The 42,392-nt window shown below is 65.3% G+C and carries 35 protein-coding genes; 26 read left to right on the plus strand and 9 right to left on the minus strand.

The window, feature by feature from the left end:
- Positions 1-130: 130 nt before the first annotated feature.
- The 5 genes from EV665_RS28005 to EV665_RS28025 all read left to right on the plus strand — a co-directional run bounded on the left by EV665_RS28005 (position 131) and on the right by EV665_RS28025 (position 5,631).
- On the plus strand, positions 131-1,687 hold the full coding sequence (locus EV665_RS28005; RefSeq protein WP_210234692.1) for an ABC transporter substrate-binding protein: 1,557 nt from the start codon (positions 131-133) through the stop codon (positions 1,685-1,687).
- A 70-nt stretch (positions 1,688-1,757) separates the two neighbouring features.
- Positions 1,758-2,639, plus strand: a complete 882-nt coding sequence (locus EV665_RS28010; RefSeq protein WP_064331454.1) for a carbohydrate ABC transporter permease — start codon at positions 1,758-1,760, stop codon at positions 2,637-2,639.
- On the plus strand, positions 2,639-3,478 hold the full coding sequence (locus EV665_RS28015) for a carbohydrate ABC transporter permease (RefSeq protein ID WP_133036635.1): 840 nt from the start codon (positions 2,639-2,641) through the stop codon (positions 3,476-3,478). Before EV665_RS28010 ends, EV665_RS28015 begins: the two co-directional genes overlap by 1 nt.
- Before the next feature lie 9 nt (positions 3,479-3,487).
- On the plus strand, positions 3,488-4,570 hold the full coding sequence (locus EV665_RS28020; protein ID WP_133036636.1) for an ABC transporter ATP-binding protein: 1,083 nt from the start codon (positions 3,488-3,490) through the stop codon (positions 4,568-4,570).
- Positions 4,570-5,631, plus strand: a complete 1,062-nt coding sequence (locus EV665_RS28025; protein ID WP_133036637.1) for an ABC transporter ATP-binding protein — start codon at positions 4,570-4,572, stop codon at positions 5,629-5,631. The genes EV665_RS28020 and EV665_RS28025 overlap by 1 nt, the downstream gene beginning before the upstream one ends.
- 129 nt (positions 5,632-5,760) lie before the next feature.
- Here EV665_RS28025 and EV665_RS28030 read toward each other — a convergent pair whose 3' ends face one another.
- Positions 5,761-6,426, minus strand: a complete 666-nt coding sequence (locus tag EV665_RS28030; RefSeq protein WP_133036638.1) for a DUF2161 domain-containing phosphodiesterase — start codon at positions 6,424-6,426, stop codon at positions 5,761-5,763.
- Positions 6,427-6,599: 173 nt separating this feature from the next.
- Positions 6,600-7,526, minus strand: a complete 927-nt coding sequence (locus tag EV665_RS28035; RefSeq protein WP_133036639.1) for a LysR family transcriptional regulator — start codon at positions 7,524-7,526, stop codon at positions 6,600-6,602.
- 149 nt (positions 7,527-7,675) lie between these two features.
- Between EV665_RS28035 and EV665_RS28040 the strand changes: the two genes are divergently transcribed.
- From EV665_RS28040 to EV665_RS28070, 7 genes are read left to right on the plus strand one after another with little or no spacing between them, the layout of a single operon-like run.
- Complete coding sequence (locus tag EV665_RS28040) at positions 7,676-9,019, plus strand: ABC transporter substrate-binding protein (protein WP_162853187.1); 1,344 nt, start codon at positions 7,676-7,678, stop codon at positions 9,017-9,019.
- Positions 9,020-9,077: 58 nt separating this feature from the next.
- Positions 9,078-10,655, plus strand: coding sequence for an argininosuccinate lyase (gene argH, locus EV665_RS28045; RefSeq protein WP_133036641.1), 1,578 nt, complete (start codon positions 9,078-9,080; stop codon positions 10,653-10,655).
- A complete protein-coding gene (locus tag EV665_RS28050; protein ID WP_133036642.1) occupies positions 10,642-11,700 on the plus strand; it encodes an ABC transporter ATP-binding protein in 1,059 nt (352 codons plus the stop codon). Before argH ends, EV665_RS28050 begins: the two co-directional genes overlap by 14 nt.
- Positions 11,693-12,589: a carbohydrate ABC transporter permease gene (locus EV665_RS28055; RefSeq protein WP_064331445.1), complete on the plus strand. Its 897-nt coding sequence runs from the start codon at positions 11,693-11,695 to the stop codon at positions 12,587-12,589. Before EV665_RS28050 ends, EV665_RS28055 begins: the two co-directional genes overlap by 8 nt.
- Positions 12,586-13,479 carry a carbohydrate ABC transporter permease gene (locus EV665_RS28060; protein ID WP_133036643.1) on the plus strand — a complete coding sequence of 298 codons (894 nt, stop codon included), beginning with the start codon at positions 12,586-12,588 and terminating at the stop codon, positions 13,477-13,479. Before EV665_RS28055 ends, EV665_RS28060 begins: the two co-directional genes overlap by 4 nt.
- A 20-nt stretch (positions 13,480-13,499) precedes the next feature.
- Entirely contained in the window at positions 13,500-14,606 is a 1,107-nt protein-coding gene (locus EV665_RS28065; RefSeq protein ID WP_133036644.1) for a mandelate racemase/muconate lactonizing enzyme family protein, read from the plus strand.
- 3 nt (positions 14,607-14,609) lie between these two features.
- Positions 14,610-15,833, plus strand: a complete 1,224-nt coding sequence (locus EV665_RS28070) for an MFS transporter (RefSeq protein ID WP_133036645.1) — start codon at positions 14,610-14,612, stop codon at positions 15,831-15,833.
- Between the two features lie 186 nt (positions 15,834-16,019).
- Here EV665_RS28070 and EV665_RS28075 read toward each other — a convergent pair whose 3' ends face one another.
- Positions 16,020-16,955, minus strand: a complete 936-nt coding sequence (locus tag EV665_RS28075) for a LysR family transcriptional regulator (protein ID WP_133036646.1) — start codon at positions 16,953-16,955, stop codon at positions 16,020-16,022.
- A gap of 232 nt (positions 16,956-17,187) precedes the next feature.
- On the opposite strand from EV665_RS28075, the gene EV665_RS28080 reads away from it, so the two are divergent.
- From EV665_RS28080 to betA, 4 genes are all read left to right on the plus strand, one after another.
- Positions 17,188-18,696, plus strand: a complete 1,509-nt coding sequence (locus tag EV665_RS28080; protein ID WP_133036647.1) for an aldehyde dehydrogenase family protein — start codon at positions 17,188-17,190, stop codon at positions 18,694-18,696.
- A gap of 135 nt (positions 18,697-18,831) precedes the next feature.
- On the plus strand, positions 18,832-18,999 hold the full coding sequence (locus tag EV665_RS28085; protein ID WP_133036648.1) for a hypothetical protein: 168 nt from the start codon (positions 18,832-18,834) through the stop codon (positions 18,997-18,999).
- 1 nt (position 19,000) lies between these two features.
- Positions 19,001-20,464, plus strand: a complete 1,464-nt coding sequence (locus EV665_RS28090) for a purine-cytosine permease family protein (protein ID WP_133036649.1) — start codon at positions 19,001-19,003, stop codon at positions 20,462-20,464.
- A gap of 17 nt (positions 20,465-20,481) precedes the next feature.
- Entirely contained in the window at positions 20,482-22,167 is a 1,686-nt protein-coding gene (betA, locus tag EV665_RS28095) for a choline dehydrogenase (RefSeq protein WP_133036650.1), read from the plus strand.
- 159 nt (positions 22,168-22,326) lie between these two features.
- Here betA and EV665_RS32700 read toward each other — a convergent pair whose 3' ends face one another.
- Complete coding sequence (locus tag EV665_RS32700; RefSeq protein WP_210234694.1) at positions 22,327-22,749, minus strand: aminotransferase-like domain-containing protein; 423 nt, start codon at positions 22,747-22,749, stop codon at positions 22,327-22,329.
- Between EV665_RS32700 and EV665_RS28105 the strand changes: the two genes are divergently transcribed.
- From EV665_RS28105 to EV665_RS28115, 3 genes are all read left to right on the plus strand, one after another.
- Positions 22,667-23,665 (plus strand): ABC transporter ATP-binding protein, encoded by a 999-nt coding sequence (locus EV665_RS28105; RefSeq protein WP_133036651.1) that lies wholly within the window; start codon positions 22,667-22,669, stop codon positions 23,663-23,665. The genes EV665_RS32700 and EV665_RS28105 overlap by 83 nt on opposite strands.
- A gap of 93 nt (positions 23,666-23,758) precedes the next feature.
- A complete protein-coding gene (locus tag EV665_RS28110) occupies positions 23,759-24,724 on the plus strand; it encodes a sugar phosphate isomerase/epimerase family protein (RefSeq protein ID WP_162853188.1) in 966 nt (321 codons plus the stop codon).
- A complete protein-coding gene (locus EV665_RS28115; protein ID WP_133036653.1) occupies positions 24,721-25,503 on the plus strand; it encodes an inositol monophosphatase family protein in 783 nt (260 codons plus the stop codon). The genes EV665_RS28110 and EV665_RS28115 overlap by 4 nt, the downstream gene beginning before the upstream one ends.
- Before the next feature lie 90 nt (positions 25,504-25,593).
- Here the strand turns inward: EV665_RS28115 and EV665_RS28120 are convergent, their stop codons facing one another.
- The 5 genes from EV665_RS28120 to EV665_RS28140 form a co-directional block, all read right to left on the minus strand.
- Entirely contained in the window at positions 25,594-26,658 is a 1,065-nt protein-coding gene (locus EV665_RS28120; RefSeq protein ID WP_133036654.1) for an HNH endonuclease family protein, read from the minus strand.
- On the minus strand, positions 26,655-29,003 hold the full coding sequence (locus EV665_RS28125) for an AAA family ATPase (RefSeq protein ID WP_162853189.1): 2,349 nt from the start codon (positions 29,001-29,003) through the stop codon (positions 26,655-26,657). The genes EV665_RS28120 and EV665_RS28125 overlap by 4 nt, the downstream gene beginning before the upstream one ends.
- Positions 29,004-29,022: 19 nt before the next feature.
- On the minus strand, positions 29,023-30,795 hold the full coding sequence (locus tag EV665_RS28130) for a patatin-like phospholipase domain-containing protein (RefSeq protein ID WP_133036656.1): 1,773 nt from the start codon (positions 30,793-30,795) through the stop codon (positions 29,023-29,025).
- A 199-nt stretch (positions 30,796-30,994) separates the two neighbouring features.
- Complete coding sequence (locus EV665_RS28135) at positions 30,995-32,995, minus strand: amidase (RefSeq protein WP_133036657.1); 2,001 nt, start codon at positions 32,993-32,995, stop codon at positions 30,995-30,997.
- A 195-nt stretch (positions 32,996-33,190) separates the two neighbouring features.
- Positions 33,191-33,568 (minus strand): hypothetical protein, encoded by a 378-nt coding sequence (locus tag EV665_RS28140; RefSeq protein WP_064331435.1) that lies wholly within the window; start codon positions 33,566-33,568, stop codon positions 33,191-33,193.
- A 352-nt stretch (positions 33,569-33,920) separates the two neighbouring features.
- Here EV665_RS28140 and EV665_RS28145 point away from each other — a divergent pair, with 352 nt between their 5' ends.
- The 7 genes from EV665_RS28145 to EV665_RS28175 all read left to right on the plus strand — a co-directional run bounded on the left by EV665_RS28145 (position 33,921) and on the right by EV665_RS28175 (position 41,962).
- A complete protein-coding gene (locus tag EV665_RS28145) occupies positions 33,921-35,111 on the plus strand; it encodes a PAS domain-containing protein (RefSeq protein ID WP_133036658.1) in 1,191 nt (396 codons plus the stop codon).
- Positions 35,108-36,499, plus strand: a complete 1,392-nt coding sequence (locus EV665_RS28150; RefSeq protein ID WP_133036659.1) for a sigma 54-interacting transcriptional regulator — start codon at positions 35,108-35,110, stop codon at positions 36,497-36,499. The genes EV665_RS28145 and EV665_RS28150 overlap by 4 nt, the downstream gene beginning before the upstream one ends.
- A 27-nt stretch (positions 36,500-36,526) precedes the next feature.
- A complete protein-coding gene (locus EV665_RS28155; RefSeq protein ID WP_162853190.1) occupies positions 36,527-37,585 on the plus strand; it encodes an ABC transporter substrate-binding protein in 1,059 nt (352 codons plus the stop codon).
- A 75-nt stretch (positions 37,586-37,660) separates the two neighbouring features.
- On the plus strand, positions 37,661-38,770 hold the full coding sequence (locus EV665_RS28160; RefSeq protein WP_133036660.1) for an ABC transporter ATP-binding protein: 1,110 nt from the start codon (positions 37,661-37,663) through the stop codon (positions 38,768-38,770).
- Positions 38,767-39,636 carry an ABC transporter permease gene (locus tag EV665_RS28165; protein ID WP_133036661.1) on the plus strand — a complete coding sequence of 290 codons (870 nt, stop codon included), beginning with the start codon at positions 38,767-38,769 and terminating at the stop codon, positions 39,634-39,636. Before EV665_RS28160 ends, EV665_RS28165 begins: the two co-directional genes overlap by 4 nt.
- Before the next feature lie 10 nt (positions 39,637-39,646).
- Positions 39,647-40,435, plus strand: a complete 789-nt coding sequence (locus tag EV665_RS28170; RefSeq protein ID WP_133036662.1) for an ABC transporter permease — start codon at positions 39,647-39,649, stop codon at positions 40,433-40,435.
- Positions 40,436-40,456: 21 nt separating this feature from the next.
- A complete protein-coding gene (locus tag EV665_RS28175) occupies positions 40,457-41,962 on the plus strand; it encodes an aldehyde dehydrogenase (RefSeq protein WP_133036663.1) in 1,506 nt (501 codons plus the stop codon).
- Positions 41,963-42,392 lie beyond the last annotated feature (430 nt).

Genomic DNA, 42,392 nt, shown 5'->3' on the forward strand with positions numbered 1-42,392 from the left:
GGCCACCGTCGAATACCGGCTCGCCGATGCCAACCAGGCGCTGCGCGACCTCAACGACGGCAAGATCCATGGCCGCGCCGTGCTGATCCCCTGACATCTCGCAATATCAACCATGGGAGGAAACCACTCAATGACGAGACATCAGCTTCTGACGGCATCCCTCTGCACCCTTGCGATCTCGATCGCCCAGGGGGCAGGGGCAGCCGACATCGACTACGGCACGTTCGGCGACTATGCGAAATACGGCACGGCCGCGGATGTCGCCGGTGCCTGCTCCTATGCGGCGATGGACGAGAAGGACTATTCCGGCCGCACGCTGAAGGTGATCAGCCATGCCGTGCCGGTGATCGGCGAGCCGACCGACCTGCACGCCAGGCAGTTCGAGGCCTTGACCGGCGCGAAGGTCGATGTCGTGCATGTTCCCTTCGGCGATCTCTACCAGCGCATCATGATCCCGTTCCAGACGCAGCAGGCGGCCTATGACGTGCTCTTCTATCCCTCGCTCTGGATCGGTGATTTCCATAATTTCCTGGCACCCGTTCCGGCCGCCTACAAGGAGGTCAGCGGCCTGAAGGACGTCACGGCCAACTACAAGGACGTGGCGACCTGGGGCGAGGAGATGGTGCAGTATCCCGTCGATGGCGACCGGCACTACATGAAGTACCGCTCCGATATCTTCGACAACGCCGACATGCAGACGAAGTTCAAGACGGAGACCGGGAAGGACCTGCGCGTGCCGCAGACCTGGGAAGAGTACAACGCGGTCGCCACGTTCTTCTCCGGCTGGGACTGGGCGGGCGACGGCCAGCCGCATTTCGGCAGCGCGGAGGTCACCAAGCGTGACGACCTGATGTTCTCGGCCTTCATCAGCCGCGTCGCGGCCTATGCGAAGAACCCGAATGTGAAGGGCGGCTTCTTCTTCGATCTGGAAACGATGGAGCCGCAGGTCAACAATCCGGGCTGGGTCAAGGGCCTGGAGATGTTCATCGACGCGCAGAAGGCGTTCCCGCCGGGCGGCGGCAATTTCGGGCTCGGCGACGAGATCTTCTCCTTCGGCGGCGGACAGACGCTGATGAGCTATTCCTGGGACGATGCCTTCATCCAGGCGCAGGAAGCCGACAGCCCGATCCGCAACAAGGTGGCGGCCGCGCCGCTGCCGGGCGCCAATACCGTCTGGAACCGCACCACCAAAAGCTGGGACACGTTCGAGACGCCGAATGCCCCGCCCTACATCACCTGGGGCTGGACCTCGGCCGTGGCGAAGGCATCGAAGAACCAGGACATGGCCTTCGACTATCTCTGCTTCTTCTCCAACGAGGCGAACACCACGCTCGACCTGCAGATCGGCCGCTTCGGCGTGAACCCCTACCGCAGCACGCATTTCGACCCGGCATTCTGGCAGGACAAGCTCGGCTGGGAGCGGAATGTGGCGGAAACCTACGTCCAGACGCTGAGCGGCATGGATGACAGCACCAACCGCGTCTTCGACCTGCGCGTTCCCGGCGTGAACCAGTTCATGTCATCGCTGGCGAACGGCGTGGCGGAGGCCATGGCCGGCCAGAAGAGCCCACAGGAAGCGCTCGACGGCGTTGCGGCCCAGTGGACCGAAATCCGCGACAAGATCGGTGCGGACCGGGTGCGCGAGGCCTATGCCAATGTCGTCGCCCTTGAGGATCGCGGCCGCTGAGGCTGCGCAAGGCGGGGCGGCGATGCCGCTCCGCCGGATCTTTCCCCACGATCGAAACGGACGGCCCGTCATGGACCAGACAGGACTTCGGTTCTACAAATCTTCCTTCCTGCTGCCGGGGCTGCTCGTGCTCCTGGCGATCATCCTGTTCCCGCTTGTCTTCACAATCCGCGTGTCGCTGTCAGGCTGGGACGCCATCTCGCCGGGGCTGAACTGGGCGGGCGTCAGGAACTACGTCATCGTCTTCGGCGACCGGCGCTTCTGGGAGGCGATGCTGCGGCTTTCCGGCATGGCCATCGGTACGGTTCTGGTTCAGTACGTGCTCGGCTTCGCGCTCGCCCTGCTGGTCTGGCGCGAGGTTCTGTTCCGCCGCTTCTTCCGGGTCCTGTTCCTGATCCCGATGATGACGACGCCCGTCGTCATGTCGGTGATCTGGCGCACGATCTTTCATGAATCGCTCGGCCCGGCGAACGATTTCCTCGGCCTGTTCGGCCTTGGTCCCTATCCCTGGCTGACCTCGGCGAACTGGGCCGTCGCCGCCGTCATGCTGGTCGAGATCTGGCAATGGACGCCCTTCATGTTCCTGTTGCTCCTGGCCGGCCTTCTCAGCCTGCCGCGCGAACCGTTCCTGGCCGCGGCAATCGATGGTGCCGGTCCGATCCGCACCTTCCTCAACGTCACCTTCCCGATGCTTGCGCCCGTCTCCATCGGCGCGCTGATCATCCGGCTGATCGAGGCGTCGAAGATCATGGAGACCGTCTATGTGCTGACGTCGGGCGGGCCGGGCACGGCCACCGAGACGGCCGGCTACTACATCTACATTCGCGGCTTGCGCGATTTCGAGATCGGCTATGCCGCCGCTCTCTCGATCACCTACCTCGTCGTCATGATCGTGCTGATGACGGTCATCGCCAAGCTCCTCGTCCGCGTCCTCGTTGGAAGGAGCGCCTGATGCCCCTGCTTTCCATCCTCAAATACCTCGCCATCCTCGTGTGGAGCGGCTTCGTCATGGCGCCCCTGACATGGGCGCTGACGACCAGCTTCAAGACGGCGAACGGCGTGACGAGCGGCCCGACCTACCTGCCCTGGATCGGCTACGAGCCATCGCTTGCGGGCTGGCGAAGCCTGTTCGGCGGCGCCGGCGGCATCGATATCGTTCGGCCCTATCTCAACAGCGTGATCGTGACGGGCAGCGCGAGCCTGATTTCGATCGTGCTCGGCACGCTGGCGGCCTATGGCCTGTCGCGCTTCAGCTATCGTACGGGCTTCGTGAAGAATGCCGACATCGTCTTCTTCTTCATCTCCCAGCGCATCATGCCGCCGATCGTGCTTGCCATCCCCTTCTTCCTGATGCTGCAGTTCCTCGACCTGCTCGATACCAGGCTCGGCCTCGTCCTCGTCTATATCGCCCTGCTGCTGCCGATCGCCGTCTGGATCATGGTCGATTTCTTCGACGGCGTGCCGCGGCAGATCGACGAGATGGCGATGCTCGACGGCTGCACGCCCTTCGAGGCCTTCCGCCGCGTCGTGCTGCCGAACTCGCTCTCCGGCATCCTGGTCGCGGCGATGTTCTGCCTCATCTTCGGCTGGAACGACTTCTTCTTTGCCTTCACCCTGACCTTTACCGACACCCAGCTCCTGCCTGTGGCGATCGTGTCGCTCAATTCGTCGGTTACGCCCTGGTGGAGCCTGTCCGCTTCGGCGCTGATCTCCGTCGCGCCGCTGATCGTGATCGCGATCGTCGTTGAACGGCTTCTTTCGCGCGGCACGCTTGCCGGCGCCATTCGCTAGGAAGGCTTCATGAGTCTGGTTCTCAATTCCGTTTCACTCTCCCGCGGCGGCGAAATCCATCTCGACGACGTTTCCCTCCGCTTCGATCGCGGCGGCCTGACCACCGTGCTCGGCCGCACGCTTTCGGGCAAGACGACGCTGCTGCGCGCCATCGCCGGCCTGCAGGAAACCGACCGCGGCACGCTGACGCGGGACGGTGAGCCGTTCGGCACTCTCCCCGCCTGGAAACGGGACGTCGCGATGGTCTACCAGCAGTTCATCAACTATCCGCATCTGAGCGTCTTCGAGAACGTCGCCTTTCCCCTGCGCAAGCGCAAGGTGGCCGAGAGCGAAGTCGGTCACCGCGTGAGGAGCGTCCTCGATGTGGTGGGCCTTGCCGCCTTCGGGGAACGGAAACCTTCGCAGCTCTCCGGCGGCCAGCAGCAGCGTGTGGCGCTCGCCCGCGCCCTGGTGCGAAAGGCCGGCGTGCTGCTGCTCGACGAGCCGCTGGTCAATCTCGACTACAAGCTGCGCGAACAGCTCCGCGAGGAGTTCCGCGGGCTGCTTGCAAGCCAGGCCGATGCGACCGTGATCTACAACACGACCGAGCCCGCCGAGGCGATGATGCTGGGCGATCGGCTCGTGGTCATGCACGAGGGCCGCGTGCTGCAGGCGGGCGTGCCGACCGCGGTCTTCGACCGCCCGGCCTCGGCGCTGGTGGCGCGCATCGTCACCGATCCGCCGATGACGATCGTCGCGGGCACGCTCGACGGCGGCCGCGTCCTGTTCGAGGGCGGGCTTGCCCTCGATGCTCCCGGATTGCTCGCGGCGATGCCGCCGGGCCGCTACCGTTTCGGTATCCGGGCCAACGAGATCGAACCGGTCGACGGGGGCGGCATTGCCGGCCGTGTCACCTTCGGCGAGGTCTCCGGATCGGAAACGTTCCTGCATGTCGAGACGATGCTCGGCGAGGCCGTCGTGCAGCTCGAAGGCGTTCACCGGGTCGAGCCCGGCCGGCAGATCGGCCTCTCGTTTGCACCCGAACGGCTGTTCGTCTTTGCCGCCCAAGGCGAAGGGGCATTGCTGCATGCACCAGGACATGGAGAAGGCTGATGGCGACGATCCATCTCGAACAGGTCGGGCATTCCTACGGCTCGGCGGTCTATGCGCTGGAGAAGACGGACATCCTCTTCGAGGACGGCAAGACCTATGCGCTGCTCGGCCCTTCCGGCTGCGGCAAGACGACGATGCTCAACGTCATATCGGGCCTGCTGTATCCCTCCGACGGCCGCGTGATCGTCGGCGGCAAGGACGTGACGCGCATGCCGACGGCAAAGCGCAACATCGCCCAGGTCTTCCAGTTTCCCGTCATCTACCAGTCGAAGACGGTCTACGAGAACCTGGCCTTTCCCCTGCGGTGCCGGGGATGGGACAAGGCCCGCATCGCCCCGCGGGTGGCCGAGATCGCCGAGCTGCTCGGGCTCACCGCACGCCTCGGCCAGTCGGCGCGCCGGCTGACGGCCGACGAGAAACAGCTGGTCTCGCTCGGACGCGGGCTCGTGCGCAACGACGTCTCGGCGCTTTTGATGGACGAGCCGCTGACGGTCATCGATCCGCACATGAAGTTCGACCTGCGCCGCCGCATCAAGCAGGCGAGCGACAAGACGCGCCATACCGTCGTCTACGTGACGCATGACCAGAACGAGGCGATGACCTTCGCGGACGAGGTGCTCGTGATGAGTGCCGGCCGCGTCGTCCAGCGCGGCACGCCGCAGCAACTGTTCGAGAGCCCCTGCAACCGCTATGTCGGCAATTTCATCGGCTCGCCGGGCATGAATTTCCTGTCCGTCGAGCGCGACGGCGACCGGTTGCTCTGGCAGGGCTTTCCCGTGTTTTCCGACGAGCGCGTCGGGAGGCTCGCGCCGGGCGCCGAGCTGATGGTCGGGATCCGGCCGGAGCATGTCGCCTTCGCCAAGGATGGTGTCACCGGCATTCCCGCCGTCGTGCAGGGCGTCCAGCATCATGGCAATGTCGACGTGATCGACGCCGTCATCGGATCGGAACGGCTGAAGGTCAAGGCCAGGAGCAGCCTTGCCGTTCGGGACGGGCCGCTGCGCATCGTGCTGCCCGTGGAACGAACCCGTCTTTATGTGGACGGAACGTTGCTGTTCTGATTGCGCTTGCCGAGAATCTTCGGAGGGCGGGGCCATCATTGTCCCTCATCGGGTTATGGCGCGTGCTGCCGCGGCCTGGATATGCCAGCCAGATCGGCAACCTGTTCCTGCCCCCGGTGTCGATCGCCTCTAGGGCGCCGGTGCATCCGGTTGCGGCCAACGCTGCAGCGCTTCCCGTCCCGCGTCGGTCAGGCCATAGATGCCTCTGTCGAGCCGCTCGAACCAGCCGTAGACGTTCGAAAGCAGGATTTTCCCGGCTTCCGGCACACCGACGCGCACAGCGCGCACCGGCAGCGGTCCGCAGGCCAGTGCCGCCGCGCAGCCGAGCGCCTGCTGGCGATAGGCCGTCATGACGGGCGCGCGGGTGCTACCGCCGCGTGCCGGGTCGCCCCGCCGCTTCTGGTGCTCGCGCATCAGCCGTGAACGGCGCTTCGGATTGGTTCGCGGCATGGGGGATACGGAGCCGACGATGATGCTGACGTCGTCGGCATCGGAAACGCCGAGCATGCCGATACCGAGCCGACGGCAGAGGTCGCGGTAGCGCTTGTCGGATTCCCGGCCCCGACCCCTGGCCGAAACCCTCGCGGCGATCCAGACTTCGTCCGAGACTGCGGCCCGATCGACGGCCTGCAGGATGAGCTCCAGGTTGAAGCTCAGCTTCAGCTCGCAGATCACGACGACCGGCGGATCGTCATCGCTGAGCCCGACAAGGTCACAGCCGCCGACTTCACCCTTGACGACGTAGCCGGCCTTTTCGAGGAAGCCTTTGACGGGCAGATAGAGTGAGGTTTCCATAGGCCTGCGGAGCGAAACGAAGCGGAGAATCGTTCGTCAGGCTACATCGATCCGTCCCGGCGGGACACCCCGTCCGCCGCTGCCCCGTGGCGAACGGCGCAAGTTCATGCTCTGGCGAATAGCTGACATGAGCGTGAAGATCTGGGACGACCGTTAACTGCGGTCGTTGTTGGCTATCCCGCCCCATGACTGGCCGGTGGTTCTTTTGGGACAGATAGCTCTCGTATGATGCCGGTCAGTCGCGCCACGACTTCGCGGCTCGCGCGGCTCAGGGGGCGCTGCTGCCCGGTGACGAGGACGACGTGCCGATTGATGTACGGACTGCGGATGACGCTGCTGGCGAACAGACCTCTCGACGTCTCCTCGGAGATCGTATGTGGCGCCTTCACCATATAGCAGCCGCATCGGGCAGCCATGGCTTTCTGGCCTCCGGTGGAATCGATGTCGGCAATGACGTTGAGTGAGACTTTCAGTCGTCGGGCGACGGAATCCACCATGATCCGCAGTCCGTTCGTCGGAGCAGGCAGGACCAGGGCGAAGTCTGCAAGTCGTTCGAAGGCTATCTCCTCGGGCAGGGTCCAGCCTTCTCTCGGGCCGGCAAGCACCAGGCGCGATTCCAAAAGGACCGATCCGTGCTCCCTTTCCCCTTCGCGATATTTGCTGTAGGCGCCGATATCGATCAGTCCTTCCGACAGCCAGCGTTCGACTTGGTCGCTGAAACCCTCGTAGACCTGCAGGCGTATGCCGGGCGCATGGGCGCGCAGTTGATTGACGAGCTCGGGAATGGTCGGTTCGACAAGCGATGTCGGCAGGCCGAGGGATACGATGCCGCTCGGAAGACGACTGAACGCCTTGAGATCCTCCGCCGCCTGGTCTGCCTCGCGCAGCAGAAAGCGCGCCTTCTTCAGGGCTTCCTCGCCCAGTTCCGAAAGCGCCACGCCCCTGCCGGTCCGGTAGAAGAGGGGACTGCCCCACTCCCTCTCCAGGTCGCCGATCGTACGGCTTACTGAGGGCTGCGCGATGCCCAGGGAAACGGCCGCCTTGCTGAAGCTCCCGAGTTCCGCTGCCCGCATGAAAATCCTGAGGCTACCGAGTTCCATCGTTCTGACCTATACGGCAAATGAATATCCGATATTGCTATCATGTAGTGGACGGATGGCAAGGGGGCGCTATAACCTGCCCAGCATGCACAGAGGAGGCCGGCGATCCATGCGGGTTGTGCATTTGGGAACATTGGGAGGAGACTGGCATGATGGCCCGAACACGTTTGTACCTGTCGATTGGAGGCAGCCTCGTTGCGCTGCTGATGTCCAGCACCGCCTGGGCGCAGCAACAGGTTGTCCGTTTTCTGCATAACGAGACCGACCCGCCGAGCATCGAGTTCTTCAACAACGCGATCAAGGCCTTCGAGGCGGAGAATCCCGACATCCACATCGAGATGGAGGCCGTCAGCACCGACGGCCGGCTTCAGAAGGTTCTCGCCTCGATCAACACCAAGACCATGCCGGAGATTTTCAAGGTGCTGCCGGAGGAGCGCTTCGAATTCGCGCGCAAGGGCTATCTCGTTCCCCTCGACGACATGGTCGACGAGATCGGCCGCGACGACTATGTCGCCGGTTCGCTTGTGCCCGTCGAAGGCAAGATCTACGACGTTCCCTACACGCTCGGCAATTACGGCGTGCTGTGGCAGCGCGAGGATTTTCTGAAGGCGAAGGGCGTTTCGACGCCGAAGACCTGGGATGAGCTGTTGGCCGGCGCGGAGGCGCTGACGGGAGAGGACGGCAATTTCGGCTTCCTGTTCCCGGCCGGCAAGAACCGCATGACGGGGATATTCCTGTCGCAGATGATCTGGGGTGCCGGCGGCACCTATTTCGACAAGGACCTCAACGTCACCTTCGACAATCCCGGCACGGTCAAGGCGCTGACCTTCCTGCGCGACATCGCGAAATTCTCGCCGCGCGGCATCGGCTCCTATTCCTACGGCGACATGATCAACGTCTACCTGACGGGCAAGATCGGGCTCGACATCTATGCGCCGCGACTCATCGCCAATGCGGCCGCCAACACGCCCGATCTGTTCAAGAACACCATCGCGGACAACATGCCGGTCGGCCCGAGCGGTGTGGCGGTCAAGTTCGTGAACGCGAACAGTTTTGCGCTCAGTTCGGAAACCGTCGGTTCGAAGAATGTCGAGGCCGCCCGCAAGTTCCTGAAGTTCATCGTCACGGGTGAGCGACTGCGGGACTTCTCGCTTACCGTCCATCCACACCTCATTCCGCCGCTCAAGGGCGTCCAGGAAGACGTCATCAAGCTGGGGGCGGCACAAACCCTCGGCGGCCGCGAGGAGATTTCCCGCATCGCCTTCGACACCTCCAACGCGCTCGATTTCGAATCGGAGGCCGGTGCGCAGTTCAAGGACGGTGCGGTCATCCGCTCCGGCGTGGTCAACCCCTATATCGGTTCGATCGTCGCCCGGGATATCCCCGCCCAGGTCGTTCAACGTGTCGTCCTGCAGGGCGAGGATCCGGCGGCTGCTGCTGCCTGGGGCCAGCAGCGCATGCAGGCCATCGTGGACGACCTGAAGAAGAAATAGCGTCCATAGACAAGGTCCGCGTGGAGGACACGCGGACCGCATTTTTCAGGAGAAGCATATGTCAGAGGAACAACCGGTGGCACCGGTCGTCTCGTTGCGCGAACGCGTCAAGTCGCCGCCTGCACCGGCGATGGTGGAATCCTACTTCGGCCCGGCGGTCGCCGCCGGAATCCGCTTCCAGTTCGAGCCCGAAATGCGAATCCATATGGCGCATGCCGTCATGCTCGCCGAATGCGGCATCGTCGGCAAGGTGGACATCGCCCGCATCCTCGCCGTTCTCGCCGACCTTCAGGCGACCGGCGTCAAGGCGCTGACCATCGATTACCAGCAGGAAGACCTCTATTCCTATATCGAACGCCACATCGTCGAGACGCTCGGGCCGGAGACCGGCGGGCGCCTGCACACCGGCCGCAGCCGCAACGATCTGCACACGACCTCCTGGCGGCTGGTGCTGCGCGGCCTTCTGCTCGACCTGCTCGACGTCGTCGGCACCATCCGGCGCACCTTGATCGACATGGCCCAACAGCATGTGGAAACGGTGATGCCGGGCTATACGCATTCGCAGCATGCCCAGCCGATCTCTTTCGGCTACTACCTGCTTGCCGCCGCCGACTTGATGGAGCGCGACTACGGGCGCCTCTCGCACGCCCTTGCCTGCTGCGACCGCAGCCCGCTCGGCTCGGGCGCGCTGTCGACGACCGGCTTTCCCATCGATCGCGAGATGACGGCCCGGCTGCTGGGCTTCTCGCGGCTGGTCGAGGTCGGTTACGACGGCGTCTCGATCCGCGACGACCTGCAGGAGGCGGCCGGCGCCCTTGCCGTGCTGATGACCGGCATTTCCCGGGTGGCAACCGACATCCAGACCTGGAACACGATGGAGTTCGGCATGCTCGAACTGGACGACGCCTATTCGAGCGTCTCCAGCATCATGCCGCAGAAGAAGAACCCGCAGGCGATGGAGCATGTCAAGGCGGTGGCCGCGATGGCGGTCGGCGCGCTGAACATGGTCCTCGCCGCGGCGAAGAACACGGCCCTCGCCGATGTCAACGATGGGGTCACCGCCGGCAACGTGCCGATGCTGGACGTTCTGGAGCGGGCGTGCCGCGCGCTGACCGTCTTCGAGGGCGCAATCAGGACGCTGACCGTCAAGCCGGACACCATGCGCCATCTCGCCGAGACCGGCTTCGGCACGGCGACGGAGCTTGCGGACATCATCGTGCGGGAGGCCGGAATGTCCTTCCGCATGGCGCACAACATCGTCGGCCGCGTTGTCCGCGAAGCGATCGAGGCGCATCATACGGCGATGGACATTACATCGGCCGACCTCGATGCCGCGTCTCAGGCCCTGTTCGGCCACCCCCTCGGCATTCCGGTGGAGGAGGTGAGGAAGGCGCTGGATCCGGCGGAAAACCTGAAGAGCCGCACCGTTACCGGCGGTCCGGCCCCGGTCCGCATGGCCGAGATGCTCGATCGCCGCAGGGCGATGCTCGACAGCGATCTCGCAGGCATGGCCGATATCCGGCGGCGCATCGCCGAGGCCAATCACACCCTCATGGAGCAGGCGCGCCGGATTATGGATGACGCCGGTCTGCAAACCCCGTCACAGATTGTGAGAGAGAACCATGGCACGAGTTGAAATCAATCAGGTCAGCAAGATATTCGCCGATCACACTGCGGTTTCCGATGTCAACCTGACCGTCAATGATGGCGAGTTCCTCGTGCTGCTCGGCCCGTCCGGCTGTGGCAAGAGCACGCTGCTGCGGATGATCGCCGGCCTGGAACTGCCGACCTACGGCGACATCTTCATCGGCGAGCGGCGCGCCACGCGCCTCCAGCCGAAGGACCGGAACATCGCGATGGTGTTCCAGAACTACGCCCTCTATCCGCATCTGTCGGTCTACGAGAATATCGCCTTCCCGCTCCGGGTGCGCGGAGCGGACAGGAAGCTTGTCGACGACAAGGTGCGCTGGGCTGCCGAGCTGGTCGGCCTTACCCGCATGCTCAAGCGCAAGCCGCGGCAGATGTCCGGCGGCGAGCGCCAGCGCACGGCCCTTGCCCGTTCGCTCGTGCGCGATCCGGACGTCTTCCTGCTCGATGAGCCGCTGTCGAACCTCGATGCCAAGCTGCGCCATTCCTCCCGCGAGGAACTGCGCCAGTTTCAGGACCGGGTCGGCGTCACGTCGATCTACGTGACGCATGACCAGGTCGAGGCCATGGGGCTCGGCGACCGCATTGTGGTCATGCAAGGTGGTTCCGTCCGGCAGATCGGGACGCCGGAGGAGATCTATCTCCATCCGGCCGATACGTTCGTGGCCACCTTCATGGGCTCGCCGCCGATGAATCTGGTCGTGACCGGCGACGTGACGCTCGGCTTCCGGCCCGAGAACTTTCTGCCCAAGGCGAGCTTTGCCGACAACGGCCCCGTCACGCAGATCACCTTCAACGTTCACCGCGTTGAATATCTTGGCGGCGACCGGCTGCTCTACGGGGTGGTTTCCGGAAACCTGCCGGAAACCCAGGCCATCGCCCGCATCCCCTCGAGCGTTTCCTACAGCCCCGTTCTCAACACCGAGGTCACCTTCGCCGTCGCCAATTCCGAGCTTCGCCGTTTCGATACGGCAAGCGGCAAGGCGATCGCCGCCGAGGCGTCCATGGAAAAGAGGAGGGCGGCCAATGGCTGACAATCGCGCCGCACTGGCAGGCGACCGCCTGCTTGCCTACGCCGCCCTTGCGCCAAGCGCCTTCCTGCTGCTGCTTCTTGCCGGCGTGCCGACGATCACGGTTTTCGTGACCGCCATGCAGGATGTCGGCATGGGGGACACCGATGGCCCGTTTATCGGGTTCGAGAACTTCGCCTGGGTCTTTGCCGAACCTGCCTTCTATACAGCGCTCTGGAACACGTTCGTCTGGGTTTTCGGCAGCGTCGCGCTGGAAATGCTCCTGGGGCTCGGTCTTGCGCTGCTGCTCAACAAGAGCTTCGCCTTCCGCGGCGCCGCCCGCGCCATCGTCCTTGCGCCCTATCTCGTGCCGACGGTCGTGGCCGTGCTGACATGGCGTTACATGCTGCACGACATCGTCGGCGTCGTGAACGCCGCCCTCATGAGCATCGGGATCACAGACCAGCCGTTGCTCTGGCTGAACAGCCAGGGGCTTGCGATGACGTCGGTCATCATGGTCGGCGTCTGGAAGTTCTTCCCCTTCGTCGTCATCGCCATTCTCGGCATCCTGCAGTCCATCCCGCAGGAGCAATACGAGGCGGCGAAGATCGACGGGGCTTCGGATTTCCAGCAGTTCTGGCGCATCACGCTGCCCTATGTCATGCCGGTTTTCCTGCTGACGGCGCTGCTGCGCACCATCTGGTCCTTCAACAAGTTCGAGATCATCTACCTGATGACGGGCGGCGGCCCGCTGGATGCGACCACGACGCTGCCGATCCTCGTCTATCTCAAGGCGTTTTCGGACTTCGAGTTCGGCCGCGCTGCGGCGATCGCCATCGTCACGCTGGCCATCCTGTGCGTCCTGCTCGCCATCTACTTCTTCTTCATCAAGAGAGCGGAGGCACGCCAATGACCGCCATCGCCACCAGAACCCCCGCATCGCTGCCGCGCAACCGGGATATCGCCGACATGCATTACCTCGCCTCGCGGATCATGCTCTACCTTCTTGCCTTCACCGCCGTCAGCGTCATCGGCTTTCCGCTCTTCTGGATGCTGATCTGCTCCTTCAAGCCGGGCGGCGAGCTCTATGCGGTGCCGCCGACCTTCCTGCCGAACGAATGGACGTTGCAGAACTACCGCGACCTCTTCGTCCAGACGAACTTCCTCACCTATTTCGCCAACAGCCTGATCGTCGCCTTCGGCGCGACCTTCCTGTCGCTCGTCGTCGGGGGGCTCGGCGCCTACAGCCTCAGCCGCTTCCGCTTTTTCGGCATCGCCGCGTTCTCGAACGCGACGCTCGTCTGCTACATGCTGCCGGAAGTGCTGATAGTGTTGCCGCTCTACATCTACGTGGTCAAGCTCGGCATGGCCGACACGCTGATCTCGCTGATCATCGCCAACACGGCGTTCACGCTTCCCCTGGCCCTGTGGTTCATGCGCTCGTATTTCAACGCGATCCCCATAAGCCTCGAGGAAAGCGCCATGATCGACGGGTGCACCCGGCTCGGCGCGATGATGCGCGTCACGGTGCCGCTGGCGCTGCCGGGCATCATCTCGGTCGGCGTCTTCAGCTTCAACCATGCCTGGAACGAGTTCCTCTTCGCGCTGGTCTTCGTGTCGTCCGAAACGAACAAGACCCTGCCGCTGGGGCTCGCGACCTGGATCGGCCAGGACAACATCTATTCCTGGGGCATGCTGCTTGCGGGCGCCGTGCTGGTGACGGTTCCGGTCATCCTTTTCTACCTGCTCGTCCAGCGCAAACTTGTCGTCGGCCTCGCCGATGGTGGCGCAAAGGGCGAATAATCTCTCGAACGGAGGAAATCATGAAGATCAAGAACGTGACGGTCATCGCCGTCGAGATCCCGCTTGCGCGCAATTTCGGTGGCAGCCGGTACAATGTCACCAAGCGCTGCACCATCATCACGCGCATGGAGACGGAGAGCGGCCTCGTCAGCGAGATCTACAACGGCGACAACCGCGACCACATGCGCGAGGTCGTCGAGATCATCGAGAAGGAACTGGCGCCGATGCTGATCGGCGAGGAGATCTTCGCGGTCGAGCGGCTCTGGCAGAAGATGTTCAAGGCGGCCGAATGGAACCGTGACCGCAAGCTCGTCATGGAGGCGATCGCCTGCATGGACAGCGCGCTCTGGGACCTGATCGGCAAGGCCGCGGGCGTCAATGTCTGCCGGCTGCTCGGCGGCTACCGCCAGGAGCTTCCGATCATCTGCATCGGCGGCTACTACGAGGAGGGCAAGACGCTGGCCGATCTCGGCAGGGAAATGGAGCGGCTGCGCGAGGCGGGCCTTGCCGGCTGCAAGGTGAAGGTCGGTGGCCTTTCGGCCGAAGAGGACGCCAAGCGCGTGGAGGCGGCCCGCAAGGGCGGGGGCGACGACTTCTGGATCGCGGTCGACGCCAATCGCGGCTGGCCGGTGGCCGAAGCTGTGAAATTCGCCCGCCTGATCGAGAAATACGACATCGCCTGGTTCGAGGAACCCTGCCACTGGTACGACGACGCCCGCATGATGGCGCAGGTCCGCCGTGCGACCTCCATCCCGGTCGATGCCGGCCAGAGCGAGATGAATGCCGCGGGCGTGCGGCGGCTCGTCGCCGCGGAAGCCGTCGACATCGTCAATTTCGACGCTTCGGAGGCCGGCGGCATCACCGAATGGCGCCGCGCCGCCGCCCTCTGCGCGCTGCACGACATCCGTGTCGGCCATCACGAGGAAGCGCAGATCGCCATGCACATGATCGCCGCTATCCCCAACGGCCTGTGCGTCGAGTGTTTCGAACCGGCGCGCGATCCGATCTGGGCCGGCCTGATCGCCAACCGGCCCAACCCGAAGAACGGCATCATCCAGGTCCCGCAGGGACCGGGTTTCGGGGTCGAGCTGGACTGGGACATGGTCAAGCGCTACCGCGTGAACTGAGCAATGGCCGCCGTCGATAGCAGGTCGCTCCACGGGGAAGTGCGCCGCCGGAGTGTGCGCCTGGCAAAACAGGTGCGGCTGGCGGCGGCCTTCCTGCTCATGATGGTCTCGGGACTGGTTTGGAATTCCTTCGCCCTCTTCCTCGTGGCGCTGGAGGGGGAATTCCACTGGTCGCGCGCGTCGATTTCGGGCGCCTACGGCGCCTTCGCGCTCGTCAATGCGGTGAGCGCGCCGATCTTCGGCTACCTGCTCGGCCGCTATAACAGCCGCGTCCTGCTGGCGGGCGCGGCAATGCTGCTCGCTCTAGCCTTCCTTCTGACTGCGCAAGTATCGACGATCGGACAGTTCTGGCTTACCTTCGGCCTTATCGGCGGCCTGGGAACGCATTGCACCAGTTCCTATGCGATCTTCGCGGTGCTCGCCGGCCGTTTCCGCAAGCGGCCGGCGACTGCGATGGCCATCGCCGACGCCGGCTCGGGCCTCGCCGCCTTCCTCGGCCTGCCGATCATGAGCTGGATGATCAACGATTTCGGCTGGCGTCTCACCTATTCCTCCCTTGGCTTGGTCCTGATGGGCATCGCCGTTCCCCTGCATCTTCTCGTGATCGACCGGGTGAAGTCCGCGTCCGGCGCGGGAGGCCGATACGGCATGGCGGGGCTCGGCTGGGTCACGATACTGGCGCTTGTCATCAGCTATTTCTGCGGCTCGGCAGCCTATCACGGCCTGATGACCCAGCAGATCGCGCTGTTCGAGGACAATAACGTCGCTGGAGAAACGGCGGTCTGGATCGCGGCTGTCGCCGGCCTGATCATATTCGTCTGGCGCCTGTTGTCCGGCTGGCTCTGCGACCTCTGGGGGGCCGGCCCGGTCATGTCGCTGGCCGCACTCGCGGGCGTCCTGACCTTTGGCATGCTCGCGGCAATCCTCGTCACTGCGAATGTTGCAGCACTCTTCGTCTATCCGCTTGTGCTCGGCATCGCCTTTGGCGGCCAGCAGGTCCTGCTCGCCAATCGGGCACGGGTCGTTGTCACTCTTTCTGCCCTCTCTGCGGTCCTCGGTGTCTGCCGGCTTGCTTCCGGTATCGGAATGGCCGGAGGGCCGGTGATCTTCGGGTTCCTGCACGATTGGGCGGACGGTTACGGTGTCGCCATCGTGGCTATTGCCGGCCTGGCCTTTTTTCACTTCGTCGCATTCTCCGCGATCCGCCCGCGTTCGATTGCAGGATGATCCGCCGGACGGCCGTACGAATTGCCTTGGTTCATGGGTTTTGTAAGCTGTGTCTTTCCTTTGCCAGACAAGCGCCGCTCCGACAGCGGGCTTTCGTTGGGCAGGCAAATGAACTGCGCATCGCCGCCGAGGGCGGCATGCATGACGGCGGAGAGCAGGGAGGTCGTGACGATAAAGGACGGACGCCTATGCCGGAACGGCCTGCGTGTTGGCGGTGATGGCCTGCGCCAGGGTTTCGGCCGCGCGGGAGGGCTTGTTGCGCGGATAGGCGATGTGGAACATGTCCTCGAAGTGCATGCGTTCGGGCGCGAGCACGCGCAGCCGGTTGTTGCGGACCCATTCCTCGGCATAATGGTCGGGCAGGAAACCGATATAGGCGCCTGAAAGCAGGAGAAGCAACGTGCCCTCCATATGCGGCGTCGCGGCGGCCCAGGTGAAGTTCACGCCGCAGATCGTCTCGTTCAGCATGTAGGTGCGGCCGGCGAAGGATTGGGACCCCAGCACCTCGTCGGTGAGGTCCGCATCGGGGCGAATGAAGAGCGGATGGCCTTCGGCGCAGTAGAGTTTCTGCACTTCGGAGAAGACCGGTTGGCTGCGGAAATGCGGCATGACGCTGCCGACGGAAGGCATCAGCACGATCTGGTAGGAGCCGTTGAGCAGGCCCTGATGCAGCACCTGCGGCGCGGCGACGTCGATCTCCAGGTGCACGCGCGGAGCTGCGCGGTGAAAGGCCGCCAGGGCGCCCTGGAGATCGAGGGCGTGGTTGGTGATCATGGCATCCACCGTGCCGAAACTGAGGCTGCCCGTCAGTTCTCCCTGCGCCTCCCCGATGCGGCTTTGGAACTTCTCCAGCGAGCCGAAAAGCTCGAGCGCCGCCTCATAGACGAGCCGCCCCTCGTCGGTCATCTGGAAGCCGCTGCGGCCGCGGCTGCACAGGCGGAGCCCGAGCCGTTCCTCCAGATGGCGCATATGGGTGGAGATCGTCGCCTGCGTCATGCCGAGCGCCGATTGCGCGGCGGAAAAGCCGCCGTGCTGCACGACGGAGGCGAAGACGCGCAGCAGCCTGAGTTCGGCATCGCCGAGCGAGAGATTGAGGACGCGGTGCCGAACCTTGTTGATCATGCATTGATTAATGCACAAGTGAACATGCAATCATAGATACTTTTAAACGTTTCTTTCTTTGGCACACTCCCTCGACTTTTGCAGGAGAGGGATGGCCAGCAATTCCTGTGAGACCGGACACCCGAGCCGGACCGGGACGCCATCGATGCCGACATCATGCAAGGACGCAGCAGCGTTGAGCGAACGCAGGACGATCGGCGCGCCCGGACGGCCGGCTGAAAAGGAGGAACACATGGACGAAAGCGTCCGCGACTATCTCGATCGCTACGGCGTCAGCGACGCGACGCGGCAGTTTCTGGCAAAGCCTCGGAAGATGTTCATCGACGGCGCCTGGGTCGACAGCGGCGATGGTGCGACCTTCGACATTTTCGAGCCGTCCACCGGAGGCCGGATCACCAGCGCGCCATCAGGCACGATCGAGGATCTCGACCGGGCTGTCCGGGCCGCGCGCCGGCAGTTCGACGGCGGGGATTGGCGCCGCCTCAAGCCGCTCGCGCGCGAGCGCCTGCTGCACCGCCTCGCCGATCTCCTCGAAACACATGGCGACGAGCTGGCGGAAATCGAATCCATCGACATGGGCAAGTCCGTAACCTTCGCCCGGGAGATCGACATCCAGGGCACGGTCGACACGTTCCGCTATTTCGCCGGCTGGCCCTCCAAGCTGCATGGGCGCACCGTGGAGCCGTCCATTCCCGGCAATTACCTTGCCTATACCCGCAAGGAGCCGTTGGGCGTGGTCGCGGCCATCGTGCCGTGGAACTTCCCGCTCCAGACCATGGCCTGGAAGCTCGCGGCCGCCCTTGCCGCCGGCTGCACCGTCATCGTCAAGCCGGCCGAACTGACCTCGCTCTCCACCCTGCGCTTTGCGGAACTGGCGCAGGAGGCCGGCATTCCCGATGGCGTGGTCAATGTTGTTACCGGCCGCGGCAGCATCATCGGCGCGGCGATGTCGACGCATCCGGGCATAAACAAGGTCACCTTCACCGGCTCGACGCCGGTTGGGCAGGAGGTCGGTCGCTCCGCCGTCGGCAGCCTCAAGCATGTCACGCTGGAACTCGGCGGCAAGTCGCCCGTGCTCGTTCTCGATGATGCCGACCTGCCGCGTGCCGCCCTGGCGGTGGCGAACGGCGTGTTCTTCAATTCCGGCCAGGTCTGCGATGCCGGCACGCGCGTCTATGTCCAGCGCTCGGTGCATGACGCTTTCCTCGACGAACTGGTGAAGGTCACCCGTACGCTCAAGATCGCACCGGGCCTCGACCGTGACTGCTATATCGGCCCCCTGGTCTCCGCGCAGCAGAAGACGGTCGTTTCGGCCTATGTCGAGGCCGGTCGCCGAGACGGCGCGGAACTGATCCATGGCGGCGGCAGTCCGGCCGGGCCTGGCCATTTCGTCGAGCCCGCCATTTTCGCCCATTGCAGGCCGGAGATGAGCATCGTGCGCGAGGAGATCTTCGGGCCGGTGCTGGTGACCAGCCCCTTCGATACGCTCGACGACGCGGTCTCGCTGGCGAACGATACGCCCTTCGGCCTTGCCGCTGCGATCTATTCGAACGATCTCGCACGGGTGCACACGCTCATCCCGCGCCTCCATGCGGGCTCCGTCTATGTCAACGCGCACAGCACGATCGATCCGTCCATGCCCTTCGGGGGCTTCAAGGATTCCGGCTTCGGCAAGGATCTCGGGCCGGAACAGCTCGACCACCTGATGGAGACCAAGGCCGTGTGGATCACGCTGCCGTGACATTCGCCGGCCGCCTTCCATCGGCGGCCGGTTTCCTCACCGCGGACGCTTCGCGCATCCGCACGATCGGCGGCTGATGGAGCCGTGTTCATCGCGGAAAGACGCCGAAGGCGCGACGCGAAAAGGGGAACAACAATGGAAAACGATATCGCCTGGCAGAATGAACTGGTGCGCCGCGCGCGCATCTATGAAGACATCGAGGCGGGGCGCCGTTTCGAGGGAACGATGACCGCGCTCGACTATGCCGCCATGGCCGCGCTGACCTTCGTGCTGGTCGTGGCCTTCTGGATCTGGGGGGCGTGAGATGACCGATCACGTCGCCTCTGGCGGCATCGCCGCCACTGACAGCGAACGGGCGGAAGCCGGTCGCCACCGCGCTGCCGCCGAACGCGGCGATGCGCCGCTTCTCCCGTCGGAACGGCTGTGGGGATTCTGGGAGTTCACCTACAGCAATTCAGCGCTTGCGATCGCCACCTGGGCCTTCCTGATCGGCGGCTCCGTCGGCCTGTTCGTCGGGCCGAAGGAGGGCATTGCCGCCATCGTCATCGGCAATATCGTCGGTGTGGTGCTGACGGCGCTTGCCACCACCTGCATGTCCGGGCGCTACGGCGTCGAGCAGTTCATCGCCCTGCGCAGCCAGTTCGGCTACAACGGCAGCCGTGTCGTCTATCTGCTCGCCGTGGTGCTCCTGACCATGGGCTGGCTTGCCGTGCTTGCCATGATGTTCGGCCGTTCGATCGACGGGCTGATGGCGTTGAGCGCCGGCGAGGCGGCCAGCCCGACCGGCGGCAAGATGATCGTCGCCGCGGTCGGCGCGATCCTGCTCACCTGGTTCATCGTTGCCAAGGGGCCGACGTCGATCAAGTTCTTCAACATGGTCGTCTCGCCGGCGCTGGTCGTGCTGATGGTGGTGATGCTCTATCTCATCCTCAGCCAGCGTTCCTTTGACGAGCTTCTCGCACTGCCGGCGCTCGATCCGCCCTTTGAGGACAACACGCTGAACTTCATCATCGCCGTCGAGGTCAATCTTGCCGCAGGCTTCTCCTGGTGGCCCTATATTGGCAACCTCGCCCGCCTGACGAAGAACGAGCGCACCGCCTTCTGGCCGAACATCCTCGGCATCTTCGGCGCGGCCGCCCTCGGCGAGATCGTCGGCCTGCTCGCGGCCGTCGCGCTCGGCGACAGCGATCCGACGATCTGGATGACCCGGATTGCCGGCCCCATCATCGGTGTCGTGGCGCTGCTCTTCGTCGCTTTCGCCAACATGACCTCGATGGCGAACATCCTCTACACGTCCATCGTCGGCCTCCGGCAGGTGGGGACGGAGCCGGTGCGCCGCATTCCCTGGGGCATGATCCTCTTTCTCTTCTGCCTCATCCCGCTCGGTCTCGTCGTCTTCTATCCCGAGATGTATGACGGCTTCTTCATCTTCCTCGTCTGGACCTCGGCGCTCAATTCCGCGCTCGCGGGCATCGGCATCGTCGATTACTTCTTCCTGCGCGGCCAGAAGCTCGACATGCACAGCCTGCACCGCCCCCAGGAAAACGGTCCCTACCGCTTCTGGGCCGGGTTCAATCCCGTCGGGCTTGCGGCCCTTGCCGTCGGCTTCGTCGTCTACGTGACCATCTTCAATCCGCAGACGCTCGCCAGCCTGCCGGCCTTCAAGTACCTGACTGCCTCGATCCCTGCATGCCTTGTCGCAGGGGCGGTCCACTACGTCCTGACCCGGCTCGTCGCCCGCCGGCGCGGCTGGGGCCTCTACCCGTAAACCTCCGGATGACCGCCATGACCGACACCTACGACTACATCATCATCGGCGCCGGATCGGCCGGCTGCGTGCTCGCCAATCGCCTTTCGGAGGATCCGGCCACCAGGGTGCTGGTGCTCGAATATGGCGGCAGCGACCGGTCGATCTTCATCCAGATGCCGACGGCGCTGTCCATTCCGATGAACGGCACCAGGTACAACTGGAAATACATGACCCTGCCGGAGCCCGGTCTTGGCGGCCGGCGGGTGCACTGCCCGCGCGGCAAGGTGATCGGCGGCTCCTCCTCGATCAACGGGCTCGTCTATATGCGCGGCCATGCCCGCGATTTCGACGAGTGGGAGGAGCTGGGCGCGCGCGGCTGGCGCTACGCCAATTGCCTGCCCTATTTCCAGCGCGCCGAAAGCTGGCAGGACGGGGGCGACGCCTATCGCGGCGATTCCGGCCCGCTTGCCACCAATGCCGGCAACGAGATGCGGAACCCGCTCTACAAGGCCTTCGTCGATGCCGGGCGCGAGGCGGGCTACATCACCACCGAGGACCCGAACGGGCATATGCAGGAGGGGTTCGGGCCGATGCACATGACCGTCAAGGACGGCGTGCGCTGGTCGACGGCCAATGCCTACCTGAAGCCCGCCATGGGCCGGCCGAACCTTGCCGTCGTCACCCATGCCATGACGCGGCGCGTGCTCCTCGAAGGCAAGCGTGCAATCGGCGTGGAGTATGAGCTCGGCGGCGAACGCAAGGTGGCGAAGGCGAACCGCGAGGTGCTGGTCTCCTCCGGCCCGATCGGCTCGCCGCATCTCCTGCAACGCTCCGGCATCGGCCCGGCCGCCGTGCTGCGGAAGGCGGGCGTTGCTGTCCTGCATGACCTGCCGGGCGTCGGCGAGAACCTGCAGGATCACTCTGAAGTCTATATCCAGTATGCCTGCAAGGAGCCGATCACGCTGAACGGCAGGATGGGGCTTTTGAGCCGCGCCTTGATCGGTGCGGAATGGCTGCTGTTCAAGAAGGGGCTCTCGGTCTCCAACCATTTCGAGAGCGGCGGCTTCATCCGATCCGATGCCTCCCTGCTATGGCCGGACATCCAGTTCCACTTCCTGCCGGCCGCCATGCGCTATGACGGGAAAAAGCCGCTCGACGGCCACGGCTTCATGGTGTTGACCGGGCCGAACAAGCCGAAGAGCCGCGGCTATGTGCGCCTGCGCTCGCCGGAAGCGCACGAGCAGCCGGATATCCTCTTCAACTATCTCGATCGCGAGGAGGACCGCGAGGGCTTCCGGCGCTGTCTGCACCTCACCCGCGAGATCATCGCCCAGCCGGCTTTCGACCGGTTCCGCGGCGAGGAGATCGCACCCGGCAAGGATGTGCGCGGCGATGACGAGATCGACGCCTGGGTGCGCGAGACCATGGAGAGTACCTACCATCCCTGCGGCTCGTGCCGCATGGGCGAGGATGACCTGGCCGTCGTCGACAGCGACCTGAAGGTGCGCGGCCTTGACGGCCTGCGCGTCATCGACAGCTCCGTCTTTCCCGCCGAGCCCAATGCCAACCTCAACGCGCCGACCATCATGCTGGCCGAGCGTGCCGCCGATATCGTGCGCGGCAAGCCGCTGCTCGCCGCTTCCAATGCGGAGGTGGGCGTGGCGCCCGGCGTCGGCGTTACCCAGCGCAGCGGCACGCCGCTCCGTGCCTTCCGGCATTGAGGGGGGCGGAGATGCCGCAGAGTATCGGCTACCTGGTGGCGCGGCGGCATCGCGAGGATCCGGAGGAGCCGCGCGACTGGGCTCTCGTCGTGGAGGCCTTCCTTCGCGGGCTTCTGGCCCGCTTCTCCGCCGGCGCGTCATGGCTTTGCGGCGGATCTCTCACAGCCGGAAGAGCGCCTCGGCAAGACGCCCGACATAGGGGGTCATGCGCTCCACCGGAACGCCGGCATAACCGAGGATGAGCGCACCCGGCCGTACGGCGCTGATCGTATAGTCGGACAGCGGATAACATTGCAGTCCGGCGGCGAGCACCGCGCGATGGGCTGTTCGGTCCTCCCGTCCGTTCTCCAGCCAGGCGAGCGCGTTGAGCCCGCTTTCGGAGCAGTCGATGCGGGCAAGCCCTGCGAGGGCTGCCCAGCCGGCCTTCCCGAAGGCCTCGCGTCGCTCGGCATAAAGGCCGCGCATGCGCCGCAGGTGACTGGCGAAATGTCCGCCGCCGATGAATTTGGCAAGGGCGAGCTGGGTCTCCACCGGCACGCTGCGATGGATCAGGCCTGAAAGGTTGCGGAAGGTGCTGCGCATAGTGGCCGGCTTCGAGACGCCGACATCGGGCGCGATCCGCATCGATGGACGGGACGTGACCGGCCTTCCCGCCAACCGCCGCAAGATCGGCATGGTCTTCCAGGCCTATGCGCTCTTTCCCAACCTGACGGTCGCGGACAATATCGGCTTCGGCCTCAAGGTTGCGGGTGAGGAAAAAGCGGCAATCGCCCGACGCGTCGGGGACATGCTGGAGCTGATCGGCCTGCCGCAGCTCGGCAGCCGCTATCCCTTCCAGCTCTCCGGCGGCCAGCAGCAGCGCGTGGCGCTCGCCCGCGCGCTCGCGCCGCGCCCGCAGGTGCTGCTGCTCGACGAACCGCTCTCGGCGCTCGGCGCGAAGATCCGCATCAGCCTGCGCGAGGAGATCCGCCGCATCCAGCAGGATCTCGGCATCACCACCATCTTCGTCACGCACGATCAGGAAGAGGCGCTCTCCATATCGGATCGCATCGTCGTCATGCACCAGGGCATCGCCGACCAGGTCGGGACGCCCTTCGACATCTACAATCGCCCGGCCACGCGCTTCGTGGCGGAATTCGTCGGCACGCTCAATCTCGTCGATGCCGACGTGGTCGATGCGGCCAGCGGCCGCGTGCGGCTCGGCGACGTGCCCGTCGTGCTGAACCGGCCGCTGCCTGCCCGCGCCGGCGAGCGCATCCGCCTGGCGCTTCGGCCCGAAACGGCGGCGCTCGGCCGTGCGGAGGGGCACGACATCGTGCTTCCCGGCCGCATCGCCGAGGTTCATTTCCTCGGCGCCGTGATCCGCATTCGCGTGATGGTCGGCGGCCAGCTTCTCTCCCTCGATACGTTCAACCGGCCCGGCCGTCCCCCGCCGGCTGTCGGCGCGCCCGTCGAGGTCAGCCTCTCGGACCGCGATCTTCTGGTGCTTGCGGCCTGAGGGTCGGGCATCGCAATCCTTACGGAGGAAACGGACATGCCATGGGGTACTCAACCGCCCCCGGACTGGCGCAAAAGAGTGGCGGCGCTGCCTTTGGCGAAGCGCCTCCGGCTTGCTGCGCGGGCGCGCACCGCGCCGCTTTTTGCCCATGCCTATGCCTTTCATCTCAACATGCGTTTCGGCGGCATGACCCCGCTGCATCTCGCAGACTTCACCGCGGCACAGCGCCTTTCCGGCCTCAAGCTCCATGTCGATGACGGGGAACAGGCCAGTCTCGGCCGGATGGATGGCGATGCGCTCGCCGGTTTCGCCGCGCAGATGAAGGCCCGCGGCCTGGAGCTGCATGTGGAGACCAGCACCACGGCGCCGCACGGCCTTGCCGATGCCGTGCGCATAGCGCTTGCCACAGGTGCGACCTCTCTCCGCTGCTATCCGCGCTACGAGGGACGGGTGTCGCAGATCATCGCCTGGACGATCGCCGATCTCCGGCGCCTTGCCGATTTCGACCCGCAGGGCAGGCTGCGCTACACGCTGGAACAGCACGAAGACCTCAAATCGGAGGAACTCATCCATATCATCGAGGCCGTCGGCAATCCGCGCCTCAGCCTGCTGTTCGATTTCGGCAACATGATCAACGCCTACGAACGGCCGATGCCGGCTCTCGCGATCCAGGCGCCGCATATCACCGAGGTCCATGTCAAGGATTGTCTCGTGCAACCGGATCGCGGCGGCTGGGCACATCTTGCCTGCCTCTCGGGTGAGGGGCGCCTGCCGATCCAGGCGATGTTGCTGGAGCTTCTTCTGCTCGGCGAGGACCGTCCGCAGGTGTTGGCCTTCGGGCTGGAGGAGGAGGAGGGCTACTTCGCTCCGGCCCTGCGACGTCCGTCGGATGGGCCTGACCCGTTCATTCCCGCCCGCACGGCCAGCTTCACCGGCCGCGGCACCGGAGATCTCGGGCCGCGCCTGAGCCGGGAAGCCGCTGCCGCCCACCGACAGGTGGAAACGATCCGAACCATGCTCGAAGACATCGCCCTGGAAGCCGAAAGGACCGAAGGATGACCGCTCAAACGACCTGCCCGCCGGCCTTTCTTGCGCTTGCCCATGCCATGGCGGATGCTGCCGCCGAAACGATCCGCCCCTGGTTCCGCAAACGGATAGCCGTCGACGCCAAGGCCGATGCCAGCCCCGTCACCATCGCCGACCGCGATGCGGAAACGGCCATGCGCCGGATGATCGAGGCCGCGTTTCCGGAACACGGCATAAGGGGCGAGGAATTCGGCGCCTGCCGCACGGAGGCGGACTGGATCTGGGTGCTCGATCCGATCGACGGCACGAAATCCTTCCTCTCCGGTTCCCTCGCTTTCGGCACCCAGATCGCGCTGCTCCACAGGGATGATCCCGTTCTCGGCCTGATCAACCAGCCGATCACCGGCGAACGCTGGCTCGGCACGGGCACCACGGCGACCCTCAACGGGGCGCCGATCCGCACCAGCGACAGGACCCGGCTTGATGAGGCGATCCTCTACACTTCCGCCCCGGAGCAATTCGACCGCGCGCGCCACGATCGTTTTACAGCCCTGGCCGCAAAGGTCCGCTTCAGCCGTTTCTCGCACGATTGCTACGCCGCGGGCCTCCTGGCCCTCGGCGGCATCGATCTGCTCGTCGAAAGCAACGTCTTCGACTACGACATCCTCCCGCAAATACCCATCCTTGAAGCCGCGGGAGGTATCGTGACCGACTGGGACGGGCAGCCGCTGACGGTGGCACCACAATACGGCACCGTGCTGATGGCCGCGAACGAGAAGATCCACCAGGCGGCGTTGGAAGCCCTGCGTTGAGTGCAGAAAAACCCCAGCGCGCCGCCGCCGGCGTGTCATGATGTTGAACCCAATCCGGTCTGAGCGGTCCCCCGCCGATCCTCGGCCTTCCTACGCCCTCAGATAGGCCTCTATCCAGGCGCGCACCAACCGCGAATAGGGAGCCTGTGGCAGGGCCATTTCGCGGATGCGGGCCAGCGCCTCCTGTGCATAGCGGCGGATCTTGCCGGCGATCCGCTCATCCATGGCGATGTCTTCGGCAAGGCGGTCCCTTGCCGCACCGTGCAGGGCGGCAAGTTCGGCCGAGCGGACTGCCGCCCGTTCCGTCAGTTCCGCGGCGATCTCTTGCAGGTTCAGGCTCATTGCCAGCAGGAACTCGAGGTCGCGCAGCACGCGCGTGCGCGCCTGCACCAGCCCAAGCCGGTTCAGCCCGTAGACCTGGATCGACACCGCACCCACGGCACTGACCTTCGCCGCGACGGCGGCGCCAGCGATCGCTGCATGGTCGGCCACGGCGTCCGGAAGTCTGGCGGTTTCTGCCGGATCGAGCGGCCTCGGATAAACGAGGCTCACCAGATGCGCGCGATCGACATGGAAGACGAGATGCTGGTCCGGATCGTCCCGCGTGGGATCGAGCAGCAGGCGTTTCTCGGCCTCCATGTCGTCGCCCGGCCGGGCGGCATGCGCACTGCCTTCCATCAGCGGGAAGGCGCTCTGCTTGCCGGTCAGGATGCTGCGGGAGCGATCGAAATCGCCATCGGCGCGCAACACGACCAGCCGGTCCTCGCCCGGCTTCGGCGTCTTCTGATTGCGGCGGCGGTTGCAGTCGATGCAGCTCGGCAGGAGATTGCTCCACTCCATCGCCAGCCACCAGTAGCCCGGATGGCCTGGAACGCCCTCGACCTCGCCCTTGGGCCGGTAGTGCTCGACGTCCACCGGCTGGAGCCCTGCATAGAAGCTCTCGCAATAGGCGCATTTGCCGTGGAACAGCTTTTCGAGGGCGGTCTTGACCGACGCCTCCTTGTAGCGGGCGAAGTCGAACGCCCCCAGTTTCTCGCCCGCCGCGATCCTCTCCATGTGTTCGGTGGCGAGCTGAAGCTCGGATTTGCCGTCCGATGGCCGCGGCTTGCGCAGGATCGACGGTTCAGCCACGGGCGAGCGGTCGACGCGCCTCATTCCAGCAGTCCTTGAAGGAATTTCCTGACTTCGGCCTTCGCGTTCTCACGCGCCGCGCCCGCGCGCTTGCTGTCGGCGGTGCGCCGCAGTGCAAGATAGTCGGCCACCGCCTCCTGCACGACGCGCGTCACCTCGGTGCGGCCGTACGGCAATCCGTCGGCAATGGCGGCGTTGAAATCGGCGAGTACGGCACGCTCCCTTTCGTCGAGGGTGCTTCTGTCGCGGGCGAGCAGGTCGGCCACCTCGGCAAAGGCATGGTCCGTCCGGCGGTCGTCGGCCGAGAAGAGCTGGAACATCTCCGAGGTCAGAAGCTGCTCGACGGTCATGGTCTCGATGTGATCGAAATCGGCGACGCGCTCGACCACCTCGGGCATGGAACTCGGACCGTCGCCGGTGTTCTGGTAGCGGTGCAGCATCATCACCTCGCCGTCGCGCATGCCCCTGACGCAGAGCGGATCGTGGGACGTGAAGATGAAGGTGACGCGCGGCAGCGCCTTGCGCAGGCCCGCGACGATCTGCAGTTTCCAGCGCGGGTGCAGGTGCGCCTCGATCTCGTCGACGAGCACGATCGCCTCGCCGTGGCGCGCGTCACGCGGGGAAAGGTGCGGCGCCGCGTCCATCAGCCCTTCCAGCACGTCGCAGACCAGCGCAAGCACCGCCCGGTAGCCGGACGAGACGATGTCGAGCCGCTGCGGCACGATATAGTCGCTGCCGTCCTGTTTCTTCTTGTGCACATTGATGACGCAGCGGCCGGCTTCGTTCTCCTTGCCCGGTTTCACCTCGATATCCCGGAACTCGCCGTCGATGCGGATGATGTGTCGCAATGCGCTGACCACCTCGTTCAGCGCCTCGGGCTTTCTCTTCGCCAGTTCGGCAAGCCATGGTTCGGGGTTGGAGATCTGGCGATCGTTGCGAAACAGCGTCTCGATCCGGCGGACATAGCTTTTCTGCCGCGTCTTGCCGAAAAGCCGGTGTGCGCCATAGGCGAAGATCGGCGGCCTCGAGCCCTTCAGCCTCGCGCTGGTCCGCATGCGGCCATCCTTCGCGCCGATCGTGAGGATGGTTCCGCCGCCGTCGCGGAATTCCAGCTCGACGCGGCAGCCGCGCGTGCCGGTCTTTTCGGTTTCGCCCATATATTCCGGATTGAGCGTCATGCTGCGGCCATCCAGGTCGAGTTCGTCGCGCATGTCTTCCGGGATCGCCGCAAGCACGATCGCCTCGAGGATCGAGCTCTTGCCGGTCGAGTTTTCGCCGAGGATGAGCAGGCACGGCGTCGGCGGCAGTTCGTCCGGATCGTGGCCGGCGGCCGGGTTTTGCGGTGGATCCGGCAGGGCGAAGGAGATCGCCTCCAGCGACTTGTAGTTCTTGATGGTTGCAGCACGCAGTTGCGCGCGCGCAGGACGCGGCGGGGAAACGGCCCTCTGGTCGGTGAGCTCTCGCCGCCCCCGCGCCCTGTTCGCATCCTCGCGCCGTAACGTGCGAAGGGTTTCGCGTACCGCCGCGTCAAAATCCTCCCGCAGGGACCAACTGCTGAAGGTTGTGCCGATGCGCTCTGTCGACAGCGGATCGGATGAATAAAAGCGCCGTGCGAGCCTGTCCGCGATCTGGCGGAGCAGCAGGTAGAGCGCGCCGCCGAATTCGATTTCCTTGTAGGAGCTGCCCTTTGGGAGCCATCGTGCAAGATCGAAAAATGCGCGCGGCGACCGGCGCATATCGCCGATCCATCCTGCCAGGGCTTCCGCGCGGCGACGGAGGAGATCGGGACGGTTGAGGTTGAAATGGACGATCGTCGGCTCGGCGCGGCGGTTCCTGCCGTGCAGGATGCCATCCAGGGTCACATCGAAGGCAAGGGCCGGCTTCGTGATTTCGCCGGGAAAGTAGAGGAGCGGCTTTTCTTCGATCTGCAATCCCACCAGGCCAAAGGGGGCAAGAGAGACGTCGGGTGGTGCGGCACGCGGACCGTCGACGGGGAAATAGGCCTTGTCCCTCGGCAGGCAGCCCTCGCAGATCGGGAAGAGGTTTTCCCACTGGAAGGCAAGCCAGAGATAACATTCCTTGTCTTCCGGCCGCTTCATCGGGATCGCATAGGCCGGCGGGCGGAAGCGGTATGGCTGCAGCCGCATGCCGGCCTGCTCGCAGAAAGGGCACTTGCCGTAGGAAAGCGCGGTCAGCGCGTCGAGGAGGTCGCGATCCAGCGGGCTTTTCCAGACCGGTGGCACGTCGGTCTGCAGGCGCTCCTTCGGGTCGAGCGTATAGTGGGCGGTGACGTCGCGCCATTCCCTGTCGCGTCCCTGCAAGCTTCTGGGGAACGTTTCGCTTCGGTTATCGTGCCCGAAGAAGAACATGAACGGCTCTCTCCCTTGCTCAGGCCGGGCTTTGCGTCTTGCGCACCGGTGCGCGGTCGGCGCCGGCGACGAGGCGCAGGTTGCTGTCGGCGTTCGGCACCGTGCCCTTGCGCACCGAACGGGTTCCCTCCGCGGCATGGGCCTCGGCTGCCTTGTCGCCGATCCCGGCCAAGGCGGCGGCGAACGGTGCCAGCACCTCCTCGCGCCATTTCTGCGCGTTCTTGTAGGCGCGCGGCGCATGCTCGGTCAGCAGTGTCTCGTAGATCGGCTCGCCGCCGGCGGGGACGGTGCGATAGGCGGTAGCCATGCCCTCCAGTGCCCCCTCCAGCTTGGGCATCAGAGACACTGCCCGCAGCCAGCGGTGTTCATCGAAATCGAAGCGCTCGACCAGTGCCCGTCCTGCCTGCCTGCCATAGTCGCCGAGCTGGCGGATCGTAGCCTCGTCCATGGCAAGGTTCATGCCGCCCTCCCTGCTTTCATCGAGGCGTATCTCGACGATGCGGTCCGCATAGCCGGGCAGCAGCGATTGCAGCGTGTCCTGCCAGTCCTTGGCCGTGTTGAGGATCGAGCTCAGGGCATTGCCGATGCCGGTGATCGCCCGAACCGGAAGATGCGTGCTCTGGCGCGGATGGCTGGGGAGGTCGACGCGCACGTCGCCGTGGCGGACCTCCTCCCAGCGGGAGAGCGTGATGCCGAAGGTCGGGCGGGACGGAAGGAAGGAATCGAAGAAATGGATCGGGAAGTTGCTGGAGATGCCGCCGTCCGAGAACAGGCAGCGCCGCACCTTCGACCGGCCCGGCCCCTCCGGAAGCAGGTCGTCGAACCGGTAGAGCGGCACCGCGCTGATCAGCCCCGGGAAGCTCAGGCTCATGCGCGCGACCAGCAGCACCGGAAAGTCCCGGCCGCTGGCGAGCGGATAGAGATCGGCCGGAAGCTGCGGGCCGACATCGGTCAATGGCGCACGGTCCCGAACCAGATAGTCGACCACGCGCTTTGGAAACAGAGCCTCGAATTCGCGCCTGGAGAAATAATGGTGGTCGCTTTTCAGCGGCAACTGGTATGGCCGGCCTGACGACAGATCGGTCGTCATGGTTGCGACCTCTATGCCGTGGTCGGCAAGCTGGCCGACGGTAAGCGGGTCTCCCGGAACGTCGCCGGGGCCGAGATTGCCGGCCACCCGGTCGATGCGGTCCGCAAGCCAGTCGGTAAGCGCGGGCTTATCATACCCCTCTTGGGTCAGGCCGGGGCAGATGCCGAAATCATGCGCCGGCAGGTCGGTCTTTATCGAACGCCACAGGGCGAGGGTGATGGCGGCCACAAGCAGGACAAGCCCCACGACAATCCCCAGAACAGCGAGGGACGTGTCCGACCGGAGGACGCCGGCCGCCACCATGGCAAGGCCGATGGCCGCCGCGATCAGCGCCCGGCCGCGATAGGCCGCGAGCATCGCCTTCATCATCGCCAGCGGCTTGCTGACGCCGCCGGCGGCCGCCATGGCCATCAGGATATCGAACAGGGGTTTCAGCCTGGGCGCGGGCTGGAACAGCGAGGCCATGTCGCGGCCGATCTCGTCGGCAATGGAGACGATGCCGTCATAGCCGGCGAAGTCGTCCTTGCCGGGCGAACGCTCGCGCCGGTATTCGGCGGCGGCCGCGACCGCTGCGGCGATGGCGCCGGCCGAGGTGCCGCCGATGCTGCGCAGCCGGTAGGCGCGGGCGATTTCCACGATCGCGTGCGGATAGACCACCCCCGACGTGATCCCGCCCTTCATGACCAGGTCGCATTCGCGCATGATGCCTCCGTTCAATACCAACCCGATTCCGGTGTATTCCGATTGAAAGAGATCAATTCTGGATTGCTAGCCCACTTCCCGCTCATCGTACAGGGCCATCGTTATGTTCGCGTCGACCGGGACGGCAGCATCCGGCATGACGGAATCCCGCTCTCTGTAGCAAGATGGAGCAGGCTTCCCCTGCGCTAGGAGCCGTGGGTCAGGCGGTGCCGCCGACGATGGCATAGGCGGCCGCGCCCTTGGCGCATGCGATCACGATATGGCCGTAGGGCGCGCGCCATTCGCTGTGGACATGGCTGTTCTCGTCCAGATCGAGACCGGCGCTCGCCTTCAGACCTTCCTGACGGAACGCGACGGGCTCGCCGTTCACCGTCAGCCAGAGCAGCGGGGTCTGGCTTTGCGCTTCTATCGAGAGATGCTGGCGCCCGTGGCCATCGGGCGTGATCGAGACGGTCAGCCGCAGGTCGGCCGTGTCCGGCACGTCCGCGCCGGCGAGGCCGGGCAGGTCCGCAAGCTCGGGCGTTCGCGGCGGCGGTGCACGGTAGTCGCCGGTCTTTTCGAAGGCGCATGCATGGCCGAGCAGCGCCGTGTCGTCGAAGGCCCGGCCGGCGAAGGTCAGCCCCGCGGGCATGCCGATATCGGCCAGCATGCCCATCGGAACGGTCACCGTCGGAATGCCGAGATGGCGGATCGCCAGGTTGCCGTTGGCGACCCAGGTGCCGTTGCGCCAGGCAAGATCGGCCGAAGCGGGGTTCACGTCGGCATCGGCCGGGCCGATATCGGCAACGGCCGGGAAGATCACCGCATCGAGACCCAACCGGTCCATCCAGGCTTCGAGATCGATGCGCCGGGTCTCCTCCAGCCCGCGCAAACCCTCGGCAAGGCCCGGGATATCCTCAAAGGAGGCGATGGGATGTGCGCGCATATGCGCGGGATAGTCGGCGATGCGATCGTCGAAGCCGTGGTAGCGGTCGGGCAGGCTGCCTTGCGGTGCGGGGAAGATGCGCGCGCCGTCGACGTCGGCGAGCCGCCGCAGGGCGGGATCGGCATTGGCCGCCAGAAAATCGTCCCAGGCCCAGGCGGAGAGATCGAGGATCTCGTGGCGAAGATAGTCCGGGCTGACGAGGCCGCGCGTCGCGATGGTCGGCGCGCTTGGCCGATCTCCCTCGTAATTGCTGACGACCGGGAAATCGGTGACCACGACCTCGGCGCCCGCCGCCTCGAGCGCGGCGCGCGCTGCTGCGCACAGTGCGATCATCGAGGCGCGGGTTTCGATCCGCCGGCCGGTCGCGCCGCCGATCCCGACCTTATCCCCGGTTCCCGTCTCGGCGTCGGCATTGATATACATTGCCGGCAGGCCGAACCGTTTGCCTGCGAGGCTCGCGGTCCGGGCGATCGCGACATACGAGGGCGGGCGGACATCGGAGGCTTTCGGGATGCGCACCCAGGTCTGGCGCCGCCAGAGATCGCCGCGGGTCTCCGGATCGTCGGCGACGATGATGTCGAGCAGTTCCAGCATATCCGCCATCGACCGGCAGTGCGGCACCACGACGTCCATGGTCGGCACGAGCGGCCAGTTGCCGCGCACGGAGATGACGCCGCGGCTCGGCGTATAGGCGCAGAGCCCGTTGTTGGCGGCGGGCGCCCGTCCGCTCGACCAGGTTTCCTCGCCGAGCCCGAAGGCCGCGAAGCTCGCGGCGGTCGCGGTGCCGGATCCGTTCGAGGACCCCGAACCGAAGGCGGCCGTCAACCAATCGGCATTATAGGGGGATTCCGCGCGTCCGTAGACGCCGCGCTGCATGCCGCCATTGGCCATCGGCGGCATGTTGGTCAGCCCGATCAGCACGGCCCCGGCCGCCCGCAGACGGGCGATCGCGAAGGCGTCCTCCGTCGCGACCAGATCGGCGAAGGCGGGCGAGCCGGAAGCGACGCTCAGCCCCTTCACCTTGTAGCTGTCCTTGGCGGTGTAGGGGATGCCGTCGAGCGGGCCGAGGCTTTCGCCGCGCGCCCGCCGGAGGTCCGAAGCCCGTGCCTCGGCGAACATGTCGGGATTGAGCACCGGCACGGCGTTGAGCGCGATGCCGTGCCGGTCGTAATACGCGATGCGGTTGAGATAGGCCGCGACCAGGCCGACGCTTGTCGTCTCACCCGTCCGGAGCGCCTCGCGCAGCTTGTCGATCGACGCTTCGACGACCTTCATCGATGCCCTTCCCCCCACGCGTTCTGTTTCCGACTGACGGAATACCCGCCCGGTGTTTCTAGCTTTCGCGTCTCGTCCGGGCAATCTCGATCGCCTGCACTTTCCCCTCATTGCAGCCAGTGCCGGCCGTGCCCCCACATCCAAGGCACGTTCAGGGTATTGTCGGCGTCGACACTTGCCCCGGCTGCTGAGCCGTCAGACTTCGAAGACGTCGTCGAAGGATTCCGGAAAGGTCTGGCGGGCCACTTTCTCGTTGATGACGAGCAGGGCCGCATAGGAGAGCGGGTCGAAATCCTTTTCGGCGGGCAGGACCTCGCGGCCGAAGAGAAGGTTGAGGCGCGCGGCGTCGAGATTGCCGCGTTCGAAGGGTTCCGCGCCGAAATGGTGCCAGAGGGCGTGGAGGAAGGCGGCGTCGATGCGGTGCTCGGCGGTGCCCGGCCGTGCCCGACGGGGCAGGGCCTTGATCGGCGTCACGCCCCGTGGGTTGGCGCGCCTGATGGTGAACTGGACTCCCGTGCCCGGCATGCCGGAGGGGAAGCCGCGATGTTTCGTCATGTCGGGTGGGTTCGCCATCCGTCTCTCCTTCTTCGCGCCCCTTCTAGCCGATCCGGTCCTGTCGCGAAACCTTGGAAACGGGGCGGCCCGCCGTGCTCCCACGGTTGTGGCGCCGTGTATGGAGGCAGGCCGGACCTTGCAGCCTTGCGGCATAGCACGGCCGGATCCACGGTCTTTTCCGATGAAGCTGGTGGAATCGTCTCTCCGGCGCGATCGCCTGTATGTATTCCAGCATCAAGTGCTGCGGTTTTGCGCATTTCAGGCGCCAGGACGAGGATTTTTTCGCGTCTTTCGGATTCACCGTTGCTTTTAGCCCCGGTTGTGGCGGGATGCCCCGGTGTTTGCCGCCAGTCGCCGGAGGACAAGGGTCTTGCAGCAACGGAATAAAGAGACGACCGATGCCTTGCCGCCCATCGCCAACGGGGGCTCCCTCCTGATCGACTGGATCGATGCGGAGGCGCGCGTCTGCCTCGTCAACGACCACGAGGCACGTGAACTGGGGATCGATCGGCGGGACCTGCCGGGCCTGTCGCTCGAACGGATCTATTCGAGCAGTTCGGCGCAACTGCTGCGCGCCATCGCCGCCGGTGAGCATGTTCCCGCCGCGAGCTTCCCGGTCTGGCTCAGCACGCCCCATTATGAAGAAGTGCCGATGGTGGCGAGTGCGATCCCGGACCTGCCGCGCGGGCTTGCGATCGTCAAGCAGCCGCTGTCCTCCGCCGCGCTCGGCATCGGCGAGGAATTGCTGGAGCGGGTGGAGATCCTCTCGCAGATGATCGGCGCGGCGACGGAGGCCTGCTGGTGCATCGAATTCCTGGAGCCGGTCGACACCGCACTTGCCGAGGACGAGATCGTCGAGCGGATATTCTCCAACCAGAGCTGCTGGCGGGCGTGCAACGAGGCGATGGCGCGGCTCTACCGGGTGCCGGAAGGTCTGGACTTCAACGTCCAGCCGGTCTCCCGCTACTTTCCCGCCACCGAGATCAACCGGCAGATGGTCCGCGACCTCGTGCGCTCCAACTACCGGCTCGACCATGCGGCCGCGGTCGACCGGCGGCATGACGGCAGCGAGATGCTGGTCGAGAATGATTTTCGCGCGGCGATCAAGGATGGCTTCCTCGTGCGGCTGTGGGGCACGACGCGCGACATCGGCGCGCACAAACGCCGCGAGCAGCAGCTCGCCGACCGGGCCGACACGATGCAGGACATCCTCAGCGCCGCGCCGGACCCGATCCTCGTTATTTCCGAGGACGGGCTGCTGCTGGCGGCCAATCCGGCGGCCGAGGACGTGTGGGGCCGGACAGCCGAGCAGATCCTCGGCCGGCCGATCCAGCATTTCATGGAAACCCGCCAGGCCCTCGGCAAGCTGCGGCAGGCCGCGCTCGAAGGCGAGGATGGCGAGAGCGGATGCGACCTCACCGTGGTTGCGGCCAATGGCAGCCGCGACGTCTGGCGCTTCCGTGCCGCGCGCATCGAAGGCGAGATGCGCCGCTATGTCCTGACGGCGCGGCGCAAGGCGAAACGCAAGGCGCGCAGCCCCGCGCAGGAGGCCCTGGCATGAAGTTCTACGCCAACGACCTCACCGCGCCCGGCCACCGGCGCCTGCGGCCCGCCTTCATCGACGAGCCGCAATTTGGCGCCTTCCTCGATGCCTTTCCCGAGGGTGTCGCGCTGCTGGAGACGGATGGCACCATCAAGCACGTCAACGGCAAGCTCGAACTCATCCTCAACATCGCGCGCGGCGATCTCGTCGGCTCGCAGCTTGCCCGGCATGCCAAGACGGCCGGCCCGCTCATCCAGAAGCTTGCCGGCGCCCTCCAGCAGCTGAAGCGCATCGAAGTGTCCGGCACGCTCAATTCGCAGCGCAACGTCACCGGCACGCTCGGCATCCTGCGCACGCCCGATGGCGGCGCCTATGGTGCGCTCCTGACCCTGCGCGAGGCGGGCGGTCGCCAGCGCGGCCATGAAAGCTCGGACAATTTCCGCTTCGAGGCCGAGCCGGCGGCCCGGGACCGGGCGAGCCGCGTCCTGACGCCGCGCCTGCAGGCGGCGGTGCACCGGGCCGCGAGCGCGCTCGACCGCGGCAGCGCCGTGCTCATCACCGGGGAGACCGGCACGGGCAAGACCGAACTCGCCCGCTGGATCGGCAAGGCGGACGCTTCCGACGCGCCGCCCTTCGTCCATGTCAATTGCGGCATGCTCACCGATGCCCAGTTCGATGCGGAAATGTTCGGCATCGAGCCCGGCTCGGCGCTCGACACCTCGACGCGCGGCAAGCTCGGCTTCGTGGAGGCGGCCGATGGCGGCACGCTCTTCCTCGATCAGGTGACGGATCTCTCGCCCGTCGCCCAGATGAAGCTCGTCGCCTTCCTCGAAAACCAGACCTTCAGCCGGCTCGGCTCCGTCCAGCGGCGGCGTGCGCGCATCAGCCTCGTGACGGCGACCAATGCCGATCTCCCGGCGCTCCTGGAAAGCGGCGATTTCCGCAGCGACCTCTATTACCGCATCGCGGTCGTGACGCTCGACCTGCCGGCGCTGCGCGAGCAACCCGAACTGGTCGCCGCGCTGACGGAGCATTTCCTGCGCCGGCTCAATTCCGGGCGCACGCCCGTGCTGCGCCTTTCGGCCGCCTTCACCGAGCGCCTTTCGGCCCATGCCTATCCCGGCAATATCCGGGAACTGGCGAACATCCTCGAACGCGCGGCGGCGACCGCCGACGATGTCGCCCTCTCCGATCATTTCGACGTGCCGGCGCCGGTGGCGCGACCCGCCGCGGGACCCGCCGCCGACAGCGCCGAACGGCCGGAGCGGTTCAAGGACCTGGTGCAGGCGTTCGAACACTGGGTTCTGGAAAAATCCATCGCAGAACATGGGAGCAAAAGAAGCGCCGCCAAGGCGCTCGGCATCGATATCGCCACCCTCGTCCGAAAGACGAAGCGGACAAGATGACCAACGAAGACATGAAGGGGAACAAACATGTCGATCATGCGCAGATCCGCAATTCTCGCCCTTGCCGCCGCAAGTCTCGTGCCGCAGGCGCTGGCCGCCAGGGCCGCTGAACTCAACTACCTCACCTGGGAAGGTTATGCCGTCGATGGCTTCATCTCGAAGTTCGAGGCGGCCTCGGGCTGCAAGGTGACGGCCTCCTATGTCGGCTCGAACGACGATTTCGCCGCCAAGCTCGCCGCCGGCGGCGGTGTCTACGATCTCATCAGCCCCTCGCTCGACACCGTGCCGATGCTGCGGCTGGCCGGTTTCGTCGCGCCGATCGATACGGCGAAGATCGAGGGCTTCGACGGCATCTATCCGGAATTCTCCAAGGAAAGCGACGTGGTAGCCGACGGGGAGACCTGGGCGGTGCCGCTGATCTGGGGCTCGGTGTCGCTGATCTACCGCGCCGACAAGTTCGAGACCAAGCCGGATTCGATCGCCGTGCTGTTCGACCCGGCCTACAAGGGCAAGGTCTCGCTGTGGGACGACAAGTCCGCGCTCTACTGGACGGCCCGTTACCTCGGCTACGACAACGTCTTCGATCTCACGGACGAGCAGCTGGAGGCCGTGAAGGCCAAGCTGATCGAGCAAAAGCCGCTGATCCGCAAATACTGGGCGTCGGCCGGCGAACTGACCGAATTGATGGCCAACCAGGAGGTCTATGTCTCGAATGCCTGGACGGGCCTGACCAGCAAGGACGTCAACAACCTGAAGAAGGGGTTCGAGGTCGTCGAGTTCACGCCGAAGGAAAAGGCCGAGGGCTGGATGGATTCGATGATGCTGGTGAAGGATTCGCCGAACGAGGACTGCGCCTACAAGTTCATGAGCTTCATGCAGTCGGCCGACGGCCAGTGCGGCCTTGCCGAGGCCACCGGCTATTTCCCGGTCAATCCGAAGGCCGTCCAGGGCTGCATGAACGATGCGCTCAAGAAGGAGCGGCAGGTCGACAATGTCGAGTTCGTCAAGAGCCTCGTCATGTGGCAGCAGCCGGCGCGTCTCGACAAGTATCTCGAGACCTGGAACGCCGTGAAGGCCGCGCCCTGACGCCTGCCGGACGGCGCCGCGACGGGCGGCGCCTTCCGTCATCGCACGAGACAGTTCACACGACGCGGGGACCCGATGACCTCCAGCCCGATTGTGGCGCTTGACGGCGTTGCGAAACGATATGGCGCATTCGTCGCCCTTCACGAGACCGACCTCGCCATAGCCGAGGGCGAGTTCGTCACCCTGCTCGGCCCATCCGGCTGCGGCAAGACGACGACGCTGCGGCTGATCGGCGGTTTCGAACAGGCGAGCGCCGGCCGCATCGCCATTGCCGGGCAGGACGTGACGGAAAGCCCGCCCTATCGCCGGCCGGTCAACACGGTGTTCCAGGATTATGCCCTCTTCCCGCATATGAGCGTGGCGCAGAATATCGGCTACGGCCTTTCCGTCCGGTCGGGCCGGGTGGAGAAGGCGGAATGCCGCCGGCGGGTCGCCGAGGCACTGGCCCTTGTCGGGCTGGAGGGCATGGCGGATCGTCGGCCCGGCGCGCTATCGGGCGGCCAGCGCCAGCGCGTCGCCATGGTGCGCGCCGTCGTGCGCCGCCCGCGCGTCCTCCTGCTCGACGAGCCGCTCTCGGCCCTCGACGTGAAGCTGCGCGAGGGCATGCAGGTGGAATTGAAGCGGCTGCACCGCGAACTCGGCATCACCTTCCTGATGGTCACGCACGACCAGACCGAGGCGCTCGCCCTTTCCGACCGCATCGTCGTCATGCGGGAGGGCCGCATCGCCCAGATCGGTTCGCCCACCGATCTCTACGACCATCCGGCAACGCCCTATGTCGCCGATTTCATCGGCGCGGCGAACCTCCTGGAGGCCGAGGCGCTCGGCTGCGAGGGCGATCTCTGTGCTTTCCGGCTTGCCAATGGCGCCGTGCTGCGCAGCCGGCGTCCGGGCGCTGCCGCGGCCGCGGCGGGCAACCGCGTGACGCTCGGCGTACGGCCGGAGCGGCTGATGACGGCGCGCCCGCAGACGGGGGAGGCGAACGCCCTCGATTGCCGCGTCCTGGAGCGGCTTTTCCATGGCGACCGCCTGCGCATCGAGCTTGTGCCGGAGGGAGGCGGAAAACCGCTCTTTGCCGAGCTCGCCCGCACCGCGCTTCCGGCATCGGTTTCCCCCGGCAGCCGCCTTGCCGTGCATGTCGACCCGGCCGACGTGATGGTCTTTGATGCGGGAGGGGGCAAATGACGTTGACGCGCCGTACCTTCCCCGGCTTTGCCGCCCTGTTCTCCGCCCCGCTCGCCTGGGTGCTGCTGCTGATGGTCGTGCCCTATGCCATCATGGTCTCGGTGGGCTTCTGGACGCGGCAGTTCCCGCTGTTCCATCCGGATTTCCAGTTCGGCAACTACGCCCAGATCTTCGCCGACCCGCAATATACGACCGTCATCCTGCGCACGCTGAAGATCGCCGCCCTGGTCACGGTCTGCGCGCTGCTGCTCGGCTATCCGCTCGCCTATTTCCTCGTCTTCACCGTCCGTTCGCCGCGGCTGCGCAACCTTCTCTACATGTCGGTGATCGTGCCCCTGTGGGTGTCCTACCTGCTGCGCGCCTATACGTGGAAGATCATCCTCGGCACGGATGGAGCGCTGAATTCGCTTCTGGTTTCCACCGGCATCGTCTCGGCGCCGCTCGACGTCTTCCTCTACAACCAGACCGCCATGGTGGTGACGCTCGTCTATATCTTCGTGCCCTTCATGGTGATGCCGCTGTTCACCGTGCTCGACAACATTCCGCGCCGCCTCGTCGAGGCTTCGGAAGACCTCGGCGTCGGCCCGTTCATGACCTTCTGGAAGGTGATCTTCCCGCTGTCGCTCGGTGGCGTGGTGGCCGGCGCGACGATGACCTTCTGCCTGTCCTTCGGCGATTTCGTGGCGCCGGTCCTCGTCGGCGGGCCGGACGGGATCATGGTGGCGAACCTTCTGCAGACGCAGTTCGGCGCCGCGCTCAACTGGCCGCTCGGCTCGGCGCTGGCGACGCTCGTTCTCGCGCTGGTGCTGATCCTCCTGCAACTCTCCAGCCGTCTCGACCGGGCCGGCCGGGTCGACCTTTCGTGAGGAGGCGGGCATGCTGCGCTTGAGATGGTGGCAGAAGGGCATGGTGGGGGTGAGCCTCGGCGTCCTCGCCTTCCTGTATCTGCCGATCGTCATCCTGGTGATGTTCTCCTTCAACGACAGCAAGGTGACCTCCTTCCCGCTCGCGGGCTTCACGCTGCACTGGTACGAGGCTTTCCTCGCCAACGGGCAGATGCTGCGGGCGCTGGGCAACAGCCTGTGGGTCGCCCTTTTTGCAACCACGCTTGCCGTGCTGATCGGCGTGACGGCGGCGCTGGCGCTCGATCGCTACGAATTCCCCGGAAAGCGCCTCTTCCAGAATGTCATCCTGCTGCCGCTCAGCCTGCCCGGCATCGTCACGGGCATTGCGATGCTGAACTTCTACAAGCAGATCGGCATTCCCCAGAGCCTCACCGCCGTGGTGATCGGCCATGCGACGGCGCTGCTCGGCGTGGTGGTCTCGCAGGTCATGGCGCGGCTCTCCAAGGTCAACCGGCGCCAGTTCGAGGCTTCGGCCGATCTCGGCGCCACGCCCTTCGAGACCTTCCGGCGCGTGACGCTTCCGGCGATCCGCAGCTCGATCGTCGGCTCGGCGCTGCTCTGCTTCACGCTCTCCTTCGACGAGATCCCCGTCACCTATTTCCTGACGGGGCGCGAGGTGACGCTGCCGATCTATATCTATTCGACGCTCCGGCGCGGCATCACGCCGGAGATCAATGCCATCGGCACGGTGATCGTCGCCGTGTCCTTCGTGCTCATCGTCCTCTCGGTCACGCTGTTGCGCGACCGGCATCAATCCTGATCCATGGAAGGGAGAACACGCATGGATGCCTCGACCTATACAATCGATTTCTGGCGCGCCAAGGCTGGATCGCTCGGGTTCCGCACGAAACATTTCATCGACGGGGCCTATGTCGATTCCGCCGACGGACGGACCTTCCCGACGATCAATCCGGCGACCGGCGGGACCATCGCCGAGGTTGCCCGGGGCGGTGCGGCGGAGATCGACCGGGCCGTCGCCGTCGCCCGCAAGGCCTATCGTTCCGGCATCTGGTCGCGCATGGAACCGCGCGCCCGCATGGCGGTGCTGGAAAAGTTCTCCGCGCTGGTGGAGAGCCATGCCGAGGAATTCGCCGTGCTCGACAGCCTCGACATGGGCAAGCCGGTCATGGACATGATGAACATCGACATTCCCGGCTCCGTCACCGCGCTGAAATTCTTCTCCGAGACGATCGACAAGATCGAGGGCGCGGTCACCGCGACGGCCTCGAATGCGCTGCACTATATCCTGCGCCAGCCGCTCGGCGTCGTCGGCCTCATCGTGCCGTGGAACTATCCGCTGATGATGGCCGCCTGGAAGCTCGGGCCGGCGCTGGCGACCGGCAATTCCGTCGTCCTCAAGCCGGCCGAGCAATCGCCGCTCTCGGCGAACCTTCTTGCCGAACTCTTCATCGAGGCGGGCGGCCCGGCGGGTGTCTTCAACGTCGTGCACGGGCTCGGCGAGGAGGCCGGCAAGGCGCTGGCGCTGCATGACGACGTCGACAAGATCGGCTTCACCGGCTCCACCGAGGTCGGCAAGCTCTTGATGATCTATGCCGGCCAGTCGAACATGAAGCGCGTCTCGACGGAATGCGGCGGCAAGACGCCGCAGATCGTGCTCGGCGACTACGACGATCTCGACACCGCCGTCACCTATGCCGTCAACGGCATCTACGGCAACCAGGGCGAGGTCTGCAATGCCGGCTCGCGCATCCTGGTGGAAAAGAGCATCCATGACGATTTCGTCGAGCGCTTCACCGCCCGCACGCGGGAAAACTTCGTGCTGGGCGATCCGCTCGATCCGTCGACGACCATCGGGCCGCTCGTCACCGCGGCGCACCAGAAGCGGGTGCTGAGCTATATCGACATCGGCCGGCAGGAGGGGGCGGCGTTGCGCTTCGGCGGCGGCACGCTTGCAGCCTCACCGGAGGGCGCCTTCGTCGAGCCGACGCTCTTCACCGGCGTCGACAACGGCATGCGCATTGCCCGCGAGGAAATCTTCGGGCCGGTCGCCGCCATCATTCCCGTCGCAGGCCTGGACGATGCCATCGAGATCGCGAACGATTCGATCTACGGCTTGGCCGCCTCGGTCTGGACGCGGGACGTCGGCAAGGCGCATCGCTTCGCCCGCGATGTCGAGGCCGGCGTCGTCTGGGTCAACTGCTTCGACCATGGCGACATGACCTCGATCTGGGGTGGCTTCAAGCAGACCGGCAACGGGCGCGACAAGTGCCTGGAAGCGCTGACGCAATACAGCCAGACCAAGTCGGTCTGGCTCAACCTCGGCTGACCGGTAGGGGCGGCGGCCCGGGGCCGCCGCCCTCATGATTTTCAGAAAAAGTTTACGCCGTTTCGCGTCCATTTGTTGCGGCGCGCCGATGGCCGTGGCGTGACGATGAAACTCGCGCGCCTTTTCCGGCATCGATTTTCACCCCGTTGCGGTGGTTTTCAACGTATCCGGCAGCGGACATCCGGGCCGGCGCCCGCGAATGGTTTGATATTCAAGCGGGATTTGGGAAAGTCGGGATCAACGGCTTTCCCTTTTTCACGATCGCCATTGTGAAAATTTTCAGATCAAACAACCAAAAGAAAACAGATTACATGATGGCGGGGAATTCTGGGCGAATCCATTGACTTCCGGTGAAATTATCGCATTATCGAGAAAACAAATTACATCGCTCCAGCGATGATCGTTGACGGGAACTTTGCGATCCAACAGC

Source organism: Shinella granuli (genome assembly GCF_004341885.1).
In the GTDB taxonomy this organism is placed as follows: domain Bacteria; phylum Pseudomonadota; class Alphaproteobacteria; order Rhizobiales; family Rhizobiaceae; genus Shinella; species Shinella granuli.

What these genes read in the sequence shown, in the direction of transcription:
- EV665_RS28005 (WP_210234692.1), top strand. Translation starts at nt 131, where the DNA reads ATGACGAGACATCAGCTTCTGACGGCATCCCTCTGCACCCTTGCGATC.
- EV665_RS28010 (WP_064331454.1), top strand. Translation starts at nt 1,758, where the DNA reads ATGGACCAGACAGGACTTCGGTTCTACAAATCTTCCTTCCTGCTGCCG.
- EV665_RS28015 (WP_133036635.1), top strand. Translation starts at nt 2,639, where the DNA reads ATGCCCCTGCTTTCCATCCTCAAATACCTCGCCATCCTCGTGTGGAGC.
- EV665_RS28020 (WP_133036636.1), top strand. Translation starts at nt 3,488, where the DNA reads ATGAGTCTGGTTCTCAATTCCGTTTCACTCTCCCGCGGCGGCGAAATC.
- EV665_RS28025 (WP_133036637.1), top strand. Translation starts at nt 4,570, where the DNA reads ATGGCGACGATCCATCTCGAACAGGTCGGGCATTCCTACGGCTCGGCG.
- EV665_RS28030 (WP_133036638.1), bottom strand. Translation starts at nt 6,426, where the DNA reads ATGGAAACCTCACTCTATCTGCCCGTCAAAGGCTTCCTCGAAAAGGCC.
- EV665_RS28035 (WP_133036639.1), bottom strand. Translation starts at nt 7,526, where the DNA reads ATGGAACTCGGTAGCCTCAGGATTTTCATGCGGGCAGCGGAACTCGGG.
- EV665_RS28040 (WP_162853187.1), top strand. Translation starts at nt 7,676, where the DNA reads ATGATGGCCCGAACACGTTTGTACCTGTCGATTGGAGGCAGCCTCGTT.
- argH (WP_133036641.1), top strand. Translation starts at nt 9,078, where the DNA reads ATGTCAGAGGAACAACCGGTGGCACCGGTCGTCTCGTTGCGCGAACGC.
- EV665_RS28050 (WP_133036642.1), top strand. Translation starts at nt 10,642, where the DNA reads ATGGCACGAGTTGAAATCAATCAGGTCAGCAAGATATTCGCCGATCAC.
- EV665_RS28055 (WP_064331445.1), top strand. Translation starts at nt 11,693, where the DNA reads ATGGCTGACAATCGCGCCGCACTGGCAGGCGACCGCCTGCTTGCCTAC.
- EV665_RS28060 (WP_133036643.1), top strand. Translation starts at nt 12,586, where the DNA reads ATGACCGCCATCGCCACCAGAACCCCCGCATCGCTGCCGCGCAACCGG.
- EV665_RS28065 (WP_133036644.1), top strand. Translation starts at nt 13,500, where the DNA reads ATGAAGATCAAGAACGTGACGGTCATCGCCGTCGAGATCCCGCTTGCG.
- EV665_RS28070 (WP_133036645.1), top strand. Translation starts at nt 14,610, where the DNA reads ATGGCCGCCGTCGATAGCAGGTCGCTCCACGGGGAAGTGCGCCGCCGG.
- EV665_RS28075 (WP_133036646.1), bottom strand. Translation starts at nt 16,955, where the DNA reads ATGATCAACAAGGTTCGGCACCGCGTCCTCAATCTCTCGCTCGGCGAT.
- EV665_RS28080 (WP_133036647.1), top strand. Translation starts at nt 17,188, where the DNA reads ATGGACGAAAGCGTCCGCGACTATCTCGATCGCTACGGCGTCAGCGAC.
- EV665_RS28085 (WP_133036648.1), top strand. Translation starts at nt 18,832, where the DNA reads ATGGAAAACGATATCGCCTGGCAGAATGAACTGGTGCGCCGCGCGCGC.
- EV665_RS28090 (WP_133036649.1), top strand. Translation starts at nt 19,001, where the DNA reads ATGACCGATCACGTCGCCTCTGGCGGCATCGCCGCCACTGACAGCGAA.
- betA (WP_133036650.1), top strand. Translation starts at nt 20,482, where the DNA reads ATGACCGACACCTACGACTACATCATCATCGGCGCCGGATCGGCCGGC.
- EV665_RS28105 (WP_133036651.1), top strand. Translation starts at nt 22,667, where the DNA reads ATGAATTTGGCAAGGGCGAGCTGGGTCTCCACCGGCACGCTGCGATGG.
- EV665_RS32700 (WP_210234694.1), bottom strand. Translation starts at nt 22,749, where the DNA reads ATGCGCAGCACCTTCCGCAACCTTTCAGGCCTGATCCATCGCAGCGTG.
- EV665_RS28115 (WP_133036653.1), top strand. Translation starts at nt 24,721, where the DNA reads ATGACCGCTCAAACGACCTGCCCGCCGGCCTTTCTTGCGCTTGCCCAT.
- EV665_RS28120 (WP_133036654.1), bottom strand. Translation starts at nt 26,658, where the DNA reads ATGAGGCGCGTCGACCGCTCGCCCGTGGCTGAACCGTCGATCCTGCGC.
- EV665_RS28125 (WP_162853189.1), bottom strand. Translation starts at nt 29,003, where the DNA reads ATGTTCTTCTTCGGGCACGATAACCGAAGCGAAACGTTCCCCAGAAGC.
- EV665_RS28130 (WP_133036656.1), bottom strand. Translation starts at nt 30,795, where the DNA reads ATGCGCGAATGCGACCTGGTCATGAAGGGCGGGATCACGTCGGGGGTG.
- EV665_RS28135 (WP_133036657.1), bottom strand. Translation starts at nt 32,995, where the DNA reads ATGAAGGTCGTCGAAGCGTCGATCGACAAGCTGCGCGAGGCGCTCCGG.
- EV665_RS28140 (WP_064331435.1), bottom strand. Translation starts at nt 33,568, where the DNA reads ATGGCGAACCCACCCGACATGACGAAACATCGCGGCTTCCCCTCCGGC.
- EV665_RS28150 (WP_133036659.1), top strand. Translation starts at nt 35,108, where the DNA reads ATGAAGTTCTACGCCAACGACCTCACCGCGCCCGGCCACCGGCGCCTG.
- EV665_RS28155 (WP_162853190.1), top strand. Translation starts at nt 36,527, where the DNA reads ATGTCGATCATGCGCAGATCCGCAATTCTCGCCCTTGCCGCCGCAAGT.
- EV665_RS28160 (WP_133036660.1), top strand. Translation starts at nt 37,661, where the DNA reads ATGACCTCCAGCCCGATTGTGGCGCTTGACGGCGTTGCGAAACGATAT.
- EV665_RS28165 (WP_133036661.1), top strand. Translation starts at nt 38,767, where the DNA reads ATGACGTTGACGCGCCGTACCTTCCCCGGCTTTGCCGCCCTGTTCTCC.
- EV665_RS28170 (WP_133036662.1), top strand. Translation starts at nt 39,647, where the DNA reads ATGCTGCGCTTGAGATGGTGGCAGAAGGGCATGGTGGGGGTGAGCCTC.
- EV665_RS28175 (WP_133036663.1), top strand. Translation starts at nt 40,457, where the DNA reads ATGGATGCCTCGACCTATACAATCGATTTCTGGCGCGCCAAGGCTGGA.